This window comes from Xenophilus azovorans DSM 13620 (assembly GCF_000745855.1).
Lineage (GTDB): Bacteria > Pseudomonadota > Gammaproteobacteria > Burkholderiales > Burkholderiaceae_C > Xenophilus > Xenophilus azovorans.
The window spans coordinates 1-56,805 of sequence record NZ_JQKD01000038.1 but is presented as its reverse complement, the minus strand read 5'-3'; the positions used below and the strand labels follow the sequence as shown (position 1 = coordinate 56,805).

General features: G+C 67.2%; 51 protein-coding genes and 1 pseudogene. 20 read left to right on the top strand and 32 right to left on the bottom strand.

What is annotated here, in order from left to right; genetic code table 11:
* Positions 1-627: 627 nt before the first annotated feature.
* The 14 genes from Q392_RS19280 to Q392_RS19215 all read right to left on the bottom strand — a co-directional run bounded on the left by Q392_RS19280 (position 628) and on the right by Q392_RS19215 (position 17,596).
* Positions 628-1,617 (bottom strand): branched-chain amino acid ABC transporter permease, encoded by a 990-nt coding sequence (locus Q392_RS19280; protein WP_084217213.1) that lies wholly within the window; start codon positions 1,615-1,617, stop codon positions 628-630.
* Positions 1,618-1,708: 91 nt separating this feature from the next.
* Positions 1,709-2,590, bottom strand: a complete 882-nt coding sequence (locus Q392_RS19275; protein ID WP_038211140.1) for a branched-chain amino acid ABC transporter permease — start codon at positions 2,588-2,590, stop codon at positions 1,709-1,711.
* 9 nt (positions 2,591-2,599) lie between these two features.
* Positions 2,600-3,307, bottom strand: coding sequence for an ABC transporter ATP-binding protein (locus Q392_RS19270; protein ID WP_038211133.1), 708 nt, complete (start codon positions 3,305-3,307; stop codon positions 2,600-2,602).
* Positions 3,297-4,037: an ABC transporter ATP-binding protein gene (locus Q392_RS19265; RefSeq protein WP_038211187.1), complete on the bottom strand. Its 741-nt coding sequence runs from the start codon at positions 4,035-4,037 to the stop codon at positions 3,297-3,299. Before Q392_RS19265 ends, Q392_RS19270 begins: the two co-directional genes overlap by 11 nt.
* A gap of 130 nt (positions 4,038-4,167) precedes the next feature.
* Complete coding sequence (locus Q392_RS19260; protein WP_038211125.1) at positions 4,168-5,136, bottom strand: D-2-hydroxyacid dehydrogenase family protein; 969 nt, start codon at positions 5,134-5,136, stop codon at positions 4,168-4,170.
* Positions 5,137-5,140: 4 nt separating this feature from the next.
* On the bottom strand, positions 5,141-5,872 hold the full coding sequence (locus Q392_RS19255) for an SDR family NAD(P)-dependent oxidoreductase (RefSeq protein WP_051953767.1): 732 nt from the start codon (positions 5,870-5,872) through the stop codon (positions 5,141-5,143).
* Between the two features lie 46 nt (positions 5,873-5,918).
* Positions 5,919-7,400: an aldehyde dehydrogenase gene (locus Q392_RS19250; RefSeq protein WP_038211185.1), complete on the bottom strand. Its 1,482-nt coding sequence runs from the start codon at positions 7,398-7,400 to the stop codon at positions 5,919-5,921.
* A gap of 65 nt (positions 7,401-7,465) precedes the next feature.
* Positions 7,466-8,716 (bottom strand): ABC transporter substrate-binding protein, encoded by a 1,251-nt coding sequence (locus tag Q392_RS19245; protein WP_084217209.1) that lies wholly within the window; start codon positions 8,714-8,716, stop codon positions 7,466-7,468.
* A 231-nt stretch (positions 8,717-8,947) separates the two neighbouring features.
* Complete coding sequence (locus Q392_RS19240) at positions 8,948-10,111, bottom strand: PQQ-dependent sugar dehydrogenase (protein WP_245610759.1); 1,164 nt, start codon at positions 10,109-10,111, stop codon at positions 8,948-8,950.
* Positions 10,112-10,374: 263 nt separating this feature from the next.
* Complete coding sequence (gene pcaF / locus Q392_RS19235) at positions 10,375-11,580, bottom strand: 3-oxoadipyl-CoA thiolase (RefSeq protein WP_038211166.1); 1,206 nt, start codon at positions 11,578-11,580, stop codon at positions 10,375-10,377.
* A 5-nt stretch (positions 11,581-11,585) separates the two neighbouring features.
* On the bottom strand, positions 11,586-13,646 hold the full coding sequence (locus tag Q392_RS19230; RefSeq protein WP_051953766.1) for a 3-hydroxyacyl-CoA dehydrogenase NAD-binding domain-containing protein: 2,061 nt from the start codon (positions 13,644-13,646) through the stop codon (positions 11,586-11,588).
* A 12-nt stretch (positions 13,647-13,658) separates the two neighbouring features.
* Entirely contained in the window at positions 13,659-15,833 is a 2,175-nt protein-coding gene (locus Q392_RS19225; RefSeq protein ID WP_051953765.1) for an acetate--CoA ligase family protein, read from the bottom strand.
* A gap of 5 nt (positions 15,834-15,838) precedes the next feature.
* The gene (locus tag Q392_RS19220; protein WP_038211121.1) at positions 15,839-16,633 is read right to left on the bottom strand and encodes an enoyl-CoA hydratase/isomerase family protein; all 795 of its coding nucleotides are present in this window, start codon (positions 16,631-16,633) and stop codon (positions 15,839-15,841) included.
* Between the two features lie 33 nt (positions 16,634-16,666).
* Positions 16,667-17,596: a tripartite tricarboxylate transporter substrate binding protein gene (locus Q392_RS19215; protein ID WP_084217207.1), complete on the bottom strand. Its 930-nt coding sequence runs from the start codon at positions 17,594-17,596 to the stop codon at positions 16,667-16,669.
* Between the two features lie 530 nt (positions 17,597-18,126).
* Between Q392_RS19215 and Q392_RS19210 the strand changes: the two genes are divergently transcribed.
* Positions 18,127-18,939, top strand: coding sequence for an IclR family transcriptional regulator (locus Q392_RS19210; RefSeq protein WP_051953764.1), 813 nt, complete (start codon positions 18,127-18,129; stop codon positions 18,937-18,939).
* A gap of 69 nt (positions 18,940-19,008) precedes the next feature.
* On the opposite strand, the gene Q392_RS19205 is transcribed toward Q392_RS19210, so the two are convergent.
* Entirely contained in the window at positions 19,009-20,397 is a 1,389-nt protein-coding gene (locus Q392_RS19205) for an aminotransferase-like domain-containing protein (RefSeq protein WP_038211118.1), read from the bottom strand.
* 374 nt (positions 20,398-20,771) lie between these two features.
* Between Q392_RS19205 and Q392_RS19200 the strand changes: the two genes are divergently transcribed.
* From Q392_RS19200 to Q392_RS19185, 4 genes are read left to right on the top strand one after another with little or no spacing between them, the layout of a single operon-like run.
* On the top strand, positions 20,772-21,254 hold the full coding sequence (locus Q392_RS19200) for an MSMEG_0572/Sll0783 family nitrogen starvation response protein (protein ID WP_038211112.1): 483 nt from the start codon (positions 20,772-20,774) through the stop codon (positions 21,252-21,254).
* Positions 21,255-21,276: 22 nt separating this feature from the next.
* The gene (locus tag Q392_RS19195) at positions 21,277-22,278 is read left to right on the top strand and encodes a Nit6803 family nitrilase (protein ID WP_038211110.1); all 1,002 of its coding nucleotides are present in this window, start codon (positions 21,277-21,279) and stop codon (positions 22,276-22,278) included.
* A 20-nt stretch (positions 22,279-22,298) separates the two neighbouring features.
* Positions 22,299-23,393 carry an MSMEG_0568 family radical SAM protein gene (locus Q392_RS19190; RefSeq protein WP_038211161.1) on the top strand — a complete coding sequence of 365 codons (1,095 nt, stop codon included), beginning with the start codon at positions 22,299-22,301 and terminating at the stop codon, positions 23,391-23,393.
* Between the two features lie 18 nt (positions 23,394-23,411).
* Positions 23,412-23,993 carry an MSMEG_0567/Sll0786 family nitrogen starvation N-acetyltransferase gene (locus tag Q392_RS19185; protein ID WP_084217205.1) on the top strand — a complete coding sequence of 194 codons (582 nt, stop codon included), beginning with the start codon at positions 23,412-23,414 and terminating at the stop codon, positions 23,991-23,993.
* A gap of 68 nt (positions 23,994-24,061) precedes the next feature.
* Here Q392_RS19185 and Q392_RS19180 read toward each other — a convergent pair whose 3' ends face one another.
* Positions 24,062-25,030: an IS110 family RNA-guided transposase gene (locus Q392_RS19180; protein WP_038211108.1), complete on the bottom strand. Its 969-nt coding sequence runs from the start codon at positions 25,028-25,030 to the stop codon at positions 24,062-24,064.
* Positions 25,031-25,203: 173 nt separating this feature from the next.
* Here Q392_RS19180 and Q392_RS19175 point away from each other — a divergent pair, with 173 nt between their 5' ends.
* The 4 genes from Q392_RS19175 to Q392_RS19160 are packed head-to-tail and all read left to right on the top strand — an operon-like array spanning position 25,204 to position 29,115.
* Positions 25,204-26,259 carry a sll0787 family AIR synthase-like protein gene (locus Q392_RS19175; RefSeq protein ID WP_038211106.1) on the top strand — a complete coding sequence of 352 codons (1,056 nt, stop codon included), beginning with the start codon at positions 25,204-25,206 and terminating at the stop codon, positions 26,257-26,259.
* A complete protein-coding gene (locus tag Q392_RS19170; RefSeq protein WP_038211105.1) occupies positions 26,252-27,475 on the top strand; it encodes an MSMEG_0565 family glycosyltransferase in 1,224 nt (407 codons plus the stop codon). The genes Q392_RS19175 and Q392_RS19170 overlap by 8 nt, the downstream gene beginning before the upstream one ends.
* Entirely contained in the window at positions 27,463-27,756 is a 294-nt protein-coding gene (locus tag Q392_RS19165) for an MSMEG_0570 family nitrogen starvation response protein (protein ID WP_038211103.1), read from the top strand. The genes Q392_RS19170 and Q392_RS19165 overlap by 13 nt, the downstream gene beginning before the upstream one ends.
* A 42-nt stretch (positions 27,757-27,798) precedes the next feature.
* Positions 27,799-29,115, top strand: coding sequence for an MSMEG_0569 family flavin-dependent oxidoreductase (locus Q392_RS19160; RefSeq protein WP_051953763.1), 1,317 nt, complete (start codon positions 27,799-27,801; stop codon positions 29,113-29,115).
* A gap of 183 nt (positions 29,116-29,298) precedes the next feature.
* Here Q392_RS19160 and Q392_RS34065 read toward each other — a convergent pair whose 3' ends face one another.
* From Q392_RS34065 to Q392_RS19155, 3 genes and pseudogenes are all read right to left on the bottom strand, one after another.
* Complete coding sequence (locus Q392_RS34065; RefSeq protein WP_157008075.1) at positions 29,299-29,523, bottom strand: hypothetical protein; 225 nt, start codon at positions 29,521-29,523, stop codon at positions 29,299-29,301.
* Positions 29,510-29,648 (bottom strand): annotated as a pseudogene (locus Q392_RS34215) (hydroxyquinol 1,2-dioxygenase); the annotation flags it as partial. The pseudogene Q392_RS34215 and the gene Q392_RS34065, both read right to left, overlap by 14 nt.
* On the bottom strand, positions 29,599-29,823 hold the full coding sequence (locus Q392_RS19155; RefSeq protein WP_038211101.1) for a hypothetical protein: 225 nt from the start codon (positions 29,821-29,823) through the stop codon (positions 29,599-29,601). The gene Q392_RS19155 and the pseudogene Q392_RS34215, both read right to left, overlap by 50 nt.
* 393 nt (positions 29,824-30,216) lie before the next feature.
* Here Q392_RS19155 and Q392_RS19150 point away from each other — a divergent pair, with 393 nt between their 5' ends.
* On the top strand, positions 30,217-30,846 hold the full coding sequence (locus tag Q392_RS19150; protein ID WP_038211099.1) for a LysE family translocator: 630 nt from the start codon (positions 30,217-30,219) through the stop codon (positions 30,844-30,846).
* Positions 30,847-30,881: 35 nt separating this feature from the next.
* Here the strand turns inward: Q392_RS19150 and Q392_RS19145 are convergent, their stop codons facing one another.
* The gene (locus Q392_RS19145; RefSeq protein WP_051953762.1) at positions 30,882-31,859 is read right to left on the bottom strand and encodes an AraC family transcriptional regulator; all 978 of its coding nucleotides are present in this window, start codon (positions 31,857-31,859) and stop codon (positions 30,882-30,884) included.
* Between the two features lie 118 nt (positions 31,860-31,977).
* Positions 31,978-33,468, bottom strand: coding sequence for an aldehyde dehydrogenase (locus Q392_RS19140; RefSeq protein WP_038211098.1), 1,491 nt, complete (start codon positions 33,466-33,468; stop codon positions 31,978-31,980).
* A 431-nt stretch (positions 33,469-33,899) separates the two neighbouring features.
* On the opposite strand from Q392_RS19140, the gene Q392_RS19135 reads away from it, so the two are divergent.
* From Q392_RS19135 to Q392_RS19120, 5 genes are all read left to right on the top strand, one after another.
* Positions 33,900-34,727 carry an oxidoreductase gene (locus Q392_RS19135; RefSeq protein ID WP_038211096.1) on the top strand — a complete coding sequence of 276 codons (828 nt, stop codon included), beginning with the start codon at positions 33,900-33,902 and terminating at the stop codon, positions 34,725-34,727.
* Positions 34,724-35,974, top strand: coding sequence for an MFS transporter (locus Q392_RS19130; RefSeq protein ID WP_038211094.1), 1,251 nt, complete (start codon positions 34,724-34,726; stop codon positions 35,972-35,974). The genes Q392_RS19135 and Q392_RS19130 overlap by 4 nt, the downstream gene beginning before the upstream one ends.
* Before the next feature lie 190 nt (positions 35,975-36,164).
* Positions 36,165-36,953, top strand: coding sequence for an AcaB family transcriptional regulator (locus Q392_RS19125; RefSeq protein WP_038211090.1), 789 nt, complete (start codon positions 36,165-36,167; stop codon positions 36,951-36,953).
* A 481-nt stretch (positions 36,954-37,434) separates the two neighbouring features.
* A complete protein-coding gene (locus Q392_RS32065) occupies positions 37,435-37,620 on the top strand; it encodes a helix-turn-helix transcriptional regulator (protein ID WP_245610757.1) in 186 nt (61 codons plus the stop codon).
* Between the two features lie 376 nt (positions 37,621-37,996).
* Positions 37,997-40,054: a DUF6351 family protein gene (locus Q392_RS19120; RefSeq protein WP_051953761.1), complete on the top strand. Its 2,058-nt coding sequence runs from the start codon at positions 37,997-37,999 to the stop codon at positions 40,052-40,054.
* Between the two features lie 93 nt (positions 40,055-40,147).
* Here Q392_RS19120 and Q392_RS19115 read toward each other — a convergent pair whose 3' ends face one another.
* The 9 genes from Q392_RS19115 to Q392_RS19075 form a co-directional block, all read right to left on the bottom strand.
* Positions 40,148-40,834, bottom strand: coding sequence for a Crp/Fnr family transcriptional regulator (locus Q392_RS19115; RefSeq protein WP_038211087.1), 687 nt, complete (start codon positions 40,832-40,834; stop codon positions 40,148-40,150).
* A gap of 394 nt (positions 40,835-41,228) precedes the next feature.
* Complete coding sequence (locus Q392_RS19110; RefSeq protein ID WP_245610756.1) at positions 41,229-42,194, bottom strand: zinc-binding dehydrogenase; 966 nt, start codon at positions 42,192-42,194, stop codon at positions 41,229-41,231.
* Positions 42,195-42,255: 61 nt separating this feature from the next.
* Positions 42,256-43,464: an ABC transporter substrate-binding protein gene (locus Q392_RS19105; protein WP_038211083.1), complete on the bottom strand. Its 1,209-nt coding sequence runs from the start codon at positions 43,462-43,464 to the stop codon at positions 42,256-42,258.
* A gap of 51 nt (positions 43,465-43,515) precedes the next feature.
* Complete coding sequence (locus tag Q392_RS19100; RefSeq protein WP_051953760.1) at positions 43,516-44,355, bottom strand: enoyl-CoA hydratase/isomerase family protein; 840 nt, start codon at positions 44,353-44,355, stop codon at positions 43,516-43,518.
* A 37-nt stretch (positions 44,356-44,392) separates the two neighbouring features.
* Positions 44,393-45,133 carry an ABC transporter ATP-binding protein gene (locus Q392_RS19095; protein ID WP_038211074.1) on the bottom strand — a complete coding sequence of 247 codons (741 nt, stop codon included), beginning with the start codon at positions 45,131-45,133 and terminating at the stop codon, positions 44,393-44,395.
* On the bottom strand, positions 45,133-45,927 hold the full coding sequence (locus Q392_RS19090; RefSeq protein ID WP_038211151.1) for an ABC transporter ATP-binding protein: 795 nt from the start codon (positions 45,925-45,927) through the stop codon (positions 45,133-45,135). The genes Q392_RS19095 and Q392_RS19090 overlap by 1 nt, the downstream gene beginning before the upstream one ends.
* A complete protein-coding gene (locus Q392_RS19085) occupies positions 45,924-47,813 on the bottom strand; it encodes an ABC transporter permease (protein WP_038211069.1) in 1,890 nt (629 codons plus the stop codon). The genes Q392_RS19090 and Q392_RS19085 overlap by 4 nt, the downstream gene beginning before the upstream one ends.
* Before the next feature lie 15 nt (positions 47,814-47,828).
* A complete protein-coding gene (locus Q392_RS19080; protein WP_169748320.1) occupies positions 47,829-48,341 on the bottom strand; it encodes an amino acid synthesis family protein in 513 nt (170 codons plus the stop codon).
* Between the two features lie 7 nt (positions 48,342-48,348).
* Positions 48,349-48,993 (bottom strand): amino acid synthesis family protein, encoded by a 645-nt coding sequence (locus Q392_RS19075; protein WP_038211066.1) that lies wholly within the window; start codon positions 48,991-48,993, stop codon positions 48,349-48,351.
* 393 nt (positions 48,994-49,386) lie between these two features.
* Here Q392_RS19075 and Q392_RS19070 point away from each other — a divergent pair, with 393 nt between their 5' ends.
* The 4 genes from Q392_RS19070 to Q392_RS19055 all read left to right on the top strand — a co-directional run bounded on the left by Q392_RS19070 (position 49,387) and on the right by Q392_RS19055 (position 53,984).
* Positions 49,387-50,070, top strand: a complete 684-nt coding sequence (locus Q392_RS19070) for a TetR/AcrR family transcriptional regulator (protein WP_038211059.1) — start codon at positions 49,387-49,389, stop codon at positions 50,068-50,070.
* 407 nt (positions 50,071-50,477) lie between these two features.
* Positions 50,478-52,019 (top strand): aldehyde dehydrogenase, encoded by a 1,542-nt coding sequence (locus tag Q392_RS19065; RefSeq protein ID WP_245610755.1) that lies wholly within the window; start codon positions 50,478-50,480, stop codon positions 52,017-52,019.
* A 48-nt stretch (positions 52,020-52,067) separates the two neighbouring features.
* Entirely contained in the window at positions 52,068-53,054 is a 987-nt protein-coding gene (locus Q392_RS19060) for an aldo/keto reductase (RefSeq protein WP_051953759.1), read from the top strand.
* Positions 53,055-53,174: 120 nt separating this feature from the next.
* Positions 53,175-53,984: an IclR family transcriptional regulator gene (locus Q392_RS19055; RefSeq protein WP_084217201.1), complete on the top strand. Its 810-nt coding sequence runs from the start codon at positions 53,175-53,177 to the stop codon at positions 53,982-53,984.
* A gap of 128 nt (positions 53,985-54,112) precedes the next feature.
* Here Q392_RS19055 and Q392_RS19050 read toward each other — a convergent pair whose 3' ends face one another.
* Both Q392_RS19050 and Q392_RS19045 read right to left on the bottom strand, forming a co-directional pair.
* Positions 54,113-55,105, bottom strand: a complete 993-nt coding sequence (locus tag Q392_RS19050; protein WP_038211055.1) for an MBL fold metallo-hydrolase — start codon at positions 55,103-55,105, stop codon at positions 54,113-54,115.
* A gap of 59 nt (positions 55,106-55,164) precedes the next feature.
* Positions 55,165-56,142: a Bug family tripartite tricarboxylate transporter substrate binding protein gene (locus tag Q392_RS19045; protein WP_038211053.1), complete on the bottom strand. Its 978-nt coding sequence runs from the start codon at positions 56,140-56,142 to the stop codon at positions 55,165-55,167.
* Positions 56,143-56,263: 121 nt separating this feature from the next.
* Between Q392_RS19045 and Q392_RS19040 the strand changes: the two genes are divergently transcribed.
* Positions 56,264-56,805 (top strand): TraG/VirB4 family ATPase (locus Q392_RS19040; RefSeq protein ID WP_038211051.1); only part of this gene is annotated, 542 nt, incomplete at its 3' end.

The window sequence follows — 56,805 nt, the reverse complement described above, 5'->3', positions numbered from 1 at the left end:
GGAGCATTGCCACAGACACATCCCAGGACGGCAGCGCGCATCTAGGATCGTCGGAGAGTCCTTGCTCTTGCACGTCCGCGCGCCCCTTTCATTGCGAGTCATGGCATGTGCGCATGCTGTAGGAACTCCCATGTCCGCGCCAGCCGAAATCGCATTGGATTTGGGGGCATTTCGGCATCGCATCCGATGCAACGCGGGGCGATCGCTATCGCTTGATACAGGAGCCGTGCGACATGCCGTCGCGCGCGTGCTGCAATCGCTTGTTCGATGGCCGTGAAGCGCCGAGCTGCAGGCGCCATCGCCGCATGACCACCGGGCCCGCTCGCCCCTTCCGAATCCTCCGGCCAGAAGACGCGTCATGACCCGCGGTTTGACCTCGACGCGCGCGCCCCCCATCGATCTGAGAGGACGAGAACACGGAGGCAAGGCTCGGGCGCTGAGAGGCGTTGGCGTCACCTGACCATACTCGCTGAGGCTCGTCCTCGGAAGCCAGTTTTCTTCGATGACATCCATCCGATCGGCTGATAAATTCCAGCGGCGGACCGGGTGCCTAGTGCCGACTTGAGCCCTGCGGACGTCGCTTAGGCTTGGGAGGATGGGGCGGCCGAGACCGGAACCTCTCGCCTGCTATGCGCCATCTCCATGCCTCAACCCCTCCCCGCGGCCACCGCGCACGGAGGGCCTCCAGCGCCTGGCGGCCTCGGCCGCAGCCTTGACCTCGCCCACCAGTCCCCGTTGAAAGGCCATGACGCAGGCCACGAAGATCGTCCCGATCACCACCGGGATGGGAAGCGACGAACTGGCCAGGTACTGCTCTAGGCTGGTCACCACGGCGGCGCCAACGATGGGCCCCAGCATCGTGCCCACGCCACCCAGCACGATCATCAGGATGGGCTCACCCGACATCTGCCAGGTCACGTCGGTCAGCGACGCGAGTTGGAACACCATCGCCTTCAGTGCGCCCGCCAGCCCGGCGAAACCCGCGGAGGCGATGAACGCGCCGAGCTTGTAGCGCTCGGCACGGTAGCCGAGCGAAACCGCCCGGACCTCGTTCTCCCGGATGGCCATCAAGATGTTCCCGAAAGGCGAGTAGACGATCTTCCAGACCAGCAGGAACGCTAGCATGCAGACCGTTGCCACGAAGACGTAGAGGCTGCCGGTCTCCTCCAGTGAGATCAGACCGAACAGCGCGCCGCGCGGGATGGCCTGCAGCCCGTCCTCGCCTCCGGTGAACGGCGCCTGCACGAAGAAGAAGTACACGAGCTGCGAGAGCGCCAAGGTGATCATGGAGAAATAGATCCCCAGCCGGCGGATCGCCAACAGTCCAACGATGGCTCCGAGGCCGCTCGCGAACAGCACCGAAGCCACGAGGCCCAGCTCGGGTGTCAATCCCTGCTCCTTGGTCAGCCAGCCGAAGATGTAGGCGGCGCCGCCAAAGAACATCGCGTGTCCGAACGACAGCAGACCGACGTACCCCAGCAGGAGGTTGACGGAGAGGGCGTAGACCGCGAAGCACATGACCTTCATCAGGAACACCGGGTACACGAAGGCCGGCAGCACCGCCAGTGCCACGATCGCGAGCGCCACGCTCAGCAGGAAGGTCTTGTTGGAAGTCATCGAGCACCCCAGGAAATGATTGCCTATTCGAACGGAGCGGCCGGCGGTCGATCTGTCGGCCGGGCCACGCCTTTGAACCTACGATGCCGCCTCACTGGCGGCCGAACAGGCCGGTCGGCCGCAGCAGCAGGACCAGTGCCATGATCAGGAACACCACCACCCCGGCCGCCTCTGGATAGAAGATCCTGGCCACGCCCTCGCACAGGCCAAGCAGATACCCGGCGGCGATCGCGCCGAGCATCGAACCCATGCCACCGATCACGACGATGGCGAAGACCACGATGATCATGTGCTGCCCCATCAGGGGGCTGACCTGGTAGATCGGCGCGGCCAGCGTCCCCGCCAGGGCCGCGAGCCCGGCCCCCAGCGTGTAGGTGAAGGTGATGAGCAGCGGCACGTTAATCCCGATCGCCTGTACCAATGTCGGGTTCGCGTTGGCGGCGCGGAGCTTGGCACCGAACGTGGTCTTCTCGATCATGGACCAGGTGCCGATGCACACGGCCAGCGAGGCGACCACGACCCAGGCGCGGTAGTAGGGCAGCACCATGAAGCCCAGGTCGAAGGCGCCGCGGAAGGCCTCGGGCATCGGATAGGGCTTGCCCGAGGTGCCGTAGAAATGCCGGAAGGAGCCCTCCACGATCAGTGCCAGCCCGAAGGTGAGCAGCAACCCGTAGAGCGGGTCCTTGCCCTGCAAGCGCGCCAAGAACACGCGTTCCAGCAGCACCCCGAAGGCGCCGACGATCAACGGTGAGAGAACCAAGGCGATCCCGTAGGGGACACCCAGCTCCGTCAGCAGCCACCACGCCACGAAGGCGCCGAGCATGTAGAGCGCGCCGTGGGCGAAGTTGATCACCCGCAACATGCCGAAGATCAGCGCCAGGCCGAGGCTCAGCAGGGCGTAGAAGGAGCCGTTGATGAGCCCGACCAGCAGCTGACCGGAGACCATCTGGGGCGTCAGTTCAAACACGTTCATACGTCGACCTCAGAGGCTCAGCAGCCGGTTCAGCTGCTCTTTGCGCGCAGCCACGGCGGACTGCGGAAACTCGTCGATGACCCGCCCCTCCTCCATGACGTAGAAGTGGTCCGCGAGCTTGCTGACAAAGCGAAAGTTCTGCTCGACGAGGACGATCGTCTTCCCGCGGGACTTCAGCTCCTGGATCAGCGCCCTGATGCGTTGCACGATGACCGGCGCGAGTCCCTCGGTGAGCTCGTCCATCAGCAGGATGTCGGCGCCCGAGCCCAGCGCACGCGCGATCGCGAGCATCTGCTGTTCGCCACCCGAGAGCTTGGTTCCCTCGCTCGTGAGCCGCTCGGCGAGGTTCGGAAACAGCGCATGGATGTCGGCATCCGACATTCCGCCGCCCCCGACCTTCGGGGGAAGCCGCAAGTTCTCCTGGACCGTGAGCCCCGCGAAGATCCCTCGCTCCTCCGGCACGTAGCCGATGCCCAGCGATGCCATGTGGTGCAGCGGCATCCGCATGACGTCGCGTCCGCGCACACGGATCGCGCCGCTGCGCCGGCGCACGATCCCCATGATGGCGCGCAGTGTCGTCGTCTTGCCGGCGCCGTTGCGTCCGAGCAGCGCCACGGTGGCCCCCGGAGGGACCCGCAACCCCACGCCGTGCAAGACCTTGCTTTCGCCGTACCAGGCGTCGAGCTCGGCGATCTCGATGGCCGCGTCACTCGTCATCTTCGTTCCCCATGTAGGCCAGGCGAACCTGCGGATCGGCGCTGACGGCGTCGTAGCTGCCCTCGGCGATGATCTCGCCGCGCTGCAGCACCGAGATGCGGTCGCAGATCCGCGCCACGACATTGAGGTTGTGCTCGATCATCACGACGGTGCGGCCGGCTGCCATCGTCTTGATGAGCGAGCCGATCGGCTCGATGTCCTCGTGCGCCAGGCCGGCCATCGGCTCGTCGAGCAGCATCACGGCCGGGTCCAGCGCGAAGGTCGTGGCCAGTTCGAGCGCACGCTTGCGGCCGTACGGCAGCTCCACCGCCTGGCGCTCAGCGAACTTGCCCAAGCCGACGGTCGCGATCAGTTCGTCGGCGCGATCGTCCAAGCGGTTCAACGACCGCATCGGCAGCCAGAACTGCGTCGCCAGGCCGGCGCGCCGCTGCAGCGCGATGCGCAGGTTGTCGCGCACCGTCATGTGGGGAAACAGCGCCGAGATCTGGAATGAGCGCACGATGCCGAGCCTGGCAACGTCCGCCGGGCTCAGGGTGGTGATATCCCGCCCGTGGAAGAAGATGCGGCCCTTCGTCGGCAGCAAGGTCTTCGTGAGCAGGTTGAAGACGGTCGTCTTTCCCGCACCGTTGGGACCGATCAGGCCGTGGATGGTCTCCCCCTTCACCGACAGGTTCACTTCATGGACGGCCGAGATCAGGCCGAAGGACTTGCAAAGGCCCTCGGCGCGGATCGCGTAGGCCGGCTCGGCCTGTTGGACCCCGGCGTGTTGCGCTGAGGCTGTTGGTGCTTCTGGAAGCAAGCTGTCTCCTTTCTGTTGGCTCCGTGTCCCCGAAGCGCCTGTGCGTTCGTCTTGCGTTCGCTCACCCCTGCAGCGGACGGATCATGCGGCCCCCCAGCCACGCGTCGATGGCCTCGACCACTTGGGGGAAATAGACGCCGAAGGCGTCGCGCGTGGCGTATCCGAGGTGGGGCGTCAAGATCGTGCGAGGCGCTTTCAGGATCGGCGCATCCGGCGGCAGCGGCTCGCGCTCGAAGACGTCGATCGCCGCACCGCCGATCCGGCCGTCATGCAGGGCCGACACCAGCGCATCCATGTCGACGAGGCCAGCGCGCGCGGTGTTGATCAAGAGGGCATCGCGCTTCATCCAAGACAGCTCTCTGGCGCCGACGACACCGCGCGTGCGCTCGGACAGCACCAGGTGCAGGCTGACCACGTCGGCGCGAGTGAACAGCGCTCGCTTGTCGACGCGCTCGCAATGGAGGCCGACCGCACGCTCCTGCGTGAGGTTCTCGCTCCAGGCGATGGTGTGCATGCCCAGCATCCGGCCGTAGCCGGCGACCTGCGCGCCGAGCTTGCCGAGCCCGACGATGCCCAGCGTCTTGCCCTGGAGCGAACTGCCAACCACGGTCTGCCACCGCCCGGCACGCACCGCTCGGTCCTCGGCGACGATCTGGCGCGACAGGGCGATCATGAGCCCCAGAGCCAGCTCGGCCGTGGAACTCGCCGAATCCGTCCCGCAGACCACGATGCCGCGCTCGCGCGCCGCCTCGAGGTCGATCGCAAGGTTGCGAACACCGGTCGTGAAGACGGCCCTGAGCTTGGGCAGACGCTCGATCAGCGCCCGTCCCAGGGCGGTGCGCTCGCGCATCAGCACCACGGCATCGTAGGAAGCGAGGCGCTCGGCGACTGCTTCGCCCTCCACATGGTCGCCGTAGAAGTCGACGTCCGCGCGGTCTCTGACTGCCCCCCAATCGGCGAGCTCGCCCGCCACGCCGTGAAAGTCGTCAAGCACCGCGATCCGCGGCCGTCCGGAGGTAGGGGTTGCCATCGGGTCAGGGCTTCATGTAGATGGCCGTCCCGCCGGCCATGTTGCGTCCGGCCGGGCTGGCCAGGAACTGCACGAGGTCGGCGATGTCCTCGGGCTCGCCCAGCTTGCCACCGGGGTAGCCCTGCGCCGCCCGCTGCATGTGCTCCTGCGAGACCGAGCGGCGCGCGTGCGCGGTATCGACCACGCCCGGAGACACGGCGTGCACATGCACCCCCAGCGGGCACACCTCCTGATGGAGCGTGTTCGTGATGCTGTTGATCGCGGCCTTGATGGCGCAGTACGGCACCTGGTTCGCGACGCCCCGCACCGCCATGCCGGAAGTCATGTTGATCACGATGCCCTCGCCGCGCGCGATCATGCCCTTCAGCACGGCGCGGGTGGAAAGGAACACCCCGGTGAGGTTGACGTCGAGCATGCGGCGCCAGTCGTCCGCCGCGATGTCCACGAGATGGCCCGCGATGTTCCAAACCGCGTTGTTGATCAGCACGTCAACGCGGCCGAACTCGGCGTCCGCGAAGGCGACCATCGCATCGACCTGGTCCTCTCGGCTCACATCGCACGGCACCGCTCGCGCGTTCGGCCCCAACGCGGCCACGGCGGCGTGCAGCTTGTCGCTGTTGATGTCCGCGCACACGACGCGGGCGCCCTCCGCGACCATACGGCGCGCGATCGCGTGGCCGATGCCGTCGGCCGCGCCGGTAATGAGAAAGACTTTGTCCTGGACCGAGACGTTCACGTTTACCTCTGTGAGAAAGTTGGCATGTCCTGCGCGGCGCGTCCCGCTACCCGCCCATCACGAAGGGGTTCTTCCGCTTGGGTTGGGTCGTGACCCAGATGCTTTTGGTCTGCAGGTATTCCTTGATCGCGTCGATACCGCCCTCGCGCCCGATGCCGCTGCGCTTGTAGCCGCCGAACGGCGTGGTGAAGCTGGTCGCCCGGTAGTTGTTGACCCACACGGTGCCGGCCTGCAGCCGGTCCGCAGTCCACATCGCCCGATGGAGATCGCGCGTCCAGACCGCGCCGGCCAGGCCGAACTGCACGTCGTTGGCGATGCGCACCGCCTCCTCTTCGTCCTTGAACCGCAGCACCGACAGCACCGGGCCGAATACCTCTTCCTGCGCGATCCGCATCGACGGCAGCACGTCGACGAAGATCGTAGGCGCGACGAACTGCCCCTGGCCGAAGCCTTCGCCGGTCAGCGCGCCGCCGCCGGCGATGCAGCGTGCACCCTCCGAAGTCGCAATGTCGATGTACGAGAGGATCTTGTCGAACTGCGGGCGCGTCGCGATCGGCCCGATCTGCGTCTGCGCATCGCGGGGATCGCCGATGCGGGCATCCTCCACCACGGCGCGCAACCGGGCCACGAACGCGTCATGGATGCTGTCCTGGAGCAGCAGCCTGGAGCCCGCCATGCAGGTCTGCCCCGCTGCGGAGAAGATGCCGGCGACCGCGCCCATCACCGCCTGCTCCATGTCCGCGTCGTCGTAGACGATGTTGGCCGACTTGCCCCCGAGTTCGAGCGTGACCTTCTTGAGGTCTGAGGCGACGATCTCGTTGATCCTCTGGCCCGCCGCGTCCCCTCCGGTGAAGGCCACCTTGGCCACGCGGCGGTGGCGCACCAAGGGCTCGCCGACCTCCGCGCCGTAGCCCGTGACCACGTTCACCACACCGGGCGGCAGGCCGGCCTCGCCACAGAGCCGCGCGAACTCCAGCAGCGACGCCGACGTGAACTCGGAGGGCTTGATGACGACGACGTTGCCCGCAGCCAGCGCGGGCGCCACCTTCCAAGACGTCAAGGTCAGTGGCGAGTTCCAGGGCGTGATCGCGGCGATGACGCCCAGTGGCTCGTACTTCACGAGGTTGAGGGTCTCCGGATTCGGCATCGGAACGACCTGGCCCGTCACCTTGTCCGCCAGTCCCGCGTAGTAGTAGAACCATTGCGCCGCGCCACGCGCCTGGTTGAGCACTTCGGTGATCAGCTTGCCGTTGTCGCGCTGCTCGATGCGTCCGATGTGCTCGGCGTTGGCCTCCAGCAGCGCCGCCAGCTGCCGCAGGATCGCGCCGCGCTGCGTGGCCGACATGCGCGGCCACGGCCCGCTGGCGAACGCCTGGTGGGCGGCCTCGACCGCAGCGTCGACGTCGGCAGCCCCGCCGCGCGGAATCTGACACCAGGCGTCACCGCTGAATGGGTCGGTGCTGTCGAGCCATGCGCCGCTTGCGGGATCGACCCACTCGCCGTTGATGTAAAGCTGGTAGCGCTGCATCATGCGTCCTTGCAAGCTGCCGCCATCGGCGCGCAGCCCTTCGTTGACTGGTCAGGCCTCGGCATTCAGCTGCGCTTTTGGCCGGCGACGGCGGGACACTCCGACGTTTCGGGCGCACCGTAGGCCTCGATCCCGGGAATGGTCGCGAGGAGGTCGTAGTAGTCCCACTCCTCCTTCGCCTGCGCCTTCGGCTTGATGCGCACCAGGTACATCTCGTGCACGTGAAGGCCATCGGCACGCACATGGCCATCCCGCGCGAACATGTCGTTGACCGGCATACGCTTCATCTGGTCGATCACGGCAGTGCCGGTGTCTGCGTTGGCGGCTTCGGCTGCCTTGAGGTACGACAGAACGGCGGAATAGGTTCCTGCATGGTTCTGGGAGGGCATCAGCCCGACGCGCTTGTAGAAGCGCCGCGACCAGTCCGTGCGCTCCTTGCCCAGGCTCCATTCGAACGCGGAGCCCTTGAGGAGGCCCTCGACGTTCTCCTGGCCCAGCGAATGGATTTCGTTGGAGTGCAGGATGAGCGTCGCGAGGCGCTGCTTGCCCTGGCGGCCGATACCGAACTCCTGGGCCTGCTTCGTCGCGTTCACCGTGTCGGCACCGGTGTTCGCCAGCGCGATGACGTCGGCACCGGACGCCTGTGCGCGCAGCAGCAGCGCCGAGAAGTCGGTGGTGTTGAGCGGATGGCGAACCCGCCCCATCACCTGGCCGCCGAACTTCTGCACGAGTGCGGTTGTGTCGGCCTCCAGCGCATGGCCGAAGGCATAGTCGACGGTGATGAAGAACCACTTCTTCGCCCCCTGGTCGACCAGCGCCTTGGTCAGCGCGCCGGCCTGGGCGCGCGTGTTGAAGGTCCACAGGACCGAATTGGGAGAGCACGAGGCGCCGACCAGTGCCGGGCTGCCGGAGGAGGTCACGAGCGTTGCCTTGTTGGCGCGTCGGGCCACCTCATTCACCGCCAACGCGACCGAGGAGCCCACCAGGTCTGTCACCACGTCCACGCCGTCCTCGTCGAACCAGCGCCGGGCAGCCGCCGCGGCGATGTCGGGCTTGTTCTGGTGGTCCGCCACCACCACCGTGACGGGCTTGCCCCGCACCTTGCCGCCGAAGTCCTCGACCGCCATCCTGGCGGCCTCGACCGAGCCTTTGCCCGTGGAGTCCGCGAATGGACCGGACATGTCGGTGAGGACGCCGATCTTCACGCCATCACCCGTGATGTCCGCGCGCGCCGCCGGCGCGAGCACGAGATTCGCCGTCAGCGCCGCAAGGGCCATGAGTGCCGCAAAGGGAGCGGTCAGCAGCTTGTCTTTCATGTCGTCTCCTTCTGTAGGTCTTGTTAGGTGGCATCGAGTATTGCTACCTGTAACTCGTCTTCACAAGGCAGCAATTCCATTGCATGGAACACCTTCCGGAGTACCCGCCCGGCGGGACATCCGGGCCCTGGAGGCGCCCCATGGAGCGGATGCACGTCGGCCTGCCTTTGCCGGCGACTCAATGCCGTGAGGAAGAAGCCGCACGCCGTCCAATGGAAGGCTCATGGCCTCTCACGGCCGCGATCGCGGCGTCAAGCGCAGCAGCCGCGCCTCGTTCGAGTCCTCGAGGAGCCAGATGGCACCGTCGCGGGCCACCGCGACATCGCGGATGCGGTGCCCCATGTCCCAGCGATCGGCCTCGCGCGCCCGGCCGTCATCATCGAACGCGATGCGCACGAGCGCCTGGGCGCGAAGGCCGCCGATGAGGGCCGAGCCGTTGAAGTCGGGAAATGCCTGTCCGGCATAGAAGGCGAGGCCTGCCGGCGCAATCACCGGGTTCCAGTAGATGCGCGGCGCCTCGAACTCCGGCCGGGTGCTGTGGTTTGGGATGGGCGTGCCGTCGTAGTTGTCCCCGTTCGAGACCAAGGGCCAGCCATAGTTGAGGCCCGGCCGAATGAGATTGAGTTCGTCTCCGCCCAAGGGGCCCATCTCGTGCAGCCACAGGCGCCCATCGGGTGCGAACGCAAGTCCATAGGGGTTGCGGTGGCCCGTGGTCCATGTCTGGGCCCGCACGCCGCCTTGACTGGCCAAAGGGTTGTCGTTGGGCACGCTGCCATCGAGATTCAGCCGAAGCACTTTGCCGAGTGCCTGGTCGGGATCCTGGGCCGTGGCGGGCCGCATCCTGTCGCCAGACGTCAGGAAGAGGTGCCTCCCGTCCGGGGAGAAGGCGATGATGCCGCCCGGCTGGCCGCCTGAGCCCTTGGGCAACTGGCGCCAGATCACGCGCAAGCTGTCGAGCCCGACCCTGCCGCTATTCTCGCCCAGGCGTGCCAGCGCGAGTGCCAGGCCGCTGCCTTGGGTACCAGGTTCTGCATACGTCAGATAGACTGATCGATCGCGATCGAACTGCGGCGAGACGGCAACATCCAGCAAGCCGTTCTGGCCCACGTTCGCAACCTGTGGCACACCGTCCACCTGGCGCTTCGCACCGGACTGCGTCACCAGGAAGAGCCGCCCGGCCTTCTCGGTCACGAGCATCCGACCGTCGGGCAGGAAGGCCAGCGCCCAGGGCGAATCGAAGGTCGCGACCGCCGACTCGACGAACGGCTTGGTCGGGTTGGGCGCACGGGAGCCGGCGTTCTGCTGCGCGGTGGCAGGCATCTGGCTGCCGGCCGCCAGGAGCGCTACCGCGGCGATCGCGGCCCTGCGGCTGATCGGAAGACGAGAGGACTGCACGCACATCCTTGATGGGCCCGCGCTCACGCACAGGAACGATCGGTGGAGGAATGGGTGGCAAGCCGCAGTGCGGAGCGGGAGCGCCCGCCCTGAGAGGGGCCTGCTGGCTGTCGATGCTCGCGGTGCGTCGCCCCTTTGCCAAGGCCTATTCGCCGCAAAGGCTATGAAGGCAACCTTATCAATGGCGGGCAGCGGTGCCACGCGTCACGCCGCGGACGCGTGGCGGTTGTCCGCGCCACCGATGCGGTGGCGCCAGATGACCCTCAGCAGCGCTCGATGACCAGCGCGATGCCCTGTCCGACCCCGATGCACATGGTGCACAGGGCGTAGCGCCCACCGGACTGCCCCAGCTGCTCGACCGCCGTGGTGACGAGGCGCGCGCCGCTCGCCCCCAGCGGATGGCCGAGCGCGATGGCTCCGCCGTTGGGATTGACGCGTGGATCGTCGTCGCGAACGCCCAGCTCGCGCAGCACGGCCAGCGCCTGCGAAGCAAATGCCTCGTTGAGTTCAATCACGTCCATCTGGTCCAGGCTGAGGCCCGTCAACGCCAACACCTTGCGGGTCGCCGGCGCGGGTCCAATGCCCATGATGCGCGGCGGCACGCCGGCGGCTGCCATGCCCAGGACACGCGCGCGCGGCGTGAGGCCATGGCGCGCGGCGGTAGCCTCGTCGGCAAGCAGCAGCGCGCAGGCGCCGTCGTTCACTCCGGACGCATTGCCCGCGGTCACGGTGCCGTCCGGACGGACCACGCCCCTGAGCTTCGCCAGCGCTTCGATCGTGGTGGCGCGCGGGTGCTCGTCCTGGGCGACGAGAACGGGTTCGCCCTTTCGCTGCGGGACCGCGACCGGCACGATCTCCCGGGCCAGGCGCCCGCTCGCCTGCGCCGCGAGCGCCTTGGCCTGGCTGGCCGCCGCGAAGCGATCCTGGTCCTCGCGGGAGATGCGGTAGTCGACCGCCACGTTCTCCGCCGTCTGAGGCATCGAATCCACGCCGTGAGCCGCCCTCATCGCCGGATTGATGAAACGCCAGCCGATGGTGGTGTCTTCCAGACTGGCCGTTCGCGCGAACGCCTGCTCGGCCTTGCCCATCACGAATGGCGCACGGCTCATGCTCTCGACGCCGCCCGCTACCATCAGGCCGGCGTCGCCGCTGCGGATCGCGCGCGCAGCCGTTCCGACAGCGTCCAGGCCCGAGCCACACAGGCGGTTCACCGTGCTGCCGGGCACCTCGACCGGCCAGCCGGCGAGCAGCGCGGCCATGCGCGCGACATTGCGGTTGTCTTCGCCGGCCTGGTTGGCGCACCCGAGAATCACATCGCTGACTGCCTGCCAGTCCACCGCTGGGTTGCGTTCCCGCAAGGCGCGTAGCGGCACTGCGGCGAGATCGTCGGCACGAACCGACGCCAGGCTACCGCCGTAGCGGCCGAAGGGGGTGCGAATGGCATCGCAAATGAAAGCATGTCGGGTCATCGTGTTCATCCCTGCTTGGGGTCCAGAAGTACGTCGGGGTCGCCGGCCTTGAAGCCTGACCCGCTGAGCCCCGCCAGCCAGACAAGCTCTTGGCGCAGCGCTTCGCGCCCTCGCTGACGTGCCCACCAGACGGGGCCGCCCTGCCAGCGCGGGAAGCCATAGCCGTTGACCAGCACCAGGTCGACGTCGGCCGTCTGGAAGGCCACCCCCTCGGCCACGAGCAATGCCGCCTCGTTGACCATCGACAGCAGCGCTCGGCGCTGGACCTCCTCCGCGGCTAGGCTTCGGCGCACAAGGCCTTTCGCGCGGCTTGCCTCGTCGATCAGCGCGTGCACCGCCGCGTCGACCTGCGGACGCGCACCGCCTTCGGGATACGCGTAGTAGCCCAGACCTGTCTTGCGCCCCAGGCGGCCCCGCTCGCACAACCGATCCGGAATCTCCACGTAGCGTGCTGCCGGATCGCGGCGCGCGGCCTGCGCCTGGCGCATCCGCCAGGCGATGTCCAGGCCGGACATGTCGGCGACGGCGAAGGGCCCCATCGCGAAGCCCCAGGCCTCGAGCGCCGCGTCCACATCACGCGGGTAGGCACCCTCCTCCAGCATGAACTCGCACTGCCGCCGGTAGGCCGCATAGATCCGGTTGCCGATGAAACCGAACGCGTTGCGCGTGAGCACCGGCAGCTTGCCCATCCGTTTGGTCAGCTGTACGCCGGTCGCCAGCGCCTGCGCGGAGGATTTCGCGCCGCCCACGACCTCGACCAGGCGCATCACCTGGGCAGGACTGAAGAAGTGCAATCCGATGACGTCCTGCGGACGCCCCGTGGCCGCGGCGATGGCATCCAGATCGAGGTAGGACGTGTTCGAAGCCAGCACAGCGCCAGGTCGCGCCACGCCGTCGAGTCGCTCGAAGACCGTGCGCTTGATGGCCAAGTCTTCGAACACGGCCTCGATGATCAGGTCGGCCTCCCTGATCCGCGCCCAGTCCAGGGTCGGCGCCATCCGCTGCTCACAATCGGCCGCCCGCTCCTTCGCGAGCTTGCCGGCGGCCACGCGCGATGCGTAGTGCTTGTTCACACGATCGGTACCGCGCTGCAGGGCATCGGCGTCCTGCTCCACCAGCAGCACCTGGCAGCCGGCGTCGAGCGCGGCGATCGCGATGCCGGAGCCCATGGTGCCCGCGCCGATGACGGCCACGCTGTGCACGGCCTTCGGGTCCGTGCCCTCGAGGGGTGCGGGCCGGGCAGACTGCCGCTCGGCGAAGAAGAGGTGGCGAAGAGCGAACGCATCGGGCGCCACGCGCAGGGCTTGGAAGGCCTCCCGCTCCTGGTACAGCCCCTCATCGAAGTCCCTCGCGCCCGTCGAGCGGACCGCCACGATGGCTGCGGCGACGTTCGGCCGGTTCCTCCCGGCCTTCAGGGCCCTGGTGGCCGCCTCCTCGAAGGCCGCCGCGTCATCGGCCGGCACCGGCAGATCGCGCACCCGGCGCTTGGCGCCCATCTCGCTCGCGTAGCGCAGGGCTGCTGTGCGCAGGTCGGCGTCAACGACCGCGTCAATGATTCCCGAGACCAACGCCTCCGCGGCGCCGACACGCTCGCCACTACAGATCATTTTCAGAGCGCGGGGTCGGCCCACCAGGCGCGGCAGGCGTTGCGTGCCGCCCGCCCCCGGGATGATCCCCAGCGTGACCTCCGGCAGCCCCACGACGGTCCCTCGCAGCGCGACGCGCGCATCGCAGCCCAGCGCCAACTCGAAGCCACCGCCGAGCGCCGCACCGTGCAACGCCGCGACGATGGGCTTGCCGCACCGCTCGATCGCCTCGATCACGGCCGGCAGCTGTGGATCCTGCAGGGGCTGGCCGAACTCCCGCAGGTCGGAGCCTGCGACAAAGGTATTGCCGGCGCCCATGATCACCGCCGCGCGGATCTCGCTGTCGGCTTCCGCCTGCGCGACGGCGTCCACCAGGCCGGCCCGCACGGGTGCCGACCCGGCGTTGATCGGAGGGTTGTCGATCAGGATCAGCAGGACCTCACCCTCGCGCTCGCAGCGCACCACCGGGGATTGGCTCATCGCGGCCTGCCTTCAGGCGAACGCCGGCTGTGCCGAGGGGACGGAGCCGCTGGCCTCCCCCGTCTCGGCGGGCGCCAGCACCACGACGCCGTCGGCTGCGCGGACCCCCTTCCCTTCCGGGAGCACGAAGAGCGGATTGATCTCGGCCGTCTCCAGCCGTGCACCGAGATGCCCGGCCATGCGGGAGAACGCGACGACCGCGTCGATCAACGCCTCAACGTCGGCCTTGGGCCGTCCGCGGTAGCCGTCGAGCAAGGGGTAGGTCTTGAGCGCCTGCACCATGGCACGCGCGCCCTCGCGGGTCAGCGCGCCGCCCGCAGGCACCATCCGCAGCACGGTGTCGTTGATCAGTTCGGCGGTCACGCCACCCATGCCCAGCAGCACGGCCGTGCCCAGGGCATCACGGTGCATGCCCAGGATCAGCTCCGTGCCGCTGGACACCATCTCCTGCACGAGGTAGGCGTTCGGAGCGGCACCGGCCTTCTCGCGCACCTCGTCGCGCATCGCCGCCAAGCGCTGGCGCACCTGGTCCGCCGGGACCGCCACGGCGACGCCGCCGACCTCGGTCTTGTGCGTGATCGCGCGCGAGCGGATCTTCAGGACGACCTTGTCGCCGAGCGACTGCGCGGCGCGCTGTGCCTCGTCGCCATCGGCCACGGACACCTCGCGCACCCCGGGAACCCCGAAGCGGGCGAACAGGGACTTCGCCTCGGCCTCGTCGAGCGAGCCGGCCGGCAGATCACCGATGTCGACGGGCGCACCCGCCTCATCGTCGACCTGCTGCACGTTGGCGCCGCTGTCGAGCAAGGCCACCAGCGCGGTCGTGCAGCTCTCGGGCGCCGCGAAGGCCGGCACGCCGCGCTGGTTGAGCAGCGCGGCCACCTCTGGCGCATGCGGGCTCACGTATGCCAGCACCGGCTTGTCCGACCCCGGCAGGCAGTCGTGGATGGCATCGGCCATCAGATCGGGCATCGCCAGCGCCGAGGAACCCACGATCACGACCACGGCGTCGTAGGTTGGACTGGCCAGCAGCGCCCGGATCGCGGCGCGCAACAGGTCGGGCTGCAGGCCCGCGAGCGTCACGTCGATGGGATTGCGGTCCAGCACGGAAGGGCCGCCCGCTTGCAGCTCGCGCAGCAGCTGTGCGGTCGCCGCATCCGGCGGGGGGGCTTCGAAGCCGGCGACCCCCAGGCTGTCGGCGACCAGCGTGCCGGCACCGCCCGTGGAGGTGAGGATGGCCACGCGGCGGCCGCGCAGGCGGCGCCCCGATGCCAGAGCAGCGGGAATGTCCAACAGGTCGGCGAACGTCCCGGCCCGGATGGCACCGACCTCGCGGAACAGGGCGTCGTACATGCGGTCCGCGCCAGCAAGCGCCCCCGTATGCGACGCCGCGGCGCTGGCGCCCGACTCGGAACGGCCGATCTTAAAGACGACGAGGGGTTTGCCTGCGCGCGCGGCCTTCAGGGCCGCGGCACGGAACTTGGCGACATCGCGCACGCCTTCCATGTACAGCGCGATCACCTGAGTCGCGTCATCGTCGGCGAGATGGTCGATGAAGTCCGCCATGTCCAGGTCCACCTCGTTGCTGGTCGAGATGAGCTTGGAGAAACCGATCCCGCGCGCCGCGCCGCGGGACAGCAGCGAACCCAGAATGCCACCGCTTTGCGAGACCACCGCGATCGACCCCCTGGCGAGTTGATCAATTTCCAGCGCGCCGCTGGCCGACAAGGTGATGTGGTCGGTCAGGTTCACGAGCCCGATGGTGTTGGGGCCGAGCAGGCGCATCGGGCCGGCCGCCTCAAGCAATTGCGCCTGGCGCGCCTGGCCCTCTGGGCCGGTCTCGGCGTAGCCGCTGGCCAGGATGATCGCTGCGCTGGTGCCGCGCTGGGCCAGATCCCGCACCGCAAGGTGGGCACGCTCTGCGCCCAGCAGGACGATGGCGACATCCGGTGCCTCGGGCAGCGCGCCCACGTCGGGGTAGCAGGTCAGTCCGGCGATGCTTTGCACCTTCGGGTTGACCGGATAGATCCGGCCCTGAAAGCCGTGCTTCTGCAGATAGGTCACCGGGCGCCCCGAGGTCTTGTTCAGGTCCGCCGAGGCGCCGATGATGGCCACGCTGCGCGGGTTCAGCAGACGGGCGACCCGGTCCGGGCCGGTCGCGGCGCTCGTGGAGTGGATGGCGGTCATGGCGTTCATTCCTTCTTGGCGGACTTGTCGAGGAAGGCGTTGACCGCCTCGCGGTGCTCTTGCGAGCTGTAGCAGATGGCCTGCGCCTGGCTTCCCATGCCGAAGACCTGCTCGGACTGCAGCTCGAAGCTCTGGTTGAGGATGGTCTTGCCCAGCGCCAGGGCGGTGCGCGATCCGACGGTGAGCTCACGCGCCCACGCGACGGCATCGGCGAGCAGGGACTCGGGCGCGCTCAGCCGATCGGCGATGCCGAGTTCGCGCGCCTCGGGCGCCCGCACGGTCCGCCCCGTGAAGATGAGTTCCTTGGCCTTGACCAGCCCCACGCGGCGCGGAAGGAAGTACATGCCCCCACCGTCCGGAATGAGCCCGCGCAGCACGTAGTTCCAGGCGAAGCTGGCGTGCGGCTCGCTGGCGATCACGAAGTCGCAGGCCATCGCGAGGTCCGTGCCGAGGCCGGTGGACGCGCCGTTGACCGCGGCGATGGTCGGCTTGGCCAGGGTGTGCAGGGCCGTGAGCGCGTGATGGGTGCGCTGCTGGCGCGACCAGCCGTTGAAGGCCACTTCGCCGGCAGGCGCCTGCATGCGCTGCTGCATGGCGCGGATGTCGCCACCGGCGCAGAAGGCCTTGCCGTTGCCCGTGAGTACCACGGCGCGCACCGCGTTGTCGCGGCCGAGCTGATCCAGCGCGTCCATCAGTTCGGCGCGCATGTCGTCGTTGATTGCGTTGCGCACGTCCGGGCGGTTGAGGGTCAGGATGCCGACGCCGTCGTCGACGCGCAGTTCGATGTAGGTGGAGGTCATGGTTGTGAATACTCGTTGGGGTTGCAGCAACTGTCAGTCCGCCGTGATGCGGGCGTCCCGGATCACCTTCTGCCAGCGTGCCTGTTCCGCATCGACGTAGCGGGTCAATTCGGCTGGCGCCGAGGCGGTGATGACCAGGCCCTCGTTCTCGACCCGCTTCTTGAACGTGTCGCTGGCGGCCGCCTTCCTGATGGCACCGTTCAAGCGGGCCACCACGTCGGCCGGCGTTCCCGCCGGCGCGTAGATGCCGTACCAGCTCTCGGCGACGTAGCCCGCGACGCCACTCTCGGCGATCGTCGGCACCGTCGGCATGGCGGGCGAGCGCTGCGCCGACGTCACGGCGATCGCCCGCAGTTTCCCGCTGTGGACGTAGGGTGCGACACTGGCCGCGGTGGAGAACATCATGTCGATCTGGCCGCCCAGCAGGTCCGTGATGGCGGGACCGGCTCCTCGGTACGGCACGTGGGTCAGGTCGACCCCGGCCATGCTCTTGAACAGCTCCGCGGCGAGGTGCGCCGACGTGCCGTTGCCGAAGGAGCCATAGGTGAGCTTGCCCGGCGTACGCTTGGCCTCTGCGACCAGGTCGGCCACGGTCCGAAAGGACCGGTCCGGGCGGACGACGAGTACGTTGGGCGAACGGCCGATCAGGCTGACCGGCGTGAAGGCTGTCGCATGCGCATAGGGCAGCTTGGCCTGCAGGGTCGGATTGACGGCGTGCGCAAAGGTCGCGATCACCAGCGTGTAGCCATCGGGTGCGCTCTTGGCGACCGCATCGGTGCCGATCACCGTTCCCGCGCCCGGCTTGTTGTCGACGATCACCGTCTGGCCCAAGTCCTGGGCCATGCCGGAGCCAAGCACGCGCGCGATGAGGTCGGTCCCGCCTCCCGCCGCGAACGGCACCACGATGCGGATCGGCTGCTTGAGAGGAAAGCTCTGGGCGGACGCGACCTGCAGGCCACACATGGTGCTCGCCAGGAGCAGTCCGACCACCGCTCTGCGGAGCGGACCTCTTGTTGACGGAATGGTGCTGGTCACTTTCTTGTCTCCACGAAGTTGCAGGACGCTTCGGATCGGCATCGGAGGCCGGAGGCATATGCCGGCCAGGCAGCGATCTCTTCGAACCGAGCATAGATGGCGGCGCCCGGAAAGGCATCTCTTCAATTCCAATGTATGGAATCGTTCGCCCACCTTTTGCGGCGCGGCAAGCCCGTCTGGAGCCGCCGCGGACCGGCACCCGTGTGCACTTCTCGAGTGGCGTATCCGCGCCCCGGGGCGTCGCAAGTTGGCAAGACAAGGGCGCGCAGCCCCGCCGCCCTGGTGCCGGTTCACGAGCGATGGGGCTAGAAGCTCACGTGCTACGGACACTGCTCGACGCTGACAACCCGTCTGTCAGGGGCGCATGGACATGGCCGATCCGAGCGTGCCGAGACCCGCCCGGATACACTCGAATTCCAAGCAATGGAAGAAGAGCGCCTATCTTGAGTGTGCCGCCGATGTCCCGAATGACGCCCTCACTCGACGAGAAACCCGGGATATCGCCGGCGAACCGATCGCTCGAACGCGGCGTCGAGATCCTGCGGGCATTTCGTCCGGGCTCCGAATTGCTGGGCAACGCCGAGCTCGCCGAGCGCACCGGTCTCTCGCGTTCGACGGTCAGTCGACTGACGCAGACGCTGGTCGGCGTCGGGATGCTGCAACAGGAACCTCACCTTCGGCGCTATCGGCTCGCGCCCGCCGTCCTGAGCCTGGCACATGCAATGCGCAGCGGGTCGACCGTGCTTCATCTCGCAGCCCCGATGATGCGCGCGCTGGCGGAACAGCAGAAGATCAACGTCGGCCTGGCGGCCGCCGACCGGGACGAGATGGTGTACCTGGAGTCCATCCGCTACAACCGCCGCGTGTCACTGCGCAACGTCGTCTCCGGTCAGCGCGTGCCGATGGAGCTCACCTCCCTGGGCCGCGCCTACCTTGCAGCGGCGGACGAGGCCCGGCGCAAGACGCTGCTGTCCTTGTTCAAGAGCAGGCGCGCCGACTGGCCCTCGTTGTCCGCGGAAATCAAGCGGTCCATCGAGCACGTGGGCGCGAAGGGGTATTGCGTCGCCTCGTGGCAGCCCGAGGTCGTCGCTCTCGCAGCGCCGATCGTGGCCGATGCGTCTTCAATCTTCGTGGTCAACGTCAGCGTTTCCACGCCGGAACCGATGTCCAGCGTAGCGCGCGAGCTTGCACCGCACCTCCTCGACCTTGTCGCACGTTTGGACAAGGCGATTTGCGCCGCCGACGCGAACGGTGCCGACGCACAGGCTTGAGCGGCTCGCCGGGGCGGCTTCGACCGCTATCGGGTCCGTCTGCAGCTGGCCCGTCCTGCCCAGGCCGTCTCATGTGCACAAGGGGCGCTGCTCGACGGCATCCCTGACCGCGCGCAAGGCGCGCCCACAGTCCTCGCGCGTGAGTGGACCGCCCAGGCACAGGCGGAGGGCCTCCGGCGGCATGCGGTCGGTGGAGAAGGCCTGGCTGGCCACGGCCGCCACGCCCAGCCCCTGCAGCCGCAGGGACAGCTCGGCGCTCACGCAACGCCTGCCTTCGTCTTCGGCAAGCGGCAGCCAGAAGTGGAAGCCCTGCGGATGGGCGCGCAGGCCCAGGTCGCCCAACAGCTCGCGCGCCAGCGCACTGCGCCAGGTGCATTCGGAGCGCATCGCGTCCAGCACCTGCGCGCCCAAGCCCGACTCGAGCCAGCGCGTGACCAGCCCCGCGGTCCAGGGCGGGGCCATCACGGTGGTGGCCCGCAGCGCCCCGGCCAGCCGCTGGGTGGCCGCTTCCGAAGGAGCCAAGACGAAAGCGTTGCGCAGTCCGGCGCCCAGCCACTTGGAGGTGCCGCTGACGTAGTAGGTCAGGCCCGGGGCAAAATCCGCCAGCGGCGGCGGTATCGCGGGCGGCAGCATCCCGTAGGCGTCGTCCTCGATCATGGGCACGCTGTGGTGCGAAGCGATGTCCGCCAGCTCCTCGCGCCTCGCCAGGGACAGCGTCGCAGTGGTCGGGTTGTGCAGATTGGGGCACAGGTACAGTGCACCGATCGGCGTGCTCTTGCAAACATGCTCGAAGGATTGCGGCAGGACGCCCTCCTCATCGCACTGCAAAGGCTGCAGCCGGGTGCCCAGCTGCGTGGCGATCGCCTTGAGCCCGGGGTACAGCAGGGATTCCACCGCCAGGCCCTGTCCCGGCTTGACCAACAGACTCAGCAGCGCCAGCAGGATGCTGTGGATGCCCGGCGCCACGAGCGTGCACTTTGAGCTGGCCTGTGGCACCCACTGGCGCAGCCAACGCGCGGCCGCATCGCGGTCGGCGGGCGTTCCGCCGAAATCCTGGTAGCGCATCAGGTCGCCCAGGGCGGCTTCGGCCAGATGGGCGGCGGCCTCCTCCTGGAGTCTGCGCGCGAGCGGGTGGTCCGCCGCCAGCTCGGGCGGCATGTTCATCGTCATCTCTGCGCCGGTGCCAGCCCTCAGCGGCAGGCCGATGAAGGAGCCGCGCACATAGGAGCCCAGGCCGGGCCGCGAGGCGATCAGGCCGCGCTCACGCGCCTGCGCGAAGCCGCGCACCACCGTCGTGTAGTTCAGGCCGAGCACCTGAGCCAAGTCGCGCAGCGGCGGCAGACGGTCGCGCGGCGCCAGCCGCCCGCGCTGCAGATCCTCGACCAGCAGGTCGGGAATGAGCTGATAGGCCGGCAGCTCGCTGTGCTGCAGTCGGGGGATCCAGTGCGTGAAGGGCATGGCGGGGAAACAGCGCAGTGGGAGCGGGTCGGTGATCCCCGGAGCCAAGCGCAAACCGTGCCTACCGCGGCAGCCGCGCGGGGCCTTGTTTCGGTGCATCGCGTCATTGATCGGATGCATTGATCGCATCTGCACGCGCCGCCTCTGGTGCGGCAGGCGGTCGCGGCGCGCGGCCACGGCCGCCCTTGCCGGAGGGCTCCAGCGCACGCAGAACGGTCTTGATCGGCCATTGATTGGACGCGACCGCGGGCAGCGGGTACGACCTTCGCAATGCAGTTGGCGCCGCCGCGCGAGGCACTCCCTGGATGGCTGATCGCATCGGCGGAGATTGCATCCAGCTCCCTTACCGCAACCCAGCAACCAACGAGGTTTCCATGCCCCAAGTGACCCATCCCGCCGCCCAGAAGGGCGACTTCCTGGTCGATTACGAAGAGAAGGTCTTCGAGGACGTCAAGGCCGAACCGGGCGAGAAGGCCCTGGTGACCTTCCACACGGTGGCCTTCGAAGGCTCCATCGGCTTCGTCAACCTGCTGCAGGCCACGCGGCTGCAGCGCAAGGGATTCGAGACTTCCATCCTGCTGTACGGCCCCGGCGTGACGCTGGGCGTCAAGCGCGGCTTTCCGAAACTGGGCGACTCGGCCTTCCCCGGCCACCAGAACTTCAACGAGCAGATCACCAAGTTCATCGCCGAGGGCGGCAAGGTCTACGCCTGCCGCTTCGCGCTGCAGGCGCTGTATGGCCACGGCGAGGGCGCGCTGATCGAGGGCGTGCGCCCGATCAATCCGCTGGACGTGCTGGACATCGTGCTGCTGCACCGCAAGCAGGGCGCCTTCATCCTGGACACCTGGACGCTCTGAACGCGGCGCCGGAGCACCGACCATGGCCACCACGACGAGGAAGACCGTGCGCGCCGCCGCCGCGCAGATCGCGCCCGACATCGACAGCGCCGACGGCACGCTGGCGCGCGTGCTCGAGACCATCGGGCAGGCGGCGCGCCAGGGGGTGGAGCTGATCGTCTTTCCGGAGACCTTCGTTCCCTACTACCCGTACTTCTCCTTCGTGCAGCCGCCGGCGCGCCAGGGCGCCGACCACCTGCTGCTGATGCAGCGCGCGCCCACCGTGCCCGGCCCGCTGACCGACGCGGTGGCCGGCGCGGCGCGCCAGGCCGGCATGGTGGTGGTGCTCGGCGTGAACGAGCGCGACCACGGCAGCCTGTACAACACGCAGGTGCTGTTCGACGCCGACGGCCGCCTGCTGCTCAAGCGCCGCAAGATCACGCCGACCTACCACGAGCGCATGGTCTGGGGCCAGGGCGACGCCAGCGGCCTGAAGGCGGTGGACACGCGCGTCGGCCGCGTCGGCGCCCTCGCCTGCTGGGAGCACTACAACCCGCTGGCGCGCTACGCGCTGATGGCGGATCACGAAGAGATCCACTGCGCCCAGTTCCCGGGCTCGCTGGTGGGCCCCATCTTCGCGGAGCAGATGGGCGTGACGATCCGCCACCACGCGCTGGAGTCCGGCTGCTTCGTCGTCAACGCCACCGGCTGGCTGCACGAGGCGCAGATCCGCCGGCTGATGCCCGACGAGAGCCTGCAGGGCGCCCTGCGCGGCGGCTGCCACAGCGCCATCGTGTCGCCCGAAGGCAAGTACCTGGCCGAGCCGCTCACCGAGGGCGAAGGCCTGGTCATCGCCGACCTGGACCTGTCGCTGATCGACAAGCGCAAGCGGATGATGGATTCGGTCGGCCACTATGCCCGCCCGGAACTGCTGAGCCTGGCGATCCGCCGCGACGCCGCATCCACCACGCGCGCGCTGGAACCCGCCGACGCGGCGCCCGCGCCCGCGGCGAACGACCTTCCCCAGGTCACGGAGGCCGCATGAACGCCGGCACCCGCGAGCTGATGACCGAGCTGCAGACGCGCGGCCTGCGCCTGCAGGCGCCGCAGGCCGGCGCCGCCAGCCGGCGCGGCGGCGCCGGCCCCTCCGACCACAAGGCCGTGACGGTGGACGGCGTGACGCTGATGGTGCCGGTGCACACGCACGGCGCCTTCGACTCGCCCTTCGTGGCCGACGCGCCCGGCGCCGACGGCCTGGCGACGCTGCGCCACGGCACCATCCCCATCGCGCAGATCAGCTTTCCGCGCACGCCGAAGTTCTATGCGCGGCAGACGGCGGACGGCATTCCCTACCAGCAGATCGCCACGCTGCACGGCACCGACGTGCTGGCCACCACGGTGCTTCAGACCTGCATCCGCTACGAGAGCCGCCGCAAGGCCTGCCGCTTCTGCGCCATCGGCCAGTCGCTGGCGGCCGGACGCACCATCGCCCACAAGACGCCCGCGCAACTGGCCGAAGTCGCCAGGGCCGCCGTCGAACTCGACGGCGTGCGCCACATGGTCATGACCACCGGCACGCCGCCCACGCGCGACCGCGGCGCCCAGGTGCTGTGCGACAGCGCCGAGGCGGTCAAGGCGGCGGTGGACCTGCCGCTGCAGGTGCAGTGCGAGCCGCCCGACACCGACGCCTGGTTCCAGCGCCTGAAGGACGCCGGCGCCGACACGCTGGGCATGCACATCGAGGTGATCGGCGACGAACTGCGCCAACAGATCCTGCCCGGCAAGACCGAGGTGCCGATGGCGCGCTACTGGGAGGCCTTCGAGGCCGCGGTGGCCGTGTTCGGCCGCGGCCAGGTGAGCACCTACCTGCTGGCCGGCCTGGGCGACAGCCGCGAGACGCTGCTGGCGACCAGCGAGCGCCTGCTGGCGCTGGGCGTGTATCCCTTCGTGGTGCCCTTCGTGCCCATCAGTGGCACGCCGCTGGAAGACCACCCGCCGCCCGGCGCCGGCTTCATGCAGTCGGTGCTGCAGCCGCTGGGCGCGATGGTGCGCGAGGCGGGGCTGCGCGCCAGCGACATCAAGGCCGGCTGCGGCAAGTGCGCCGCCTGTTCGACGTTGTCCGTGTTCGAGGGCGCCGAGGCGCCCGCCGAAATCGCCTGAACGCGAGGAGCCCGTCCCATGAACATCCTGCTCGACGCCCTGCCCTGGCCCGATGCCGCGGCGCTGCCCGCCCCCGCGGCGACCAGCGCCTTCCGCATCCAGTGGGCCGGCATCCCGTGGATGCAGCGCGAGGCGCTGGCGCTGCGCCGGCAGGTCTTCTGCGAGGAGCAGCGCCTGTTCGACCGCGACGACCGCGATGCCATCGACGACGCGCCGCAGACCCGGCTGCTGGTGGCCTGCTCCACGCTGGCCGGCCTGCCGGACGAGGTGGTCGGCACGGTGCGCATCCACGAGGGCGCGCCGGGCCAGTGGTGGGGCTCGCGGCTGGCGGTGGCCGCGCATTGGCGCCGCCATGCGCAGCTCGGCACCGGCCTGATCCGCCTGGCCGTGGGCAGCGCGCATGCGCGCGGCTGCCGCGAGTTCCTGGCCCATGTGCAGATGCAGAACGTGCCGCTGTTCGAGCGGCTGCACTGGCAGCAGGAGAGCGTGGCCGAACTGGCCGGCATGCCCCACGCGCTGATGCGCGCGGACCTGCGGCACTACCCGCCCTGCCGCCACCCGGAGTCGGGTTTCGTGCTGGCCGGAGGGCGCGCGGCATGAGCCCCCGCCCGGCCGTTCCGAAGGGGGCTCGCACCGCAGTGCGAAGCACGGAGCAACCGTCTTGGTTGTCAAGCCAAATGAAGCGAGTCGTCCCAATGCTTGCCGGATCGAGCGATGGCGTTGAGCACGCCCAGCAGCTTGCGCATGGCGGCCACCAGGGCCACTTTCTTGGACTTGCGCGCTGCGAGCAAGCGTTCGTAGAAGGCCCTGAACACTGGGTTATGACGCACGGCCACCAGCGCAGCCATGTACAGCACCTGCCTGATATCTGCTCGCCCGCCGTAGATGGTGCGCTTTCCTCGCATCAGGCCGCAGTCGCGATTGAGCGGCGCCACGCCCACCAGCGCGGCGATGCGCCTGCGGCACAGCGTGCCCAGCTCAGGAAGCAGCGCCAGCAGCACAGCCGTAGTGGCCGTACCTACCCCTTTGACGCTGCCAAGAGCGCTGGCCAGCTCAGCGTGACGCGCGTTGACATGCTCAGCACAGTCACGCTCGATATCCCCCAACTGCGCCTTGAGGAATTCGATGGTTTGCTCGACGCTGGGACGCGCGCTGGCGTGCGAGGTGCGCAAGCGCAGCCGCTCGGCAGTGAGCATGTCCACGAGTTGCCTGCGGCGCAGCACCAGCGCCTGCAGGCGCTGGCGCTGGCGCTGGCGCTGAGCGTCGGCCAAAGGTTTGACAAAGCGCTCGCGCTTCGGATGCTGGTTGAGCACGCGGGCGAACTCGGCCAGCATGCGTGCATCCAGGCTGTCGGTCTTGGCCAGCGCACCCATGGCACGGGCAAAGTCGCGTGCTTGGCGAGGGTTGACCACCGCCACGGCCAGGCCCGCGGCTTGAAGCGCGCAGGCCGCCTCGAACTCATAGCCGCCCGTGGCCTGCAGTACCACCAGGGCCGGGCCAAGTGCCAGCAGTTGAGTGCTCAGCGCCTCAATGGCCTCAGTGGTGTTGGGCTGACTCCAAGTGGCCGGCTGCGCGGTGCTGCCAACCTCCAGAGTGTCGCGCGATACATCGATACCGATAAAGATCGAATCGGACATGTCCTTCTACTCCCATCCTTGTTTATGCGAACTGAGGGTTCCGGCAACCGTTCGGGCTCAAGAAAGACGGTCCAATTCACGCGCCATGTGCTCCGTGACGGGCTTGATCTGCATCCCTTGGTTATCTCGGGCTGCGTGAATCGGTCCGAGATCCAAAGATACAAGGTTATCCAATGAGCGCGGCGCCGGACATCCTGGCCTCGCTGGCCGATGCGCTGCGCGCGGGCCGTGGCTTCGCGCACAAGCGCGACATCGCCCGCGTCATGGAGCAGTTGCAGGCCGACGACAGCGGCGCCGCGCGCACGGCCGTCCCCAACGGCGACGACTGCGCCGCCCTGCCCCTGCCCGGCGGCGGCTATCAACTGCTGGCGATCGAGGGCCTGATGCCGGACTTCGTGCAGCAGATGCCCTGGTTCGCCGGCTACAGCGCGGTGATGGTGAACCTCAGCGACGTGGCCGCCATGGGCGGCCGGCCGACGGCGGTGGTCGATGCGCTGTGGAGCGCCGACGCCGACTCGGCCGGCGAGGTGATCCGCGGCATGCAGGCGGCCTGCCGCCAGTACGGCGTGCCGCTGGTGGGCGGCCACACCAACCTGCGCAGCGACGGCGCGCAGCTCGCCGTCGCGGTGCTGGGCCACGCGCGGCGGCTGATCTCCAGCTTCGGCGCCCGGCCTGGCGACCGGCTGCTGGTGGCGGTGGACCTGCGCGGCCAATGGGAAGGCGCCGCGCCCTTCTGGAACGCCAGCACCCGTGCACCCGCCGCGCGGCTGCAGGCCGACCTGGCGCTGATGGCGGAACTGGCCGAGGACGGCCTGTGCGACGCCGGCAAGGACATCAGCATGGCCGGCGTGCTGGGCACGCTGCTCATGCTGCTGGAATGCTCCGGCCAGGGCGCGCAGGTTCGGCTGGAATCGCTGCCCGTGCCCGATGCCGAGGCCGGCTGGCGCGGCTGGCACGACCCGGCCCCCGAGGCGCAGGCCGCGCGGCTGCGCTGGCTGAGCGCCTTCCCGAGCTACGGCCATGTGCTGGCGGTGCGGCCGGCCCATGCCGGCGAAGTGCTCCGGCGCTTCGCCGCGCACGACATCGCCTGCGCCGACGTCGGCGAGGTCGAGCGCGGCACCCGGCTGCGGGTAAGCCTGGGCGATGCGCAGGCCACGCTCTGGGACCTGGCCGACGAGGGCTTCATCCTGGCGCGCGATACCCGCGCCGCGGAGCCGTGCCATGCATGAAGAAGCCTCCGGCCCGCACGTCGGCCTGCTGATGCACAGCGTGCTGCCGCGCGGCGGCGTGGTCCACACCCTGGAGCTGGCAATCGCGCTGGCCCGCGCCGGCACGCGGGTGACGGTGATGGCGCCCGTGGAGCCCAGCCAGTCGCTCTTTCGCGCCCTGCCCGCCGGACTGCCCCTGCGCTTCCATCCGCTGGCGATGCCGCGCCCGCAGGGCGAAGACCTGGGCGACCAGGTGGGCCAGCGCATCGGCGCCTTGATGCGCGCGCTGCCCGCGGCGATCCGGGCCTCGGGCGTCGATGTCCTGCATGCCCAGGACAGCCTCAACGGCGCAGCCCTCGCGCAGCTCTCGCCCGCCGTGCCCTGGCTGCGCACCGTGCATCACCTGGACGCCTTCGCCGACCCGCGGCTGGCCCGCTGGCAGGACACGGGCTGGCGCTCGGCCCGCGCCGTGTGCTGCGTGAGCGACCTGTGGCTCGGCCATCTGCGCGCCAACGTCGATGTGCCGCCGATCTTCCGCGTCTTCAACGGCGTGGACCTGCAACGCTTTCATCCGGGCCGTGGCGCAGATGACGAAGGCGCCCTGGCCCCGCTGCGCGCCGCGGGCCTGGACGACGCGCCGATCGTGCTCGCCGTGGGCGGCGTCGAAGAGCGCAAGAACAGCGCGCGGCTGCTGCGCGCCTTCGCCCGGCTGCGCCACGAGGTGCCGGCGGCGGCGCGGGCCCGGCTGGTCGTGGCCGGCGGCGCCAGCCTGCTGCAGCACGGGGCGGAGCAGCAGCACTGGCGAGCCGTGCTGCGCGAGACGGGCCTGAGCGAAGGTGCCGGCGCGAGCGTCTGGCGCACCGGCGCCCTGCCCGACCCGGCCATCCCCGCCCTCATGCGCCGCGCCCGGCTGCTGGCCCTGCCCTCGCTGAACGAAGGCTTCGGCCTGGTGGCCCTGGAAGCACTGGCCTGCGGCACGCCCGTCCTGGTCTCGCGCCGGGCCCCCTTCACCGAACACCTGCAAGGCGTAGCCGGCGTGACGTGGTGCGAGCCGCTGGACGACGCCAGCATCGCGCTCGGCTTGGCCCATGCCTGGGCCCGGCCGCGCCTGCCGGCCGCGCCCGAGGTGTGCCACGCGCACAGTTGGCCGCGCAGCGCCAGGGCGCACCTGCACATCTACCAGGGCGTGCTGGCGACGCACCCCACCTCCGAAAGACCCCTGCCATGCCTGCCATGACCTACACCCTGCGCTGGCCCGATGCCAGCCAGACCGCCGCCTACTCGCCCTCGCTGGTGATCCAGGACTACTTCCAGCCCGGGCAGTCCTACGCGCTCGACGAATTCCTGTCGAGGCTGCGCGAAGCCACGGACATCGCCAACGAGCGGGTGCGGGCCAAGTTCGGCTTCGCGTGCTCGCGCGCAGGCGATCAACTGCGCAGCCTGGAGGCCCTGGCCGCCCGCTTCTCGTCCCTGCCCGGCGCGCGCGTGGAGGTCCTGGGCTTCGGCCCGGCCGATTGACGCCCCGCCCCTTTCCATCCACATCCACCCAGCGAGACTCCCATGAGCACCCCCACCCCCCTTGCGCCCCGCTACCCCGTCGTCGTCATCGGCGGCGGACAGGCCGGTCTGTCCACCAGCCACTGCCTGAAGAAGGCCGGCATCGCCCACGTCATGCTGGAGAAGCGCGAGATCGGCCACGCCTGGCGCCACCAGCGATGGGACACGTTCTGCCTGGTCACGCCCAACTGGCAATGCCGCCTGCCGGACTTCCCCTACCAGGGCGGCGACCCCAAGGGCTTCATGCTGCGCGACGAGATCGTGGACTATCTGGAAGCCTTTGCCCGCAAGACCCAGCCGCCCGTGATCGAAGGCGTGAGCGTCCGGCGCGTCAGCCGCCACGTGAGCGGCGCGCTGGAAGTGGACACCACCCTCGGCACCTGCCTGGCCGACCACGTGGTGGTCGCCACCGGCGGCTACGACATCCCGATCGTGCCGCCCTGCGCGCACAGCCTGCCGCCCTCGGTCACCCAGGTGCACTCCGTGGCCTATCGCAATCCACAGCAACTGCCCGAAGGCGAAGTGCTGGTGGTCGGCTCCGGCCAGTCCGGCGTGCAGATCATGGAAGACCTTCACCTGGCGGGCCGCAAGGTGCACCTGGCGGTCGGCTCGGCGCCGCGGTCGCCGCGCATGTACCGCGGACGCGAATCGACGGAATGGCTGCACGAGATGGGCTTCTACAACCTGACCGTGGACCGCCATCCGCTGGGCGACGAGGCGCGCCACAAGACCAACCACTACATGACCGGGCGCGACGGCGGCCACGAGATCGACCTGCGCCGCTTCGCCCTGGAGGGCGTGCGGCTGTACGGCACGCTCGACGACATCCGCGGCACCGAAGTCAGCTTCCGGCCCGACCTCGCCAGGAACCTGGACGAAGCGGACGAGGTGTACTGCAGCATCCGCCGCGACATCGACAACTACATCGCCAAGGCCGGCATCGATGCGCCGGCCGAACCGCCCTTCCACAAGGCGTGGGCCCCCGGGAGCGATCCGACCTCCCTGGATCTTGCCGCTGCCGGCATCACCAGCGTGGTGTGGGCCATCGGCTTCCGCGCCGACTACCGCTGGATCGACCTGCCCGCCTTCGACGGGCGCGGACACCCGCGCTTCGAGCGCGGCGTGTCGGCGGTGCCCGGCCTGTACTTCGTGGGCCTGCCCTGGCTCAACACCTGGGGGTCGGGCCGGTTCCTGGGAGTCGCCGACGACGCACAGTACCTGGTCGAAGTCATCGGACGACGGCAGGCGGCCGCGGCCACGAACGGAGCGAGCGCGGACTGCGAGACGTCCGCGCGGCTGCCGGTCAGCACGGCATCGTGAGGCTTGCCGGGCACCCGTCAAGCGGCCGCCCAGGCCTGGTCCGGCGTCCACGGGTCTGCACGGCCCGACGCGCTGGCCGCGAAAGCAAAACGGCGGCAGCCCCTCCGGTCCCGGCAATTTTCTCAGTAAGCTATAGGTCCTTGAGAATTCCATCTTCAGGACCGATAGATGCTCGACGCACTTTCAATCGACCAATTGCGCACGCTCATTGCCGCGGCGGATGAGGGCAGCTTCTCGGCCGCGGGGGCGCAAGCTGCTGCCTGAGCCGGGGCCGATCGGATTGAGGATGAACTCGAAGTGAAGCGTGTAGAAGGGCGTGTCGCTTTTTCCACCGTCGGGAGTCGGACCCGCGGGGCGCTCGACCCAGTCCGCGATCAGCGCCGAGCGCACGCCGAATACCGCATCCAAGTTCGAACCGCGGGGAGCCCTCGACGTAAAAGGGGGCCGAAGACGGTCGCTTCCGTGCACCCAGCGGGCTTGCGGTTATTGAGCGCCGTGACCAGCGTGGAGAGGCCCAGCGTCGGGCTTGGTAGTCTCCAGCACGGACACGTCTTCCCCCACGCCGAACGCCTCGAAGTTCTGCAGCGACGCGTCATCATAGGAGTACAGGGTGAACCGCTGCGGAATGAATCGCGAGCGTCCCGGGCGCACCACGAAGCTCACCGAGGCGCCCGCGAGGTGAAGGTGGTAGCCGGTCACGACGCCCATGGGTCCCGCGCCGACAACAGCGACCCTCGGAGCGTCGCGGAACGCCGAAGGGTCACGCGGGCCGGTATCTTGTTCCGGCGGCGTCGATGGGGTCGGGGTTTGGTGCGGCATTCCAGCTTCCAAAGTAGGCTCAGTGTCTCGAGCATAGGGCGGCACCGCATGGCTCCGTTAGCACGATTCGCTTGAATACTTGCCTGATCTTCTGAGGCGCAAGCAATGCCGTCTTTTCTGAGCATTGGGAGATCAAGCCATTCAGGCCCCGTAGGCCCTCGAAGGCCTGTGCGGCGAGGGCCTGCAGCGAGGACAATCGTGAGGTGCGGCCACTGGTGCTTGCGACCATCGTATCACTCGTTAGACGCAAGCCAGGATAGATCAGAGCTCAAACAACAAGCCATGCCTGCCATCGAAACGCTCATTCCTTTTCTCGGCATCTCCCTGCTGCTGGCCCTGACGCCGGGACCAGACAATGTGTTCGTTCTGCTGCAGTCGGCGATGCACGGCGCTCGCGCCGGGGCGGTGATCGTTCTCGGGCTGTGCACAGGCCTCCTGGTCCACACCACCGTGGTCGCCGTGGGCCTCGGAGCGGTCCTGGCCGCGTCCACCCTCGCGTTCACAATCCTGAAGATCGCGGGCGCGCTGTACCTGGCCTACCTTGCGTGGAAGGCGTTCCGGGCGCCCGTGGGTTCCCAGGTCGGCTCCGCCTCCGAGAGAGAGCCGGCGCGGCGCGCCTATGTCAGGGGCGTGCTGATGAACCTGATGAATCCGAAGGTCGTGATCTTCTTCCTGGCCTTCCTGCCTCAGTTCGTCGTGGCGCGCAGCGGGACCAGCCCGGCGGTGCAGCTGCTGGTGCTCGGACTGGCCTTCACCGCCGCGACGTTCGTGTCTTTCACGGCCATCGCTTGGTTCTCGGGTGCGTTCGGCACGAACTTCATGCGTTCACCCCGATTGCAGCGGGCGCTCAACTGGTCGGCCGGCCTGGTGTTCCTAGCACTCGCGATCAAACTGGCCATCTCACAGCAGTAGCGGCGGCCTTGTTGCTGACCTGGGGCAGGGATGGCTCAGTGCAGTCCCGTGCGCCCCTCGCGGGCTGTGCGGCTCTGCTGGTCCGCCGCGACGGCGCTGCGCATGGCCTTGATGTCGCGCGCAGGAGGTGCACCGAACTGCCGCCGGTACTCTCGACTGAACTGGGTCACGCTCTCGTACCCGACCTGGAACGCGGCCGAGGCGGCATCTGCGTCCTCGTTCAGCATCAGCCGTCGGGCCTCGTGCAGCCGCAGTTGCTTCTGGAACTGCAGCGGGCTCATCGTCGTGAGCTCGCGGAAGTGGTGATGCAGCGTCGACACGCCCATGCCGCTTTCTTCGGCCAGTTCGTCCACGCTCAGGCGCTTGGTGAAGTCCCGTCGGAGGCGCTCGATGGCTCTGGCGACGCGGCTAGTCTGCGTGCCGATCTGGACCAGTTGGCGCAGCCGCGCCGCTGTCGGCCCTAGGAGGATGCGGTAGAGGATCTCGCGATGGACAAGGGCCTGAAGAAAGGGGATGTCCCCGGGCCTCTCCAGCAGGCGGACCAGACGCACCACGGCATCCAACAAGTCGGCGTCGACCGGTCCGGTCGCCATGCCGGGCCCGCCCGGGTGGGACACGATGCCCCGCACATCCAGGTCCGAGATGACCTGCCGCGCCATTGGCAGGTCCAGTTCGATCTGGAGCGCCGTATAGGGTGTCGCGTCGCTGGCCTGGCTCACCTCGATGATGCTGGGCAAGCCGAAGGTGGTGAGCAGGAAGTTGTCTTCGTCGTACACGAAGGTCTCCTGTCCCAGGCGGACGCGCTTGCTCCCGCGTGCGCTGATGCACAGGCTCGGCTCGAAGACGTACGAGGTCGGCGGGATGGGGGCCGTTGCACGCCCCACCGCGAGACCGGGAACGGGCGTCGGTCCATCGCCCTGCGTCGCGCAGTAACGATCGACGATGCGCGCGATTTCCGCCCTCGCGAGGCGGATCTCCTCCGAACGGTCGATCTCTTCATTCTTCGCCAACATCACGCGGTCTCATCAATGCATAGTGGTGGGGCCAGGGGGGTAGAACAACCCAGCCGCCAGCCCGGCAGTTGCCGACAGCGCCTGACCTGCAGTTCGGTCCCTGGCGCGCAGCGCGGACTCAACTCTTCGACAGTTGCGGCGGCTCACCATCCAGGATGATGGTCTTCGACTCGAGGAACGGCTGCAACCCGGGAATGGAGCCCTCCCGGCCGATGCCGGACTGCTTGAAGCCACCCCATCCGATGGCAAAGTCGCCACGCATGGCATTGTGTCCGACCGTCCCTGAACGGATCTGCCTGGCCACCTGATAGGCCCGGTCGAAATCGTTCGTGTAGACGGTGGCGTTCAGGCCGAAGTCGGAGTCGTTGGCGATGCGGATCGAGTCCGCATCGCTGTCCGACGGGATGACGCAGATCACCGGTCCGAAGATCTCCTCGCGCGCGATCACCATGCTGTTGTCCACGTTGCCGAAGACCGTCGGCTCGACGAAGAAGCCGCGCTCCAGGTGCCGCGGGCGGCCGCCGCCGGCCGCGAGGACCGCGCCTTCCGCTTTGCCCTTTGCGATGTAGCCCTCCACGCGCTGGCGCTGTCGCGCGGTCGCGAGCGGCCCGACCTGGGTGTCGGGGTCGAACTGGTCACCCACCTTGAGGGCTGAGAACACGCCGCTCAGGGCCTCCACCAAGGCGTGGTGGCGCGACCGCTCGACGATGACACGCGTGAGCGCGCCGCATGCTTGCCCGCTCAGGTACAGCGCCGTCGCCGAAAGCGTCTGCGCCGCGGCGGTCAGGTCATAGTCGTCCAGGATGACTGCGGCATTCTTGCCGCCCAGCTCGAGCGAGACGCGTGCCACGCGGTCGGTGAGGATGCCCGCGATCTTCTTGCCGGCGGCCGTGGACCCCGTGAAGGTCACCTTGTCCACGGCGGGATTGCGCACGAGGAGCTCCGAGACCTCGCGGTCCGCGGTGATGATGTTGACCACGCCCTCGGGCAGCCCAGCTTCCCTCACCGCCTCGGCGAACAACAGCGCCTCGCCGGGCGCCTCCGGCGACGCCTTCACGATCACGGTGCACCCCGCGATCAGCGCAGGCGCGACCTTGAAGCAGAGCAAAGGCAGTGGCGCGTTCCAGGGAACGATTGCAGCGACGACGCCCACCGGCTCGCGCACGAGCAGACCGAAATTGCCACCGGCTCGTGGTGCGTGGCGCTCGATGAATGGATAGCTGTCGCCCAAGCCGGCGTAGTACTCGAAGGTCTGCGCTGCAGACGGGATGATGGCCTTCGACAGCGAGTGCACCAGGCCGGTCTGCGCGCTCCAGAGCGTGGCGAACGCGTCGTTGTGCTTCGCCATCGCCTGGGCAATCCGCCGCAGGTAGACAGTACGCTCCGACGGTGACATGCGAGGCCACGGGCCGAGATCGAACGCCCGCCGCGCCGCAAGCACCGCGCTGTCGACGTCGGCGGCCTTCGCCTCGGCGACCGACAGGTAGAGCTCTTCTGTGCCAGGCTGGATGACATCGATCCTGGCGCCCGAGGACGGCGCGATCCAGTCGCCTCCGACGAAGAACTCGCCGGGATGGGAAATGTGCTGATTGATCGGGTTGCTGCTCATGTGCGCTCCTGTTTGCGAGGCCGTTGAAAGGGACCTGGGTCCCCGATGAGGCTTCACTGCAGGGAGGCCTCCTGTGGCACCGATGATGCGATCGAGCGGCGCCGGCGCGTGAGTCCGATCCTGTCTAAATCTTGCCTGATCCTCTGAGGCCCGAGATTCAGGTCCTGCCGGCTGCGGAGCTCCTGTCGCCTGCTCGATGTCGCTCCGCTTCGGGCACAGGGGCGGCGGCGGCGGCAGCGGCCGCGTCCTGCGTGCTGCTCCGCGTTCGCGTGCGGCGTGGCCCACCCTCTCCATAAGTCCCCTCCGCACCGGTTTCTGAAGCAACCCAGCAAAGGGCTTGTCGACTTCAGCCGCTTATCGAACCGTCGGTTCGCACGTAGATTCACCCAGGTCAAAGGCGCATGCAGTGCCGACAACTTCCGGAGAACGAAATGCATACCTGGTTCATCACTGGCGCCTCCCGCGGGTTCGGCGCGCTGATCGCTGAGAAGGCGCTTGCGGCAGGCGACAACGTCGTCGCGGCGGCACGGAATCCCCAGCAGCTCCCCGGGCACCTCAAGGGCCATCCCAAGCTACTCGCGGTTGCCCTGGACGTCACGGACGAAGATCAGGCCCGACGTGCGGTTGCCGCGGCCGTGGAGCGGTTCGGCCGCATCGACGTGCTGGTGAACAACGCCGGCTACGGCCTTCTGGGCGCCGTCGAGGAGGCCACGGCCGAGGAGATCGAGCGGCTCTATGCCACCAACGTCTTCGGCCTGCTGAAGGTGACCCGCGCGGTGCTGCCGCAGATGCGCGCTCAGCGCTCGGGCCACGTGCTCAACCTCTCCTCGATTGGCGGCTACGGCGCGTTCCAGGGTTGGGGTGTCTACTCCTCGACCAAGTTCGCCGTGGAGGGTCTGTCTGAAGCGCTGGCCCTCGAGCTCGCCCCGCTGGGCGTCAGGGTCACCGTCGTCGAACCCGGCTTCTTCCGTACGGACTTCCTGGATGCCAGCTCGCTGGCGCTCAGCCCCAACAGCATCGCCGACTACGCGGCAACGGCAGGCGCCATGCGCGACTTCGCGGCCGGCGCCAACCATGCGCAACCTGGCAACCCGGAGAAGCTGGCCGAGGGCGTGGTGGCCGTGGTCAAAGCGTCGACCCCCCCGCTGCGCATCCAGTTCGGCAGCGACACGGTCGCCCATGTGGAAGCCAAGAACGCGAAGGTCGCCCAGGAGCTCGCAACGTGGCGCAAGCTGGCGCTCAGCACCGACTTCGCATGATGGGTGCCGCGGAAATGTCCGAAACGTCGACCTTGGAGCCCGGTGAGACCGGCTCGCGCAGCAACGGCCTTGCACTTCTTGCGCTGGCGCTCGGCAGCTTCGCCATCGGCACGTCCGAATTCGCCAGCATGGGGATACTGCAGCTGTTCGCCGAAGCGCTGCGCATCGACGTGCCGGTCGCGACGAACGCGATCACGGCCTACGCGCTGGGCGTGGTCGTCGGCGCTCCGGTCATCACCCTGGCCGCAGCCCGCCTCAACCGGCGCGCCCTGCTGCTCGGCTTGATGGCGCTGTTCGTGGCTGGGAACCTGCTGTCCTCGATGGCGGCAGGCATTGCCTCGCTAGCGGCGGCCCGCTTCGTGAGCGGACTGGCGCAGGGTTCCTATTTCGGCGCCGGCGCGGTGGTGGCCACGCATATCGTCGGTGCGGCCCGCGCGGGCAAGGCCTTTTCGCTGGTGGTGTCGGGACTGACCGTCGCGATGATCGTCGGCTCTCCCTTGGCGACCTTTCTGCGGCAGCACCTGGGCTGGCGCAACACCTATCTGGCAGTCGCTGGTCTGGGCGCTCTCGCGCTGGCGGCGCTCTGGGCCTGGACGCCACGCTCGGAGGCACTGCGCGGCAGCCCGGTCCGGCAAGAGCTGGCTGCCCTGGCCCAGCCGCGGGTGTGGACGATGATGGCCGTCGCTGCCCTGGCGGTCTCCAGCATCTTCGCCGTCTACACCTTTATCGGACCTTTCGTGACGGACGCGGCGCTACTCCCGCCGGCCCAGGTGCCGGTCGCCCTTGCGCTGTTTGGCATCGGCATGTCGACCGGCAACATCGTCGGCGGCCGGCTGGCAGATCGCTACCGCCACCGCGGCTTGGTCGTCGGCTTTGGACTGGCGCTGGCGGTACTCGCCGTACTCGGCCTTGGCGGCAGTGACCGGTGGATCCTGATGCCATCGCTGTTCGGTGTCGGGCTGACCACGATGACGGCGATTCCCACCATCCAGGTCCGACTGACCAAACTGGCCCCCTCGGCTCCAACACTGATGGGCGCGATGAACATGGCCGCGCTGAACGTTGCCAACGCCATCGGCGCATGGGCCGGCGGCGCGGCGATTGGGAGCGGCCTCGGCCTGCTCTCGACAGTTTGGGCCGGATTTGCGCTTACGGTGGCCGGCCTGGCGGTCTTCTGGTTCAGCGTACACAGGGCACCGCCGCCGGCCGAGTCAGAGGCCGCCGGCATACTCTCAGGCGCCCAGTGAGCCTATCGTAGTTTCGTGCGCCGCCCTCCGGTCGCTCTGCATGCGTGCGCTTCACGGGCCGCGGTGCCGCGACCCCGGGTACACCTGCCAATGGCGAAAGCGGCCTGAGTTTGTGGGCGTTTCGTTTGGCAACGCGGGCTGAACTTCTTGATCATCTCCTTGGGGTTGAACGTCCCAAGGAGAATTGATCATGGCCGACTCGGATTTCGTCAAACACGATCAGGGCGGCGTCAACGCGCGCATCCTCGCCAGGGAGAGCAAGGCCGACTTCCGCCGGGTCGAGGCCGCCAGCCTCAAGCTCAAGGCGAGCTTCGCGAGCGCAGAAGGCAAACGCCTCTTTATCCGGTACTTCAACACCTTTCAGCTGGGCATTCACTTCATCTCGGTCATCGCGCGAACCCGACTCAGCCATGACGACGTGGCCAAGGTCGAAGGGCACATCCGCACCCAGATGGAACGGGTGGCGGAAGAACTGAACCGCGCACTCGATGGCGCCGAGGCGCTGTTCAAAGCCAACGGAATCTCGAGTGCCGCCACGTACGACACCGTGCCGCTGGAGCTCGAGGTGGGCGTGCTGTCGTCGAGCAGCCGTCGGTATCTCGAGATCCTGGGCAAACTCGACCAGTTGATGCCCGTTCTGCAGACGCTGGAGATCCACGAAGTCATTACCGCCCAGGCTGTCGACATCGAGCGGGCGGCGTTCAAACGGAAGGTCCGGGACGTGGCGAACACCGCGCGCAACCTAGCGACCCGCATGCGGCGCGAGATGAACACCCTCGACGCGCGCCAGGCACCTGGTGAATCCGGTTCGACCGCCGTCCCCCAAGACCCCGGCTCCTCCGCGACGGGCCAGAGTGAACCGGCGGAAGCGATCCAGGCAGGACTGGAGGACGCGGGCGCCAAGGAGGATGTTGAAGACGCCTCGCTCCCGCCACACGAACGGCCAGAGGCCAGTGCAACACCACGGGCCGCAGCCTAGCTGCCTGATATCGCCACGCGACACCGGACGCCACTACTGCCCTTTGTCGAGGCCCGTGCAAGCGCATGCCATCCACGGTCCCGCAGCACGGTAGAGTGACACGGAAGGGCCGCAGAGCAGTCTCCGCCCCAAATCCGCCCGGCAGCGGGCGCGTCGCAGTCGTCACCTGCCTATGGCAGCGCCTCAGCCGCTGCCTGTTGCGCTGCAGGCCAACTTGCCTGTGAACCACTCAGAGGTCCCGCCCGCGGCGCGTTGACCTCCCGCGCGCCTACCAGTCCACAACACCTCCACCTCTGCACCCGGAACGCGTGCCGAGGGGCAGCAGCATTGCGTTCCTTGGCGGCCGATGCCATCAGACCCTATCCGCCGCGACAGAGCCGGTCGTGCCCTCCTCCCAATGGCAAATGCCATGAAAGGACTAGTCATGCAGGCGGCCAGCGCACCTCAACCCTCTCTCCCCACACGCCAGGACCCCGCTCCGTTGATCCTGCCGAGCACCGGCTTTGTTCGGCAGAGCCTTTTGCTGCGATTTGTGCCCTTCTCGAAGTCGACACTCTGGCGACGGGTCAACGCCGGATTGTTCCCCAAGCCGGTCCGCCTGTCCGCCGGTATCACGGCATGGCGCGCCGAGGACATTCATCGCTGGATCGCGGAGCCGCGCTCGTGATTCGGGACCTGCCCCGATCTCGCTGCACGCCCGCGTGGTCCTGACGCTGCGCCTGACCTTCGGGATCGGCGACTCCCATGCTGCCGGATGGCCGAGTGACGGGTGCCATTGGAGATCACGCTGGAGAAACCAATCCTGAGCGGATGGGAGACGCGGGTTACTCCTAATCCGACATTGTTCACGCATGCACAGTCAGATCGACGATCACGGACCAAGATCCGAAGAAAAGCCATTCCAAAGGAGACAAATCATGAAGCGAATACTTGCAGGCACTGCCTGCGCCGTGGCGTCCGTCTCGCTGCTGCTCGCCTGTGGTGGCGGGAACGATGGTGGAGTCTTGCCACCGCCAGGGGGAGCTTCCCCTACCGAGATACAGATGCGAACGCTCTCCTCGCGCGAGGACATGGCCAGTGGCGGCGATGCGGTCATCGAGGTCAAGGTTCCCGGCGGCACGGCCAAGACCTCAGTCAAGCTCAATGGCATCGACATTACGTCCTCCCTCGTCGCGGATCAGCCGGATCGGCTGAGAGGGCGGATCACGGGCCTGGCCGAAGGCAGGAACACCTTGAGCGCGGTGGACGCGACGACCGGAGCACAGCGGGAACTGCAAATCACCAACCATCCCACCCATGGACCGATTTTCGCGGGCCCGCACCAGGTTCCTTGGGTATGCGAAACGGAGGCATCGGGGCTGGGACCGTCGTCGGATGCGCACTGTACCGTGGCCAAGCGTTTCGATTGGTTCTACTACGCGAGCGACTCGACCTTCAAGCCGCTTCCATCCCTGTCGCGGCCCTACCCCGCCGACCTGACGCAGACCACGACGATCGACGGCAAGGTTGTCGACTTCATCGTCCGGGTGGAATCGGGAACGATCGACCAGTCCATCTATCGGATCGCGATCATCGACGACCCCACCAAGCCGATTTCGGATCCCTGGTCCGCCCAGGGCAAGAAGCCGGGAGCCGGCTGGAACGGAAAGCTCAATCTAACCTACGGTGGCTCGTGCAACGTGGGGTACAGGTCCGGGCGGAACAACCTCACTGACATTCTCAACATGTTTCCGGCCGGCACCGAGTTCGGCATCGACCCTCTCGGCCTCGGCTTTGCCGTCGCATTCGCCTCACGGATGACCTTGGGCAACGGATGCGACCTGGTCATCTCCGCCGAGACCAGCGCGATGTTGAAGGAATACTTCGTCGAGCAATACGGGCTGCCGAAGTTCACGATCGGCACCGGTGGCTCCGGCGGCTCTATGCAGCAGCACTTCATCGCGCAGAACTACCCGGGCCTGCTGGATGCGATCACCGCTACCCTCTCATTTCCGGACCTCGTCTCCATCATTCCAGACGTGACCGACTGCGGCCTTTTGACGCACTACTTCAACACCGCCGGTGCCAACTGGCCCGCCTCGCGCCGCAGCCAAGTGGACGGATACTTGGCAAATGCCGCCGGCACCGCCACGACCTGCGCGAGCTGGGACAAGTATGCCCATCAATGGGTCACCCCGACGACCGGCTTCGACCCCGCGGTTCCCGCGAGCGCCATCTACAACGCGTCGACGAACCCAACGGGTCTGCGCGGTGGCTTCACCGCCGGGATGGTCAATGTCTTCGGAATCGATCCGAACACCGGCTTCGCGCGGATGGTCTACGACAACGTCGGGGTGCAGTATGGGCTCAACGCACTCCAGCGGGGCACCATCTCCGTGGATGAGTTTCTCGACATCAACCAGAACATCGGCGGACTGGACGTCGACGGCAACTACATTCCGAGTCGAACCTCCGGCGACCTTGAAGGGATCAAGAATGCATACAGATCCGGCGTGCTCTCGTCAGGCGCCAACATGACCCTCCCTGTGATTGACGCGAGGGTGTATACCGACGATGCCATCGACATCCACACGCGGATCCGGACCTTTTCCATGATCGATCGCCTGGTCGTCACCAACGGCACGGCAGCGAACCAGGTCAACTGGATCACCGCCCGCAAGGGAGCGTCGGGATACAGCGGAACGACGAACCTGACTCGCAAGGCATTGATCGCACACAACGAATGGCTGGAGAGGATGTACGCCGACTCCTCTGCAGAGAGCTACGCCTCAAAGGTCATCAAGAACAAGCCCGCATCGCTGGTCGACAGCTGCTGGGAAGCCGACGGCACGGAGCACCACGAGCCAGCGACGCGCAGTGCGAGCAGCGTGTGCAATTCCTTGTTTCCGATCTACTCGACCGTCAGGATCGAGGCGGGAGCGAGCGTTGCGTCAGATGCCCTCAAGTGCCAGCTCAAACCTGTCGACATCGCCGACTACCACGTTCCCTTCAGCCAGGCGCAGGCAGATCGCCTGCGAGGAATCTTCGCGCAGGGCGTATGCGATTGGACAAAGCCGGGCGTCGGGCAAGAAGCGGCCGCCGGCACTTGGCAACGCTACTGAGATACTGCTGATCTCCGGCACCCCACAGCGGATTGCAACCGCCCCTGGGGGAGTGCCGGAGCGTCGATAGCGGCAAGCCCGCGTTGCAGCACATTATTCGTCGCTGAAGCGGCGCAGGCCATCCACATCCAAGAGGGTGATGGATCCGTATGCGACTTCCACTAGGCCATCACGCTCCAGCTGCTGCAACACCCGGTTGACCACTGAGCGCGAGACGCCAGCCAGGCGCGCGAGACTCTCCTGGGACATCGCTATCGTTCCCTGAACGCGAGGGTTGAAGCGGGGATCAACCAATTCGGCCAGGCAATGTGCAACGTGCCGATCAATGTCATGCAGCCGGATGTGTTCGCAGCGCTCCACGAACTGACCCAACCGGGCGTTGAGTTGGTCGAGGAGGAATCGATTGAAACTGAAGCTCGATGCCAGGAGCCAGTCGAAGGTCGCTAGTGGCATCAGCGCAATCGCGCTGCCCTCCACCGCGACGGCGTCGTACGGCCACGCCCCACCCTTCAGCAGGGATCCCTCACCGAACCAGCATCCGGCACTGAAATTCGTCAGGGTCGTCGGCCGGCCATCGCGCGAGACATTGGCGATCTTGATGACTCCCGAAGCAACACCAATCCAATGGGCTGCCAGCAAGCCTCGGGTGCAGGCATGGGCACCGACCTCGAGTTCGCGATAGCTGAGATCGGCACTTATCCGGTCGCGCTGCACGTCTGTCAGCGAGCTGTAGAAAGCCGACTGCTGCAGTAACTCTGCAATGCAACGAGCAGGATACATTGCTCTGAATCAGATGCTGGGTACTGCCAAGAAATAGAGATGTACATCCTATCCGATTCATCTCCAGTCCGGAGTCTCGCGCAATGCCAGCCACAGACACCAAGCCTCGTGTGAGAAGGTCCGATCGACCTCACCCGAACGGACCGATGCACCCTCCCTCGCCGGCAGCTTCGATCGCTCACGCTTCGACCGTCAGCAGTGCGACGAAACTACCTGAGCGACTCACCACGATATCCCCTCCGGAACTCCCGCGCACGCTCGACATTCAGAGGCGGGTTCAGAGCATAATCGGCACCCAGCAGTGCCCCGCGTCCTCACGACCGCAAGCCGCCAGCATGCGAGCCCTCTCACCATGCCTCCCTAGCGCTCGGGGCTGCTTGAGTGCCAATTTGGCCTAGAAGGTTCGCCCGCGCAGGACGATCTTTCCCAGATGCTGGTTCGACTCCATGTAGGCCTTCGCTTGCGCAAGATGCTCGAAGTCGAATGCGCGGTCCACAGTCGGTCGGATCCTGCCGGCGGCGATGTGGGGCAGCACATCCGCCCTGAATCCCGGCACCTGCTCCGCCCGCTGGACGGGCGAGCGGTGCTTGTTCGAAACGCCGAATAGATTCAGGCGCTTGGCGTGCACTGCCTCGATGTCGATCTCGCTCTTCAGAACCCCGTCGACGTACCCCACGATGGCCATCCGCCCCTGGAACGCCAGTGACTTCAAGCATTCACCGAACTGTGACCCACCCACCGCGTTGATCGCCAAGTCGGCGCCCTTTCCATCGGTGGCCGCCAGCACCTGTGCATGGAAATCAGCGCGGCTTTGCAGGCCAACGTCGAGCCCAATGCTCTTCAGTCGGGCGATCTTTTCCGCCGATCCGGAGATTCCGATGACCTTTGCGCCCAGCGCCTTGGCCGTCAGCAGCGTGGCAACTCCCACGCCCGACGAGGCACCTGTGACCAGCACCCATTCGCCGGCCGCCAAGTGCCCACGGCTAACCAGCATGTCGTAGACGACCATGAAGGTCAGGGGGACCGAAGCCGCCTCCTCCCAGGACAGGCTGTCAGGCACCTCGATGAGTTCGCGTAGATCGACGATGGCGTAGTCCGCGAAGGCCGCTGGGAATCTGGCCATCACCCGCGCGCCGATGGCAACCTCCGTCACGCCAGCGCCCAGCTTGACCACCTCGCCAGCGCCCTCGATGCCCAGGGCCTTGGGAGTGGCCGATTGGCCGTGCAGGCCGGGACCCGGAATGAACTCACCGCGGTTCAGCGCTGCTGCACGCACGCGGATCAGTACCTGCGCCTCTCCGGGCTCGGGGACTTCCTTTTCCACGAGATCCACAACCGACTGATTGCCGTCGGCTCTCATCACATACGCCTGCATTGAATTCTCCAAGAAATGGGAAACGAATCGAGGATCGGACGCTGTATCAGTCCTGGGAACGCATTGCCCTGACCTCAGCATCTGTCGGCTGGAAGCTGCCACCGTCGCGGTACTGGTAGTCGACCATCACGCCCTTTCCGTCTCGCACGGCGATGCGCCCGACGAAGGTTCCCATGGTCGACTGGTTGTCCTGCGCCCGATAGTGGATGCGGCCGAGCGGGGTATCGACCTCCAATCCCTTGAAGGCCTCGACAAGCTTTTCGCTCTCCGTCGAGCCGGCCTTCCTGATGCCTGCGGCCAGCGACATGATGGCCGCATAGCCCTGCACCGAGCTGTAGCGCGGGTGGTCGCTGAACTTCTTCTGGTAGGCCGAAAGGAACGCCTGGTGCTCCGCTCCCTGGATGCCATACCACGGGTAGCCCGTCACGATCCATCCCACCGGGCTTTCTGCCCGAAGGGGATCGAGGTACTCCGGCTGTCCGGTCAACAGGCTAACGACCTCGCGGCCGCCGAACAGGCCGCGCGTCGTCCCTTCCCGCACGAACTTGGCTAGGTCGGTGGCGAACAGGACGTTGAAAATCGCGTCGGGCTTCGCATCCGCCAGCGCCTGCACCACGGCACCTGCTTCGATCTTCCCCAGGGCGGGTGCCTGCTCGGCCACGAACTCGATGTCGGGCTGCGCGGCCTTCATGAGCTTCTTGAACGTCGCGGCAGCCGACTGACCGTACTCGTAGTTCGGATAGACAATGGCCCAGCGCTTCTTCTTGAGGCTCAGGGCCTCGGGCACCAGCATCGCGACCTGCATGTATGTCGAGGGGCCGAGCCGGTAGGTGTAGCGGTTGCCGTTCTGCCACACGATCTTGTCCGTGAGGGGATACCCGCCAAGAAAGAAGATCCTCCTTTGCTTGGCGAAGTCGGTCACGGCCAAGCCGATGTGCGATAGAAAGGTGCCGGTCAGCAGGTCCACCCGTTCGCGGGTGATGAGTTCCTCGGCTGCTCGAACAGCATCACCGGGGTTGCCGTTGTCGTCCCGAATCGCCAGCTCGACCCGCTTCCCGAGCAATCCTCCCGAGGCGTTGATCTGCTCGACGGCAAGCTCCAGTCCCTTGCGGTAAGGCTCGAGGAACGCGGGCTGGGCCTTATAGCTATTGACCTCTCCGAATCGGATCACACCCTGGCTGTGCGCGGCGAACGCCAGCGTAGCAAGCGAGGCACCCGCCAAGACCCGCGAGGCAGCAATGACGATGGACTTCATGTGTATGTCTCCTGATGATTTGTTGATCCAAGGATGAGCTGGCCGATTCGACTATCGACCTGCGAACCGGGGAGTACGGTGCTCCAGATGCGCAGCCATGCCCTCATCCGCATCCGCGGTCCATTCGAACGCGTGGCGGAGCGCGTCCGACAGCTCGCGCGCGGCGCGAAAGCCCGGCTCCTGCCGCACCCGCATCACACGCTTGGCTCCTCGCAACGCGAGCGGGCCGCTCCGTGCAACGCCATTAAGGAAGGTGCCGACCTCCTGGTCGAAGCGTTCCGCGGGAACCACGCGTTCGAGGAGGCCCATTCGGTAGGCCTCCTCCGCGTCGAACTCACGTCCGCTCGCAACCAGCTCGAGGGCTCGCCCGTAGCCGACGATCTGCGGCAGCCGTACCGGCCCGCCGACGCCCGGGAACCCGCCCCAGAGAGCTTCGGGCATGCGAAACCGGGCACTGGATGCAGCAAGTCTAATGTCGCAGGCGAGCATCAGCTCGGCGGCGCCGGCCCAAGCGAACCCGCGCACTGCCGCGACCACGATCTGCGGCAATGCCTCGATGGCGTCGTATGTCTCGTTGGCGAGCCGGATGAGCGACAGGATCTCGTCCTTCGCCATCTTCGACTTCAGCTCGGGCGTCAGGAGCCCCATCGAGAAGCACGCATCTCCCTCGCCCGTGATCACCAGGACCTGCACGGAAGTACTGGAGGACAGTTCCGCGGCGATGTCCTTCAATCTGGCGAGGGAAGCGGGCGTCAGGCGATTCGCGTCGTGCTCCCGCGCAATCACCACCCGTGCGATCGGCCCATCGATCGACAGTTCAATGTCGTGCTCGCCATGACCACCGGCTCCGGTGCGGTCCGACGCGACGCTCTGCGCTACCACTGTGTCCATAGACTTTCCACTTCTCCTTCAATCTGTTGGGATGCGATCAGATGCTCAGGTAGGCGCACCGAACATCCTCGTCGCGCTGCAGCTCATGCATCGTCCCGCTATACCGGATATGCCCCTTCTCGAGCACATACGCCCTATCCGCCACCAGCTGGGCGAAGTGAATGTTCTGTTCCGAGAGAAGAATGCTGACGCCGGCGGACTTGAGCCGCAGGATCATGGTGACCATCTGGTCGACGATCACGGGGGCGACGCCTTCGGACGGTTCGTCGAGCAGCACCAGGAGGGGATTGCCCATCAGCGTGCGGGCGACCGTGAGCATCTGCTGTTCGCCACCGCTCATCCTTCCACCGGGGCGCGCCGGCATCTCGCCAAGATTGGGGAAGAGCTTGAACAGCTCCTCGAGGGTCCAGTGCGGCGCGGGGCTCCCGTCGGCCCACTGGCGCGCCGGCTGACGGCCGACCTGGAGGTTTTCGAGCACCGTCAAGTCGCTGAAGACGCGCCGGTCCTCGGGCACGAAGCCCAGGCCCATGCGTGCGACCTGAAAAGGCCGGTGCCGTGAGATGTCCTCTTTCAGAAAGCGGACCGTCCCCTTTCGCTTTGCCAGCATGCCCATGAGTGCCTTGAGGGTGGTCGACTTCCCTGCCCCGTTGCGCCCCATCAGCGCCACGACCTCGCCCCGGCCCACCTCTATCTCGACGTCGAACAGGACCTGCGCGGCGCCATACCATGCGCTGAGGCTCCGCGAAGTCAGGAGAACCTCCCCAGGACCATTAGTCATCACAGCGCCCCCTCCAGCTCCGGCGCCGCGGTGGCGCTCGTATGTTCGAACGTCTTCCCGCTTCCGAAATACACCTCCTGGACCTTGGGATGCTCCCTGATCTGCGCGGGCGTGCCAGCTGCGATTAGGCGTCCGCGCGCGAGGACGATCACCCGGTCGGCATAGGCGAAGACCACGTCCATGCTGTGCTCGGTGAACAGGACGGCGATGCCGGACTCGACGACGAGCTTCTTGGTCAGCGCCATGAGCCCAACCCGCTCCTTCGGCGCCATGCCGGCGGTCGGCTCATCCATCAGCAGCAGCCTCGGTCGGCTCGCGAGTGCCATGGCGAGTTCCACACGCTTGACGTCGCCGTAGGCCAATTCGCTGCAGGGCCGTTCGGCATGCTCGGCCATGCCGACCATGCCGAGCAGTTGCAGGGCGTCGACACGTCGGTGGTCCGCCGCGCGGCGCCAAATCGACCACTGGGCGCGATCGGCGGACAGCAGCATCATCTGGACGTTCTCCACCACGGTCAGTGATGCGAAGGTCTCCGCGACCTGGAAGGTGCGACCAACGCCGGCTCTGCAGATGTCTCGCGGACGCATGCCTACCAACTCGCGGCCGTCCAGCGTGATCGAGCCGGAGTCGGCGCAGATCTGCCCGTTCACCATGTTGAACGTGGTCGACTTGCCCGCGCCGTTCGGGCCGATCAGTGCCAGCAACTCTCCGGACTGCAACTCGAAGTGGATGCCGTCGACCGCCCTGACGCCACCGAAGGACTTTCCCAGCCCCTTGACTGTGAGCAAGCTCATGCCGGCCTCCGCCCAAGCCACTGCAAGCGCCGCCGGAGGTAGCCGACGATGCCCTCTGGGAACACCAGCACCAAGAGCAGCACCGCGGCACCGAGCACAGCGCGCCAGTAGTCCGTGCTCCGGGCCACGACATCCTGCAGCCAGGTGAAGACGACGGCGCCGACCACGGGCCCCGACAGGGTCTGCACGCCGCCCAAGAGGACCATGAAAAGTCCATCGAAAGAGCGGCCCACGGCCAGGGTCTCGGGCGAGATACTTCCCTTCGAGAACGCGAACAGCGCACCCGCCAGTCCGGCGAATACCGCAGCGACCACGAACGCTGCCCATTGCATCGTCTTCACGTCGATCCCGCCCGCATCCGCGCGCAGCAGGGAGTCCCGACCGGCTCGCAGCGCATAGCCGAAGGGCGAGAAGAGAATCCTGCGCATCGCCAGCAGCGATCCGGCGACGAATGCCAGTGTCAGGAAGTAGTAGCGCGTCTTGTCGGCCAGCCAACTCGCTGGCCACACGCCCGTCAACCCGTTGCTGCCGCCGGTGAAGTCGTCCCACTGGAACACAACGGACCAGACGATCTGCGCGAATGCGAGCGTGAGCATGGCAAGGTACACGCCCGACAGCCGCACGCAGAACCACCCGAAGATCGCCGAGCCCGCCAGGGCCGTCAGCGGTGCCAGGATCAGCGCGGCCTCCATCGGCACGGACAGGTAGCGCACGAGCGCCGCGGCACCGTAGGCTCCCAGCCCGAAGTACGCCGCATGCCCGAAGGAGGACATGCCGCCGGGGCCCATGATGAAGTGCAGGCTGGCAGCAAACAGGGCCGCTGTGAGCAGATCGATGCCGAGCACGACCGCGTAGGGCGACTCGGAGGCGAGCAGCGGCAGCGTGACCAGCGCCGCCAGCAGCGCGAGCCCGCCAGCCTTGACAAGGCGGTCCGCCGGGACCAGGGGTCGCTCCGCCACGCCGCCGCGGCGGCTCAGGGGCTGCGGCCGCCCGAACAGTCCCCAAGGCCGCACCACCAGCACGCAGGCCATCACCACGAACTCGGCGACCAGCGTGAACTTGGAGAACTGGAGTGTAAGACCCCACAGCTCGACGGACCCGATGCCGACGCAGATCGCCTTGATCTCGGCAATGATCAGGGCCGCGACATAGGCGCCCGGAATGGAGCCCATGCCACCCACGACCACGACGACGAAAGCGTCCCCGATGGTCAGCAGGTCGAGCGCCAGACTGGCCGGCTCGCGCGGCAGTTGAAGGGCGCCACCCAGCCCCGCCAGCACGGCGGCCAGGGAGAAGACGGCGGTGAACAGCCATGTCTGGTTCACGCCCAGTGCGCCGACCATCTCCCTGTCTTGGGTCGCTGCACGGATCAGGGTGCCGAAGCGGGTTCGCGTGAGCAACAGCCAGAGCAACGCAAGCATGATCGGCCCCACGGCGATGAGCATCAGGTCGTAGGTCGGGAACTGGTGCCCCAGGATGGCGACCGAGCCGGACAATCCGGGCGCCCGCGGGCCCAAGAGATCTTCGGGCCCCCACAGCCACAGCGCTGCGTCCTTGATCACCAGGGCCACGGCAAAGGTTGCCAGCAGTTGAAACAGCTCGGGCGCGCGATAGATCCTTCGCAGGAGCACGATCTCGACCACCGCTCCGAGTAACCCAACGATGAGCGAGGACACGAGCAGGGAGGGCCAGAACCATGCCCCGCCTCCCATTGCGTCCGTGACGGAGTACGCGATGTAGATGCCCAGCATGTAGAAGGATCCGTGCGCGAAGTTCACGATCCGCAGGACTCCGAACGCGAGCGACAGCCCGGCCCCGACGAGGAAGAGGGAGGATGCTCCGGCGAGGCCATTGAGCAGTTGGACAATGAAGCTGGAGAAGCTCATGGGTTCACGCCGGACTCATTGCCGCGCTTCGGCGCGCATCAGGGCCACTATCAGCTCACCGCGCCTCGGCGCATCGTTCACCCGCGCATCCATCACCTCCAGGTCCCCCGTGGTGGGCGCCAGGCGATACAGCGGGACCTCGAGCGTCGATCCGAGCGTACCGGCCGCGGAGACCGAGTTAACATCCGACACCGCGGCGGCAGCTCCAGCCAGCCCATGCAGCACGGCCTGAGCCAGCTCTGGCCGAACACCCTCGCCCATCAGGACGGCACCTCCATCACCGAGCACTCGGGATGGCTTGAGTCCCAGCGCCTCTGCGCATCGATGGTGGAGCACCTCGCCGATCTCGGAGCCGATGGCGCGCAGCGCCTCCAGGTCGGTGCCGCCCGCAGGGGCGGCCACGACCGCGATGGCAAGCGCGCGCCGCCTCGGCGCCACAAGGGCCACCCCGCCATGGATGCGCAGGTCCTCGACCTCGACGACGAGCTTTCGGATCTCTGATTTCATGTTCTTGCCTTCGGAGTACATGGAAGCTCTAGCGCAGGCCGTCCCACTTGGAGATGTCCTCAGCCCTGAGGCCACCCACGCGCGCATGGATGCGTGGCCCGGTGCTCATGGCCAGGATGACCACGAGTTCGTCTTCCTGCGGACCATCCGGCACACTGGCCTCGATGGCATCGAAGTGACTTCGCACATAGCTGGCGTTGATGTGCGTGAGCGGGACGTCCAGCGTCGCTCCCGGCGGGCCCACCTTCTTGGTCGAGGGCACGATGGAGAGACCGTTTCCCGGCTGCCCCTTCTGCCCATCCTCCGTGCCCTGCGTGTAGGCAGCGCGGCTGCCTTTCCATCCCAGCAGCTCGCGCATCGCATAGCCGCCGGGGACATGCCACAGCGCACCGTGCTCCAGCTCCCCCGCAGCACCCACGATGGCTCCCTTTCCGTGCCCCTCGATACGGTCCACCGACACCGCCAGCGCGCTTCGCAGCGTCCGCGCCATGGCCACGCCGACCTCGTTGAGCGCCTCCATCATCGGAAGAATGTCGGGCTCATAGCGCCCGGCAAACGGATTGGTGAGCACGGCCGCCACGTAGCCCTTTCGCAGCGGCTGGGCGGCGAGCGGGCCGAACTCGTGACGGATGTCCTCCACGTGGGTGAGCACCCGGCGTATTTCGATATTCATTTGCAGTCTCCTTCTTGCCTGGCCCGCTCAGACGAGCCTGCGGGACAGGCAGCCTCAATTTGGCTATTTAATTCATGTTTTAAATAAAACATGAATAAAGTGTATGGACCTCGCCCGTCCTTGCGATCAGGGTAAACACGGGGCGGCGGGCGCTGCCTGGTCCAGGAGACGCGCGCAGCTCCGTCAACCAGACCCGTCGCCACTGTGCCGGCAATGTCCAGGGCGGCCGGTGGCAACTGCCAAAGGCGCTCGAGCTGCCGCGTTCACCGGCCCAGCTCGCTGCCTTCGCGCTTTGGCCGGCACCGCCTGAATGTCGCCGGCACCGAGCGGCAGGAGGACATCGCTTAGCATCTCTTCTGCCGGCACGCTGGCCTCCAGCACAGAGAAAACAAGATGGTCAACAGGTCTTCATCGAGTACCACGCCCAAGCGCATATCCACGGGACGTTCGAGCACGCGAGAAGCGGCGGCCCAGGCCACGCGGGAGAAGATCATCCGCGCCGCAACGAAGGTGTTCGCCAAGCATGGCTTCGACGGCGGCAGCCTGGAGAAGATCGCACGGGCGGCCGGCTCCTACGAGCGCATGATCCCGTACTACTTCGGCAGCAAGGAGGGGCTGTTCATCGCGGTCTTGGAGGAGACATATCGCCAGTTCGACGAGGCGGAACTCAAGATCGATCTCCCCACGGACAAGCCGGTTGAATCCCTCAAGGCAGTGATCGGCTTCATGTTCTCCTACCACCGGCAGAACAGCGAGTTCATCACCCTTCTCAACACGGAGAACATGTACCGCGGCAAGCACGTATCGAAGTCCCGAGCGCGGGAGTACTCGTACCGCGGGATCTCCATCCTCGACGGCCTGCTCAAGAGCGGCGCGGCGTCCGGTGTCTTTCGCAAGAATATTGTGGCAAGAGACATCTATCTCATGATCGTCTCCATGAGCTACTTCTACCAGTCGAACAGGTTCACCCTGTCTGCCTTCCTGGGGGAGGATCTCGAGGCCCCGGAGACCACCAAGCACTGGCAGGAGTTCATGATCGACTCCGTGCTGCGGACAGTGTCGGTCTCGCCTCCGTAGCCCGAAAACCCGAAACGTCTCTCGGCCCGACACTCTGGGCCCCTGCCCTTCGGCGCGAGCCGGCGCACCACCATCGTTTGCCTGCCGGGTGACGCCGCATCATCGACATCGCCCGTCAGAAGACTTGAGCGGACGCTCCGCCGGGTGGCTGGACGGTGCCGCTGGCGATGCTGGACCACCGCCGCAGCGTTCCGACCTTCCGACCTTCCGACCTTCCGACGTCGCCGCACCGCCGGGCCCACGCAGCGTGACGCAGGCCGCGACGGCACGGATCCTGCCCGGCGTCGCGCAGGCAGACATTGCCGGCCTCGCACGAATTCCACTGATCGGAATTGACAGGTTGCCCGTCCCTGCAACCTACAGCACTATTCCGTAGCCCCGAAGCATCTGAGGGCTGAAGCCTTGCCGTGCTGAAGAGCAGCCGCTATGAACTTCGCATTCTTGCGAACTCGTCGAGGAGCAACACCATGAATTTTGATCGAGGCCTGTGGATCGGCCATGAAGAGATCGCAGCGCAGAGCACGCTGCCGCGCTTGCCAGTGATGAATCCATACACGCAGGAACAATGGGGCAGCGTGGCCCAGGCCGACGCGTCCGATGTGGATCGGGCCGTTCTGTCGGCGCAACAATGCGTCGAAACCGCATGGTCGACAACCAGCGGCTACCAGCGAGGCCGCCTGCTCAACCGACTGGCGGACCTGCTCGACGCGCAAGCCGAGCGTTTCGCCGAGCTGGAGACGCGCAACAACGGCAAGCTCTACAAGGAAACGCTGACGCAGATGCGATTCGCCGCGCGCAGCTACCGCTACTACGCGGGCTATGCCGACAAGATCCATGGCGAGTACCTGCCGCTGGACAACCCCCGCATCGTTGACTTCACCGTCTACCGGCCCTTCGGCGTGGTCGCGCTTATCACACCGTGGAACAGCCCGATGGCGATCCTGTCGAACAAGCTCGCGCCGGCACTGGCGGCCGGCAATTGCGCGGTGGTCAAGCCTTCGGAGTTTGCGCCCGTCACCACGCTGGAGTTCGCGCAGCTCTTCAAGGAGGCCGGCTTTCCGGCCGGCGTGGTCAACGTGGTCACTGGTGCCGGCGATACCGGTGCGGCGTTGGTCAACCATCCGAAGGTTCGCAAGATCAGCTTCACCGGCGGCAACGCAGGGGGACGCAAGGTGATGGAACAGGCCGCGCAGCGGCAGGTTCCGGTCACTCTGGAGCTCGGTGGCAAGTCGCCCAACATCGTGTTCGCCGACGCCGATCTCTCGCGCGCGGTCAATGGTGCGATCGCCGGGATCTTCGCCGCTGGCGGGCAGACCTGCATCGCTGGCTCGCGGCTGCTGGTGCAGAGGCCGGTCTACGAGCAGATTGTTGACGAACTGGGGCGGCGCGCCCGACTCATCCGCCAGGGCGATCCCATGCAGCCCGACACACAGATGGGTCCGGTGGCCAACGCGCCACAGCACGCGCGCATTCTCGGCCTGATCGAGCAGGCGCGGGGCGGTGGAGCGCGCATGGTCGCAGGGCCCGGCATCGAGGGCCAGACGGTGCCGGGCCGCGGCCTGTTCGTGCCGGCTACGGTGTTCGCCGACGTGCGCAACGACATGGACATCGCCCGGCACGAGGTCTTCGGCCCGGTGCTCGCAGTGCTGCCTTTCGAGGACGAGGACGAAGCGATCCGCATTGCCAACGATTCGGAATTCGGCCTGGCTGGCGGGATCTGGACGCGCGATATCGCTCGCGGTCACCGCGTGGCAGGCCGCCTTGAATGCGGCAATGTCTGGATCAACACCTACCGCGTGGGCGCGGTGCAGGCACCGTTTGGCGGACGAAAAGCAAGTGGCTTCGGCCGCGAGCGCGGCTCCGAAGGTCTGCGCGCCTACCTCACTGTGCAGAACGTGATGGTCGACACCGCAGAGACCGACGACGACCCGTTTTCGATCCGAACCTGAGCGCGGATCTCACGCATCCCGCTTCGATTGCATCCTCAAGGAGACTCCATGAACGAACACACACCGGCCGATCATTCGCTAGCCTTGGGCACCATGGCTATGACCGGCTGCTATGGCGCAGTGGCGCGTGCCGACGCCATCGCCACCATTCAGGCCTTCCTCGACGCCGGACAGACCTGGGTCGACACGGCCGATCTCTACGCCGACGGCGAGAACGAGGTGTTGGTCGGCGAGGCGATCCGCGGACGTCGCGATGCCGTACAGGTGTGCACCAAGGTCGGCTTCACGTTCGGTGTTCGCTCCGATGAGCGCGGTCTCGATGCGAGGCCCGAGCGGATCGAAACGGCGTGCGATGCCAGCCTCAAGCGCCTGGGCATCGACCACATTGATCTCTACTATCTGCATCGCGTCGATCCCAAGGTGCCTGTCGCGGAAACGGTGGGCGCGATGAAGCGGCTGGTCGAGAAGGGAAAGGTCCGCACGCTCGGTCTGTGCGAGGTGAGCCGCGCCTCGCTTAAGGCGGCGATGGACGTACACCCGATCAGCGCGATCCAGTGCGAATACTCGCTCTGGAGCCGCGACCCGGAGTACGACACGCTCTCTGCCTGCCGTGAGCACGGGATCCGTTTCTTCGGCTATGCACCGCTGGGCCGCGGCTTCCTCACCGGCCAGATCAAGTCTCCGGCCGACATTCCCGATGGCGACCAGCGCAAGGAGTACCCGCGCTTCATGGGCGAGAACTTCCAAAAGAACCTGCAGTTAGTGGACGAGGTTCGCGCCCAAGCCGCCACACTCGGCGCCACTCCCGCCCAACTCGCAATCGCCTGGATCCTGCGCACGCGCCAGGCCGTGCCGATCGTGGGCGCAACTACCCCTGCGCAGGTGCGGGAGAACCTCGGCGCGTTGTCGCTACAGTTGGGCGACGAACTCCTTCAGACACTGGAGCGCATCCTGCCCGCTGGCGAGCGATATCCAGAGTCCGCGATGAGACGCCTGGACCCTTCGCTGCGCCGTCCCGTAGCGGCGGCCGCCTGACTGGAGGGGTGCCTGGTTCAGCAGCGCAGGCACAGGTGCACGTAGCGCGGAGGCACCCGATCCGCACACCCAGCCGAGCCCCCGACGCGCCGCAGCGTCACAGGCGTCAGGAAGCCCGACATGGCCCGCCTTCCACGATCCTCGGGCACCTCTGCCAGCGATGGCCTGGAAGGCCCTAGGCGCCAGCAACACAACAATCGATCACTCGTGCGGGGCTTGCACCTGCTGCGCGCGTTCGTCCCCGGCGTGGCCGTCCTCAGCAACAGCGAGCTTGCCGAACGTGTCGGACTACCGCGCTCTACCGTGAGTCGGCTCACGCAGACACTGGTGCAGGAGCGCTTTCTCGAGTGGCTTCCCGAGGAAGGCGTGTACCGGCTTGGAGCGCCGTTGCTCAGCCTTGGCCTGGCGATGCAGCAGGGCTCCGAGGTGTCCCGCCTCGCGCGGCCGCTGATGCGTGGCGTCGCCGAGGGCAGACGTATCAACGTCGGGATCGCAGTGCCGGACGGCACAGACATGGTCTACCTCGACTCGATCCGCGGGAGTCGCAGCGAGGTATTCCGCCATGTCACTGCGGGCTCGCGCATCCCGATGGCGCTCACTGCGCTCGGCCGCGCCTACCTGTCCACGCTAGGTGCCTCTGATCTGGAGCAAGCCCTGTGTCAGCTGCAGGCCAGGCACCCGGCGCTGTGGCCTGCACGATGCCAGGAGATCCTCGCCGCCATCACGATGTGCCGCACTCAAGGCTATTGCGCCGCAGTCTGGCAGACCGGTATCGTCTCAGTCGCAGCACCGCTGCGGCTGGCTGTCGGACATGCCTGCAACGTCAGCGTCCTGATCGGCGGTCGGCCGATGGGCGACCTGGTCGAGGAACTGGCGCAGACATTGGGACAGCTCACGGAGCGGATCGATGCGGGGTTGCGGAACTCGTGATATGCGCCCGAAGATCCGCCCGTCCGCGTGCCGCCACCGGAAAACGCCCCGGCGCCGAGAGGGTTTGGCGCATCTCGGGAGCACCGTACCCTTCCCCGTCCTCCCCTGTCCGCCGCAGGGCCGACCCGCTACTTCGAAGTCTGCCGAGCTGTCTCGTCGGTGCGCAGCGGCCGCCATGCGTAGCCGCCTTCTTCAGTTGCAAGCCGGCCGACGCCCGGGAAGGGCAGGTGTGCACCGGCCACAAGGGCGTTCGACTGCACCAGCTTCGCCAACAAATCCATCCGCGTCTTTGCGGCACCGTCGACGTCGACGTCCGCGCGAAAGCCCGTGGCTGGACGTGCCAGTTGGACGCCCCCCAGATGCACGATATCGCCCCACAGGAGCAAGGTCTGGCCCTGGGATTCGACCAGGTACCCACTGTGTCCCGGGCTGTGCCCTGGGAGAGGCAACGACCGGACGCCCGGCACAACTTCCTCGCCGGGCAGGAACGTCTTGAACCGGCCGTCGGAGCGGTACGGCGCCAGCGCTGCCATCGCATTCCGGAAGAAGGGTTGCATCGCCGATGGGGCCGCCTGCATGGCGGATTCCGAGAGCCAGAAATCGCCCTCCGCCTTGCTGGCGAACACGGTCGCATTCGGAAAGACAGCCCTACCCTCTGCGACAAGTCCGCCCACATGATCGACGTGCATGTGGGTCAAGAGAATGCTGCTGATCTGCGACGGATCGATCCCGGCAGCGCGCAAGTTGTCGACCGCCTTACCCAGCTCAGCACCGAACAGTCGTCCTGCTCCAGCATCCACCAGCACCAGGCGACTGCCGAACCGCAGCAGGAAGGCGTTGAACGAGGTCTCGACATCGTCGGCTTCGCCATGCCTGGCCTGCAGTCGCTGCAGATCGGCCTCGCCGATGTTCCGGAGCGCCGCTTTCGCCGAGATGGGACGCTGGCCATCCAGGATGCTCGTCAACTGCACCTCGCCTACGGCGATCGTCTGGACGTGAGCCGGCCGGGCGGGTGCTTCGGTCGACTGCGCCTGAGCTCGCGCGAGCGGCGTCAGCGACAGGCCGATGCCGAGGGCCACCATCAAGCGTGTGCACACGCAGCGCATTCCCGTCATGTTCATGGGCTCCTCCAGGGTCATCGCGGCACCAGGCCGCACACGCCCAAAGCGATGAATCGACTTCACTCGGCGCGAATGTTTGCCTTGCGCGCCAGAGTGCTGTAGGAAAGCAGATCCCGAGCGACCAAGTCGGAGGCGGCCGCGTCGACGCGAAGCATCGGATTGACGCCGCCATCGGCCAGCTGGCGCCGGATCGAGGGATCGTCCAGTGACTCCCGGATCAGTGCGGCGAGCCGCTTCAGGACAGCATCGGGAGTCTGCGCGGGCGCGGCGATGCCCAGCCACGTCATGGATTCGTAGCCTTTGAACAGCTCCGCTACGGTTGGCACATTGGGCAGTTGAGGCGATCGCTCCGTCGTCGTCACAGCGAGCGCGCGAAGCTTCCCTGCGTTGATCTGCTGGATCACCGACGACTGGCCGGCGACGATCAAGTCGACCTGCCCGCCCAGCAGGTCCGTGACCGCCGGCGCCGCCCCCTTGTAGGGAACGTGGAGCAGGTCCACACCGACATGCGCCTTGAACATTTCCGCGGCGAAATGCGCCCCCGTCCCAGCGCCGGGTGAAGCGTAGCTGAGGCGGCCAGGCTGTGCCTTCGCCTGCTGGACGAGTTCCGCCAGCGTCTGCACCTTCGATTGGGTCGCGTTCACCGCGATGACCGAGGGCAGGCTGGCGAAGATCGCGACGTGCCGGAAGCTCTTCGAGGAATCGAACGGCACGCTCCGGTAGGTGGCCTGGGAGATGGGCAGCGCGCTCGATGTCACCAACAAGGTGTATCCGTCGCTGGGTGCTCTCGCAACCTCCGCCGTCCCAACGGTTCCCCCTGCGCCTGCCTTGTTGTCGATGATGAACTGTTGCCCGGCCAGCTTGGACATCTGAACTGCAAGAATGCGCGCCGGCCCGTCGAGGGTGCCTCCTGCTGCAAACGGCACCACGACCCGCACGGGGCGCCCAGGATAGGTTTGGGCATGCGCGCATGCCATAGCGGCTATCGAGAGGAAGAACGCTGCACCGCGTCCGAGTGCCGACAGGATCGAGTTCACGTTGTCTCCAGAGGATGTGCTTGTTACTCGGATGCTGGGGTAGAACCCACCGCTTCACAATCCCACCATTCCACAGAATGGAACTGGAGCTCGCCACCTCGCCGGCGGGCGTGTACCACGCGTGAAGAGTGCCTTCTCCGGGACCTTGGGCCGCAGCTTCGAGAAGCTGTGCCGCAAAGCGCGCGGCACCTACCTGGAGTTCCGCCCCGATGTCGATATCTGCCTGAACCCCTTCAGCATCGTCCGCGACATCCATGAGGACATCGACATGCTCGTGCCGGGCATCGCCAAGATGTGCTCGATGCAGCACCAGCTGGAGGAGGTCCAGTACAAGGCGGTGTCCGCGATGGTGCTCAAGCTCTGGAAGGCGCACGGCCAGGACCTCACGATCACGGCCCTGCGCGATGCCTTCAAGACCGGGACCATCGAGGAGCTCGGTGTCAGGGGCGACCAGCGCATCCGAGATCTGGCCATCATGCTCAACCCGTACGCACGGGGTGGCCAGTACGAACGCTTCTTCGAGGGGCGCTCCAACGTGGACTTCTCGAACGACTTCATCGTCATCGAGAACGAGGAACTCAAGCGTCGGCCGGACCTGCATGCGGTCGTCAACATCCTGCTGCTGCACCAGATCACCGGCGAGATGTACCTGACGCGCAACCG

Excerpts from the sequence above, each read along its gene's own strand:
- Q392_RS19280 (WP_084217213.1), bottom strand. The coding sequence starts at position 1,617 with ATGACTTCCAACAAGACCTTCCTGCTGAGCGTGGCGCTCGCGATCGTG.
- Q392_RS19275 (WP_038211140.1), bottom strand. The coding sequence starts at position 2,590 with ATGAACGTGTTTGAACTGACGCCCCAGATGGTCTCCGGTCAGCTGCTG.
- Q392_RS19270 (WP_038211133.1), bottom strand. The coding sequence starts at position 3,307 with ATGACGAGTGACGCGGCCATCGAGATCGCCGAGCTCGACGCCTGGTAC.
- Q392_RS19260 (WP_038211125.1), bottom strand. The coding sequence starts at position 5,136 with ATGGCAACCCCTACCTCCGGACGGCCGCGGATCGCGGTGCTTGACGAC.
- Q392_RS19250 (WP_038211185.1), bottom strand. The coding sequence starts at position 7,400 with ATGCAGCGCTACCAGCTTTACATCAACGGCGAGTGGGTCGATCCCGCA.
- Q392_RS19245 (WP_084217209.1), bottom strand. The coding sequence starts at position 8,716 with ATGAAAGACAAGCTGCTGACCGCTCCCTTTGCGGCACTCATGGCCCTT.
- pcaF (WP_038211166.1), bottom strand. The coding sequence starts at position 11,580 with ATGACCCGACATGCTTTCATTTGCGATGCCATTCGCACCCCCTTCGGC.
- Q392_RS19230 (WP_051953766.1), bottom strand. The coding sequence starts at position 13,646 with ATGAGCCAATCCCCGGTGGTGCGCTGCGAGCGCGAGGGTGAGGTCCTG.
- Q392_RS19225 (WP_051953765.1), bottom strand. The coding sequence starts at position 15,833 with ATGACCGCCATCCACTCCACGAGCGCCGCGACCGGCCCGGACCGGGTC.
- Q392_RS19220 (WP_038211121.1), bottom strand. The coding sequence starts at position 16,633 with ATGACCTCCACCTACATCGAACTGCGCGTCGACGACGGCGTCGGCATC.
- Q392_RS19215 (WP_084217207.1), bottom strand. The coding sequence starts at position 17,596 with ATGTGTGGCCTGCAGGTCGCGTCCGCCCAGAGCTTTCCTCTCAAGCAG.
- Q392_RS19210 (WP_051953764.1), top strand. The coding sequence starts at position 18,127 with ATGTCCCGAATGACGCCCTCACTCGACGAGAAACCCGGGATATCGCCG.
- Q392_RS19205 (WP_038211118.1), bottom strand. The coding sequence starts at position 20,397 with ATGCCCTTCACGCACTGGATCCCCCGACTGCAGCACAGCGAGCTGCCG.
- Q392_RS19200 (WP_038211112.1), top strand. The coding sequence starts at position 20,772 with ATGCCCCAAGTGACCCATCCCGCCGCCCAGAAGGGCGACTTCCTGGTC.
- Q392_RS19195 (WP_038211110.1), top strand. The coding sequence starts at position 21,277 with ATGGCCACCACGACGAGGAAGACCGTGCGCGCCGCCGCCGCGCAGATC.
- Q392_RS19190 (WP_038211161.1), top strand. The coding sequence starts at position 22,299 with ATGACCGAGCTGCAGACGCGCGGCCTGCGCCTGCAGGCGCCGCAGGCC.
- Q392_RS19185 (WP_084217205.1), top strand. The coding sequence starts at position 23,412 with ATGAACATCCTGCTCGACGCCCTGCCCTGGCCCGATGCCGCGGCGCTG.
- Q392_RS19180 (WP_038211108.1), bottom strand. The coding sequence starts at position 25,030 with ATGTCCGATTCGATCTTTATCGGTATCGATGTATCGCGCGACACTCTG.
- Q392_RS19175 (WP_038211106.1), top strand. The coding sequence starts at position 25,204 with ATGAGCGCGGCGCCGGACATCCTGGCCTCGCTGGCCGATGCGCTGCGC.
- Q392_RS19170 (WP_038211105.1), top strand. The coding sequence starts at position 26,252 with ATGCATGAAGAAGCCTCCGGCCCGCACGTCGGCCTGCTGATGCACAGC.
- Q392_RS19165 (WP_038211103.1), top strand. The coding sequence starts at position 27,463 with ATGCCTGCCATGACCTACACCCTGCGCTGGCCCGATGCCAGCCAGACC.
- Q392_RS19160 (WP_051953763.1), top strand. The coding sequence starts at position 27,799 with ATGAGCACCCCCACCCCCCTTGCGCCCCGCTACCCCGTCGTCGTCATC.
- Q392_RS19155 (WP_038211101.1), bottom strand. The coding sequence starts at position 29,823 with ATGGGCGTCGTGACCGGCTACCACCTTCACCTCGCGGGCGCCTCGGTG.
- Q392_RS19150 (WP_038211099.1), top strand. The coding sequence starts at position 30,217 with ATGCCTGCCATCGAAACGCTCATTCCTTTTCTCGGCATCTCCCTGCTG.
- Q392_RS19145 (WP_051953762.1), bottom strand. The coding sequence starts at position 31,859 with ATGTTGGCGAAGAATGAAGAGATCGACCGTTCGGAGGAGATCCGCCTC.
- Q392_RS19140 (WP_038211098.1), bottom strand. The coding sequence starts at position 33,468 with ATGAGCAGCAACCCGATCAATCAGCACATTTCCCATCCCGGCGAGTTC.
- Q392_RS19135 (WP_038211096.1), top strand. The coding sequence starts at position 33,900 with ATGCATACCTGGTTCATCACTGGCGCCTCCCGCGGGTTCGGCGCGCTG.
- Q392_RS19130 (WP_038211094.1), top strand. The coding sequence starts at position 34,724 with ATGATGGGTGCCGCGGAAATGTCCGAAACGTCGACCTTGGAGCCCGGT.
- Q392_RS19125 (WP_038211090.1), top strand. The coding sequence starts at position 36,165 with ATGGCCGACTCGGATTTCGTCAAACACGATCAGGGCGGCGTCAACGCG.
- Q392_RS19120 (WP_051953761.1), top strand. The coding sequence starts at position 37,997 with ATGCGAACGCTCTCCTCGCGCGAGGACATGGCCAGTGGCGGCGATGCG.
- Q392_RS19115 (WP_038211087.1), bottom strand. The coding sequence starts at position 40,834 with ATGTATCCTGCTCGTTGCATTGCAGAGTTACTGCAGCAGTCGGCTTTC.
- Q392_RS19110 (WP_245610756.1), bottom strand. The coding sequence starts at position 42,194 with ATGAGAGCCGACGGCAATCAGTCGGTTGTGGATCTCGTGGAAAAGGAA.
- Q392_RS19105 (WP_038211083.1), bottom strand. The coding sequence starts at position 43,464 with ATGAAGTCCATCGTCATTGCTGCCTCGCGGGTCTTGGCGGGTGCCTCG.
- Q392_RS19100 (WP_051953760.1), bottom strand. The coding sequence starts at position 44,355 with ATGGACACAGTGGTAGCGCAGAGCGTCGCGTCGGACCGCACCGGAGCC.
- Q392_RS19095 (WP_038211074.1), bottom strand. The coding sequence starts at position 45,133 with ATGACTAATGGTCCTGGGGAGGTTCTCCTGACTTCGCGGAGCCTCAGC.
- Q392_RS19090 (WP_038211151.1), bottom strand. The coding sequence starts at position 45,927 with ATGAGCTTGCTCACAGTCAAGGGGCTGGGAAAGTCCTTCGGTGGCGTC.
- Q392_RS19085 (WP_038211069.1), bottom strand. The coding sequence starts at position 47,813 with ATGAGCTTCTCCAGCTTCATTGTCCAACTGCTCAATGGCCTCGCCGGA.
- Q392_RS19080 (WP_169748320.1), bottom strand. The coding sequence starts at position 48,341 with ATGTACTCCGAAGGCAAGAACATGAAATCAGAGATCCGAAAGCTCGTC.
- Q392_RS19075 (WP_038211066.1), bottom strand. The coding sequence starts at position 48,993 with ATGAATATCGAAATACGCCGGGTGCTCACCCACGTGGAGGACATCCGT.
- Q392_RS19070 (WP_038211059.1), top strand. The coding sequence starts at position 49,387 with ATGGTCAACAGGTCTTCATCGAGTACCACGCCCAAGCGCATATCCACG.
- Q392_RS19060 (WP_051953759.1), top strand. The coding sequence starts at position 52,068 with ATGAACGAACACACACCGGCCGATCATTCGCTAGCCTTGGGCACCATG.
- Q392_RS19055 (WP_084217201.1), top strand. The coding sequence starts at position 53,175 with ATGGCCCGCCTTCCACGATCCTCGGGCACCTCTGCCAGCGATGGCCTG.
- Q392_RS19050 (WP_038211055.1), bottom strand. The coding sequence starts at position 55,105 with ATGAACATGACGGGAATGCGCTGCGTGTGCACACGCTTGATGGTGGCC.